Annotated in this window: 52 protein-coding genes, 1 tRNA gene and 1 pseudogene (2 of these 54 cut by a window edge); 22 read left to right on the top strand and 32 right to left on the bottom strand. The window is 71.9% G+C overall.

Translation table 11 applies throughout. The features are described 5' to 3' along the window. From OG490_RS13470 to OG490_RS13460, 3 genes and pseudogenes are all read right to left on the bottom strand, one after another. Positions 1-75 carry the 5' portion of a hypothetical protein gene (locus tag OG490_RS13470; RefSeq protein ID WP_330296527.1) on the bottom strand. The gene continues 1545 nt to the left of window position 1, outside the view, so the window shows 75 of its 1620 coding nt (coding positions 1-75); its start codon is at positions 73-75; the stop codon falls past the left edge of the window. Then, positions 63-1310 (bottom strand): hypothetical protein, encoded by a 1248-nt coding sequence (locus OG490_RS13465; protein ID WP_330296526.1) that lies wholly within the window; start codon positions 1308-1310, stop codon positions 63-65. Before OG490_RS13465 ends, OG490_RS13470 begins: the two co-directional genes overlap by 13 nt. Positions 1311-1479: 169 nt before the next feature. Further along, positions 1480-2112, bottom strand: a pseudogene (locus OG490_RS13460) (phosphatase PAP2 family protein); the annotation flags it as partial. 145 nt (positions 2113-2257) lie between these two features. Between OG490_RS13460 and OG490_RS13455 the strand changes: the two are divergent. After that, positions 2258-2854 (top strand): histidine phosphatase family protein, encoded by a 597-nt coding sequence (locus OG490_RS13455; protein WP_330296525.1) that lies wholly within the window; start codon positions 2258-2260, stop codon positions 2852-2854. A 76-nt stretch (positions 2855-2930) separates the two neighbouring features. Here OG490_RS13455 and OG490_RS13450 read toward each other — a convergent pair whose 3' ends face one another. Further along, positions 2931-4271 carry a tetratricopeptide repeat protein gene (locus OG490_RS13450; RefSeq protein WP_330296524.1) on the bottom strand — a complete coding sequence of 447 codons (1341 nt, stop codon included), beginning with the start codon at positions 4269-4271 and terminating at the stop codon, positions 2931-2933. A gap of 328 nt (positions 4272-4599) precedes the next feature. Here OG490_RS13450 and OG490_RS13445 point away from each other — a divergent pair, with 328 nt between their 5' ends. Continuing rightward, on the top strand, positions 4600-5061 hold the full coding sequence (locus OG490_RS13445; RefSeq protein ID WP_443065806.1) for a hypothetical protein: 462 nt from the start codon (positions 4600-4602) through the stop codon (positions 5059-5061). A 58-nt stretch (positions 5062-5119) separates the two neighbouring features. Continuing rightward, the gene (locus OG490_RS13440) at positions 5120-5992 is read left to right on the top strand and encodes a spermidine synthase (RefSeq protein ID WP_330296523.1); all 873 of its coding nucleotides are present in this window, start codon (positions 5120-5122) and stop codon (positions 5990-5992) included. A gap of 180 nt (positions 5993-6172) precedes the next feature. Here OG490_RS13440 and OG490_RS13435 read toward each other — a convergent pair whose 3' ends face one another. Beyond that, positions 6173-6712: a hypothetical protein gene (locus tag OG490_RS13435; protein ID WP_330296522.1), complete on the bottom strand. Its 540-nt coding sequence runs from the start codon at positions 6710-6712 to the stop codon at positions 6173-6175. A gap of 79 nt (positions 6713-6791) precedes the next feature. Between OG490_RS13435 and OG490_RS13430 the strand changes: the two genes are divergently transcribed. The 6 genes from OG490_RS13430 (at position 6792) to OG490_RS13405 (ending at position 10906) form a co-directional block, all read left to right on the top strand. Beyond that, positions 6792-7481 carry a response regulator transcription factor gene (locus OG490_RS13430; RefSeq protein WP_330296521.1) on the top strand — a complete coding sequence of 230 codons (690 nt, stop codon included), beginning with the start codon at positions 6792-6794 and terminating at the stop codon, positions 7479-7481. Between the two features lie 46 nt (positions 7482-7527). Continuing rightward, entirely contained in the window at positions 7528-8901 is a 1374-nt protein-coding gene (locus OG490_RS13425; RefSeq protein WP_330296520.1) for a sensor histidine kinase, read from the top strand. A 68-nt stretch (positions 8902-8969) separates the two neighbouring features. Next, on the top strand, positions 8970-9134 hold the full coding sequence (locus OG490_RS13420) for a DUF5993 family protein (protein WP_330296519.1): 165 nt from the start codon (positions 8970-8972) through the stop codon (positions 9132-9134). 11 nt (positions 9135-9145) lie between these two features. Continuing rightward, positions 9146-9802: a disulfide bond formation protein B gene (locus tag OG490_RS13415; RefSeq protein WP_330296518.1), complete on the top strand. Its 657-nt coding sequence runs from the start codon at positions 9146-9148 to the stop codon at positions 9800-9802. A 27-nt stretch (positions 9803-9829) separates the two neighbouring features. Continuing rightward, positions 9830-10504, top strand: a complete 675-nt coding sequence (locus OG490_RS13410; protein ID WP_330296517.1) for an NADPH-dependent F420 reductase — start codon at positions 9830-9832, stop codon at positions 10502-10504. Positions 10505-10603: 99 nt separating this feature from the next. Then, positions 10604-10906 (top strand): hypothetical protein, encoded by a 303-nt coding sequence (locus tag OG490_RS13405; protein WP_330296516.1) that lies wholly within the window; start codon positions 10604-10606, stop codon positions 10904-10906. Here OG490_RS13405 and OG490_RS13400 read toward each other — a convergent pair. After that, the gene (locus OG490_RS13400) at positions 10839-12110 is read right to left on the bottom strand and encodes an MFS transporter (protein ID WP_330296515.1); all 1272 of its coding nucleotides are present in this window, start codon (positions 12108-12110) and stop codon (positions 10839-10841) included. The two genes, OG490_RS13405 and OG490_RS13400, sit on opposite strands and share 68 nt — an antisense overlap. Positions 12111-12301: 191 nt before the next feature. Continuing rightward, complete coding sequence (locus OG490_RS13395; protein WP_330296514.1) at positions 12302-12808, bottom strand: MarR family winged helix-turn-helix transcriptional regulator; 507 nt, start codon at positions 12806-12808, stop codon at positions 12302-12304. A 97-nt stretch (positions 12809-12905) separates the two neighbouring features. On the opposite strand from OG490_RS13395, the gene OG490_RS13390 reads away from it, so the two are divergent. Continuing rightward, positions 12906-13745 (top strand): NAD(P)H-binding protein, encoded by an 840-nt coding sequence (locus OG490_RS13390; protein ID WP_330296513.1) that lies wholly within the window; start codon positions 12906-12908, stop codon positions 13743-13745. Between the two features lie 111 nt (positions 13746-13856). On the opposite strand, the gene OG490_RS13385 is transcribed toward OG490_RS13390, so the two are convergent. The 4 genes from OG490_RS13385 to OG490_RS13370 form a co-directional block, all read right to left on the bottom strand. Next, positions 13857-13929 (bottom strand) — tRNA-His (locus OG490_RS13385). 108 nt (positions 13930-14037) lie between these two features. After that, the gene (orn, locus tag OG490_RS13380) at positions 14038-14640 is read right to left on the bottom strand and encodes an oligoribonuclease (protein WP_330296512.1); all 603 of its coding nucleotides are present in this window, start codon (positions 14638-14640) and stop codon (positions 14038-14040) included. A 199-nt stretch (positions 14641-14839) separates the two neighbouring features. Beyond that, a complete protein-coding gene (locus tag OG490_RS13375; RefSeq protein ID WP_330296511.1) occupies positions 14840-16009 on the bottom strand; it encodes a helix-turn-helix domain-containing protein in 1170 nt (389 codons plus the stop codon). 376 nt (positions 16010-16385) lie between these two features. Continuing rightward, complete coding sequence (locus tag OG490_RS13370; protein WP_443065805.1) at positions 16386-16706, bottom strand: hypothetical protein; 321 nt, start codon at positions 16704-16706, stop codon at positions 16386-16388. 476 nt (positions 16707-17182) lie between these two features. On the opposite strand from OG490_RS13370, the gene OG490_RS13365 reads away from it, so the two are divergent. Then, on the top strand, positions 17183-17713 hold the full coding sequence (locus OG490_RS13365; RefSeq protein ID WP_328298807.1) for a universal stress protein: 531 nt from the start codon (positions 17183-17185) through the stop codon (positions 17711-17713). Positions 17714-17812: 99 nt separating this feature from the next. Beyond that, entirely contained in the window at positions 17813-18379 is a 567-nt protein-coding gene (locus tag OG490_RS13360) for a GPR1/FUN34/YaaH family transporter (RefSeq protein ID WP_330296509.1), read from the top strand. A 109-nt stretch (positions 18380-18488) separates the two neighbouring features. Here OG490_RS13360 and glmS read toward each other — a convergent pair whose 3' ends face one another. The 3 genes from glmS to OG490_RS13345 all read right to left on the bottom strand — a co-directional run bounded on the left by glmS (position 18489) and on the right by OG490_RS13345 (position 21592). Further along, entirely contained in the window at positions 18489-20306 is a 1818-nt protein-coding gene (glmS, locus tag OG490_RS13355; protein ID WP_330296508.1) for a glutamine--fructose-6-phosphate transaminase (isomerizing), read from the bottom strand. 69 nt (positions 20307-20375) lie between these two features. After that, positions 20376-20651: a hypothetical protein gene (locus tag OG490_RS13350; protein WP_330296507.1), complete on the bottom strand. Its 276-nt coding sequence runs from the start codon at positions 20649-20651 to the stop codon at positions 20376-20378. A gap of 107 nt (positions 20652-20758) precedes the next feature. Next, positions 20759-21592: a DUF4429 domain-containing protein gene (locus tag OG490_RS13345; RefSeq protein WP_330296506.1), complete on the bottom strand. Its 834-nt coding sequence runs from the start codon at positions 21590-21592 to the stop codon at positions 20759-20761. Between the two features lie 52 nt (positions 21593-21644). On the opposite strand from OG490_RS13345, the gene OG490_RS13340 reads away from it, so the two are divergent. Continuing rightward, a complete protein-coding gene (locus OG490_RS13340) occupies positions 21645-23240 on the top strand; it encodes a beta-N-acetylhexosaminidase (RefSeq protein WP_330296505.1) in 1596 nt (531 codons plus the stop codon). A gap of 66 nt (positions 23241-23306) precedes the next feature. Here OG490_RS13340 and OG490_RS13335 read toward each other — a convergent pair whose 3' ends face one another. The 11 genes from OG490_RS13335 to OG490_RS13285 all read right to left on the bottom strand — a co-directional run bounded on the left by OG490_RS13335 (position 23307) and on the right by OG490_RS13285 (position 37495). Next, the gene (locus OG490_RS13335) at positions 23307-23822 is read right to left on the bottom strand and encodes a hypothetical protein (RefSeq protein ID WP_330296504.1); all 516 of its coding nucleotides are present in this window, start codon (positions 23820-23822) and stop codon (positions 23307-23309) included. Between the two features lie 194 nt (positions 23823-24016). Continuing rightward, the gene (locus tag OG490_RS13330) at positions 24017-25798 is read right to left on the bottom strand and encodes an IucA/IucC family protein (protein WP_330296503.1); all 1782 of its coding nucleotides are present in this window, start codon (positions 25796-25798) and stop codon (positions 24017-24019) included. Further along, positions 25795-26397 (bottom strand): GNAT family N-acetyltransferase, encoded by a 603-nt coding sequence (locus OG490_RS13325; RefSeq protein ID WP_330296502.1) that lies wholly within the window; start codon positions 26395-26397, stop codon positions 25795-25797. The genes OG490_RS13330 and OG490_RS13325 overlap by 4 nt, the downstream gene beginning before the upstream one ends. Then, positions 26394-27695, bottom strand: a complete 1302-nt coding sequence (locus OG490_RS13320) for a lysine N(6)-hydroxylase/L-ornithine N(5)-oxygenase family protein (protein WP_330296501.1) — start codon at positions 27693-27695, stop codon at positions 26394-26396. The genes OG490_RS13325 and OG490_RS13320 overlap by 4 nt, the downstream gene beginning before the upstream one ends. After that, the gene (locus OG490_RS13315; protein WP_330296500.1) at positions 27679-29193 is read right to left on the bottom strand and encodes a pyridoxal phosphate-dependent decarboxylase family protein; all 1515 of its coding nucleotides are present in this window, start codon (positions 29191-29193) and stop codon (positions 27679-27681) included. Before OG490_RS13315 ends, OG490_RS13320 begins: the two co-directional genes overlap by 17 nt. Positions 29194-29363: 170 nt before the next feature. After that, positions 29364-30296 carry a siderophore-interacting protein gene (locus OG490_RS13310; protein WP_330296499.1) on the bottom strand — a complete coding sequence of 311 codons (933 nt, stop codon included), beginning with the start codon at positions 30294-30296 and terminating at the stop codon, positions 29364-29366. Between the two features lie 125 nt (positions 30297-30421). Beyond that, positions 30422-31462 carry an ABC transporter substrate-binding protein gene (locus OG490_RS13305; protein WP_330296498.1) on the bottom strand — a complete coding sequence of 347 codons (1041 nt, stop codon included), beginning with the start codon at positions 31460-31462 and terminating at the stop codon, positions 30422-30424. 130 nt (positions 31463-31592) lie between these two features. Next, positions 31593-32753, bottom strand: a complete 1161-nt coding sequence (locus OG490_RS13300) for an acyl-CoA dehydrogenase family protein (RefSeq protein WP_330296497.1) — start codon at positions 32751-32753, stop codon at positions 31593-31595. Between the two features lie 8 nt (positions 32754-32761). Beyond that, the gene (locus OG490_RS13295) at positions 32762-33697 is read right to left on the bottom strand and encodes a hydroxymethylglutaryl-CoA lyase (RefSeq protein WP_330296496.1); all 936 of its coding nucleotides are present in this window, start codon (positions 33695-33697) and stop codon (positions 32762-32764) included. After that, positions 33694-35862, bottom strand: coding sequence for an acetyl-CoA carboxylase biotin carboxylase subunit (locus OG490_RS13290; RefSeq protein WP_330296495.1), 2169 nt, complete (start codon positions 35860-35862; stop codon positions 33694-33696). Before OG490_RS13290 ends, OG490_RS13295 begins: the two co-directional genes overlap by 4 nt. Positions 35863-35878: 16 nt before the next feature. Then, positions 35879-37495 carry a carboxyl transferase domain-containing protein gene (locus OG490_RS13285; RefSeq protein WP_330296494.1) on the bottom strand — a complete coding sequence of 539 codons (1617 nt, stop codon included), beginning with the start codon at positions 37493-37495 and terminating at the stop codon, positions 35879-35881. A gap of 100 nt (positions 37496-37595) precedes the next feature. Between OG490_RS13285 and OG490_RS13280 the strand changes: the two genes are divergently transcribed. After that, complete coding sequence (locus tag OG490_RS13280; RefSeq protein WP_330296493.1) at positions 37596-38174, top strand: SACE_7040 family transcriptional regulator; 579 nt, start codon at positions 37596-37598, stop codon at positions 38172-38174. A 56-nt stretch (positions 38175-38230) separates the two neighbouring features. Beyond that, a complete protein-coding gene (locus OG490_RS13275; protein ID WP_330296492.1) occupies positions 38231-39037 on the top strand; it encodes a phosphatase in 807 nt (268 codons plus the stop codon). A gap of 27 nt (positions 39038-39064) precedes the next feature. Here the strand turns inward: OG490_RS13275 and OG490_RS13270 are convergent, their stop codons facing one another. After that, positions 39065-39913, bottom strand: a complete 849-nt coding sequence (locus OG490_RS13270; RefSeq protein ID WP_330296491.1) for an SDR family oxidoreductase — start codon at positions 39911-39913, stop codon at positions 39065-39067. Positions 39914-39989: 76 nt separating this feature from the next. Between OG490_RS13270 and OG490_RS13265 the strand changes: the two genes are divergently transcribed. Continuing rightward, positions 39990-40451 carry a MarR family winged helix-turn-helix transcriptional regulator gene (locus OG490_RS13265; RefSeq protein WP_330296490.1) on the top strand — a complete coding sequence of 154 codons (462 nt, stop codon included), beginning with the start codon at positions 39990-39992 and terminating at the stop codon, positions 40449-40451. On the opposite strand, the gene OG490_RS13260 is transcribed toward OG490_RS13265, so the two are convergent. From OG490_RS13260 to OG490_RS13245, 4 genes are all read right to left on the bottom strand, one after another. Then, positions 40429-41406, bottom strand: a complete 978-nt coding sequence (locus OG490_RS13260; protein WP_330296489.1) for a cation diffusion facilitator family transporter — start codon at positions 41404-41406, stop codon at positions 40429-40431. The two genes, OG490_RS13265 and OG490_RS13260, sit on opposite strands and share 23 nt — an antisense overlap. 27 nt (positions 41407-41433) lie before the next feature. After that, positions 41434-42312 (bottom strand): acyl-CoA thioesterase II, encoded by an 879-nt coding sequence (gene tesB, locus OG490_RS13255; RefSeq protein WP_330296488.1) that lies wholly within the window; start codon positions 42310-42312, stop codon positions 41434-41436. Positions 42313-42347: 35 nt separating this feature from the next. Beyond that, positions 42348-43505 (bottom strand): acyl-CoA dehydrogenase family protein, encoded by a 1158-nt coding sequence (locus OG490_RS13250; protein ID WP_330296487.1) that lies wholly within the window; start codon positions 43503-43505, stop codon positions 42348-42350. Positions 43506-43612: 107 nt separating this feature from the next. Beyond that, positions 43613-45145 (bottom strand): PucR family transcriptional regulator, encoded by a 1533-nt coding sequence (locus OG490_RS13245; RefSeq protein WP_330296486.1) that lies wholly within the window; start codon positions 45143-45145, stop codon positions 43613-43615. A gap of 117 nt (positions 45146-45262) precedes the next feature. Between OG490_RS13245 and speB the strand changes: the two genes are divergently transcribed. Together speB and OG490_RS13235 are read left to right on the top strand one after the other, a co-directional pair. Continuing rightward, complete coding sequence (speB, locus tag OG490_RS13240; RefSeq protein ID WP_330296485.1) at positions 45263-46231, top strand: agmatinase; 969 nt, start codon at positions 45263-45265, stop codon at positions 46229-46231. A gap of 66 nt (positions 46232-46297) precedes the next feature. Beyond that, complete coding sequence (locus OG490_RS13235; protein WP_330296484.1) at positions 46298-47965, top strand: thiamine pyrophosphate-binding protein; 1668 nt, start codon at positions 46298-46300, stop codon at positions 47963-47965. Here OG490_RS13235 and OG490_RS13230 read toward each other — a convergent pair. Next, on the bottom strand, positions 47937-48353 hold the full coding sequence (locus tag OG490_RS13230; RefSeq protein WP_330296483.1) for an ATP-binding protein: 417 nt from the start codon (positions 48351-48353) through the stop codon (positions 47937-47939). The two genes, OG490_RS13235 and OG490_RS13230, sit on opposite strands and share 29 nt — an antisense overlap. Positions 48354-48526: 173 nt before the next feature. Between OG490_RS13230 and OG490_RS13225 the strand changes: the two genes are divergently transcribed. Both OG490_RS13225 and OG490_RS13220 read left to right on the top strand, forming a co-directional pair. Then, on the top strand, positions 48527-49288 hold the full coding sequence (locus tag OG490_RS13225; RefSeq protein ID WP_330296482.1) for a GntR family transcriptional regulator: 762 nt from the start codon (positions 48527-48529) through the stop codon (positions 49286-49288). Between the two features lie 227 nt (positions 49289-49515). Beyond that, entirely contained in the window at positions 49516-53385 is a 3870-nt protein-coding gene (locus OG490_RS13220) for an ABC transporter ATP-binding protein (RefSeq protein WP_443065804.1), read from the top strand. Between the two features lie 12 nt (positions 53386-53397). Here OG490_RS13220 and OG490_RS13215 read toward each other — a convergent pair whose 3' ends face one another. Continuing rightward, on the bottom strand, positions 53398-53952 hold the full coding sequence (locus OG490_RS13215; protein ID WP_330296480.1) for an EF-hand domain-containing protein: 555 nt from the start codon (positions 53950-53952) through the stop codon (positions 53398-53400). 99 nt (positions 53953-54051) lie between these two features. Between OG490_RS13215 and OG490_RS13210 the strand changes: the two genes are divergently transcribed. Together OG490_RS13210 and OG490_RS13205 are read left to right on the top strand one after the other, a co-directional pair. Further along, positions 54052-55656 carry an aldehyde dehydrogenase family protein gene (locus OG490_RS13210; RefSeq protein WP_330296479.1) on the top strand — a complete coding sequence of 535 codons (1605 nt, stop codon included), beginning with the start codon at positions 54052-54054 and terminating at the stop codon, positions 55654-55656. A 72-nt stretch (positions 55657-55728) separates the two neighbouring features. Further along, on the top strand, positions 55729-56140 hold the 5' portion of the coding sequence (locus OG490_RS13205) for a hypothetical protein (protein WP_330296478.1). The gene runs 2 nt beyond the window's last position; 412 of the gene's 414 nt are visible here — the first part of the coding sequence; its start codon is at positions 55729-55731; only part of the stop codon is in view: it crosses the right edge, with 1 base visible at position 56140.

Below are 56140 nucleotides of genomic sequence, written 5' to 3'. Positions count from 1 at the left end.
CCGTACGGTCGCCAGGGCCTGGGCCCGGCCCGCCCGGACGGCTTCCAGCCGGGCCAGGGTGTTCAGCAGGGACATGCGGCGGCCTCCGGACGCGTACGGGCGGGGGCGTGCTCCAGCGCTTCGGCGCGCAGCCGGGCGGCGTACCGCAGCGCGGCCGCGGTCGGGTCCCCTTCCAGGTCGGTGCCGGTCCCGGCGTCGCCCCCGGCCGCCGCGAGGGCAGCTTCGACGGTGGTCAGGGAGCCCAGCTCGCCCCGTACGGAACGGCCGAGCGCGCTCACCTCACCGGCTCCGCGCGCCCGGTCCCGGCAGTGGAAGGCCAGCTCGCAGGCGGCCAGGCACTCGGGGGCGTAGGAGGCGGACACGGCCGAGACGGCCTCGGTCAGCTCCTCGGCCGAACGCGCCGGGTCGAAGTCGAGCCCCTCGGGCAGGGCCGCGGCAAGCTCCTCGACCCGGGTGAGGCGCTCCAGCTGGCGCCGGGTCACCGAGAGCTCGCGGCGGACGTCGACGGGGGAGGCGGTGGGCAGGTTGGAGAAGTCCTTGGGGCAGACCAGCAGCACGGTGTGCCCGACCTCGGCGCCGGTCAGCTTCCCGGCGGTCCGCTCCAGTGCCAGCACGTAGACGGCGGCCTGGCGGGCGGCTGCGCCCACCTTCGCGGCGTCGGCGGCCCCGTCGATCATCGGGAACGATTTGATCTCCACGACGGTCCAGCGGCCGTCGGGGTGCACGACGACGGCGTCCGGCTCCAGATAGGCGGGGGAGCCGGCCACCTCCAGGGCGAGCATGGGGTGGTCGAGCAGGGTCCACGCCCCCGCGGCGGTGGCCTCCCGCAGCGCGAGCGCGGTACGGGCGGCGCGGCCCTCGGGCCCGGCGCCGGTGAGATCGGGTACCAGGGCGCCCGCCCCGGGCGGTTCGGACCCGGCGGCCACGTGCGCATGGACCAGCCGCAGCAGCTCGGCGCCGCCGTCGCCCTTGACCTTGGCCTCGAAGGAGATCCCGCGCACGATGGCGAACTGCGACTGCCCGAAGGCGGCCGGCGAGCCGAGCGCCGAGGCCAGGCTCGTCTTGTCCACACCGGCGCCGTCCAGCAGGGCGCGTCTGCCGCAGCCGGGGTTGGCGGCGAGGGCCGCCAGCGCGCGGGCGTCGAGCGGGCGGGGCGGGACCGCGGGGCCGCGCAGGTCAGCGAGTCGCTGCCACAGTGCCGTCGGGCGCTGAGTCGTCGAGGGCTGCGCCGTCGGGGCCTGGGCCCTCGGGAGCCGGGCCGTCTGCTGCGGGGTCTTCGGCGGCTGACCGCTGGGCGGGTAGGAGCTCACCCGCGGAAGTCTCCCATCCGCCACTGACAATCGTGGACTTACGGCGGAAACCGGCTGTTCGGGTGGTGTACGGGCGCCACCCGCCGGCCGCGGCCAGGGAGCGGGCGGCGAGGAATCCGGCGCCCATGACGGCGGCCCCGGCGACCGCGTCGAGGAAGTAGTGGTTGGCCGTGCCCATGACCACGAGGGCGGTGACGGCGGGGTACGCGGCTCCGAGCGCCCGGAGCAGCGGGTGGCGCCCGCAGCGCCACAGCACGATCCCGCACCACAGGGCCCACCCCACGTGCAGGCTGGGCATGGCGGCGAACTGGTTGGTGAAGGCGCCCAGCCCTCGCGGGGCGCTGGCTTCGGTGCCCCACCAGCCGTAGGCGCTGTACCGGGCCATGGTGTCGGTGAACCCGTACGGGGCTTCGAGCAGCCGGGGCGGGCAGGTGGGGACCAGGGCGAAGCCGATGAGCCCGAGGAGGGTGGAGAGCATCAGCCAGGTGCGGGCGAATCGATACTGCACAGGACGGCTGCGGTAGAGCCAGATCAGCACGGCGGGTGTGACGAGGTAGTGCAGGGAGGCGTAGACGAAGTCGGCGGGTATCCCGAGCACGCCGTGGTGGGTGAAGAGCCGGTTGAGGGGCCGTTCGAAGTCGATCCGCAGGAGCTCCTCCAGGCGCAGGATCGCGAGGCCGTGGTCGACGGCGAGGCCGACGTCGCCCCGGGCGAGGAGTCTGCCGCCGGAGTAGGCGCCGTAGACGAGCCCGAGGAGCAGCAGCTCGGCCCACCAGCGCGGGGGTTGCCGCCGATTGGTCATACGGCGTATGACGTGCGTGAGGCGCCCAGGGTTGCGCGCCGTTCATCTGATGGATGATGGTCGGACGACGGAATCCCCGCAAAGCCGTGCGAATGGTTCCGCCCGTTCCGCTACCCCTCCGCCCCCCTCGACCGGGAGAACACACATGGCCCCCCGCATCCTCCTGGCCCGCCACGGCCAGACGGCGTGGTCCCAGCTCGGCAAGCACACCGGACGCACGGACGTGCCCCTGCTGGAGGAGGGCAGGCGGGGCGCGAAGCTCCTCGGCGAGCGTCTCGCCCGCGATCCGTGGGCGAGCCTGCGCGGCCTGGAAGTCCGCACGAGCCCGCTGGTGCGCGCGAGCGAGAGCTGCGACCTGGCCGGCTTCGGCATCCAGGCGGAGCCGTGGGACGCGCTCATGGAGTGGGACTACGGCGACTACGAGGGCATGACCCCGGCCGAGATCCAGGCCGTCCGGCCCGGCTGGCTGATCTGGCGCGACGGGGTTCCGGGCGGCGAGTCCGTCGCGGAGATCTCCGCCCGCGCGGACGAGGTCGTCACCTGGGCCCGTTCGGCCGAGCGCGACGTCCTGGTCTTCGCCCACGGCCACATCCTGCGCACCCTGGCGGCGCGCTGGCTCGGCTTCGACGCCTCCTTCGGCGCCCGCATCCGCCTGGAGCCGACCTCCCTGTCGGTCCTGGGCTGGGCGTACGGGGCTCCGGCGCTGGAGCGCTGGAACGACACGGGCCACCTGGACATGTAGCCACCGCCGGCCGCCTGCCTCCGGCGGCCGACCGCCCGCACCCGTGCCCGGCCACGACCCCGGTCCCGGGCGCGGCTCAGGCCGACGCGTGCCGGGTCAGGAAGGTGCCCACGCGCGGGGAGCGCTGGTGGGGGACCAGGGTCCGGGCCGTCCCCGCCAGCATCGACTGGATGCGCGTCGACTGGACCTCGCTCAGCAGGTCCAGCACCCGGCCGCCCGCCCAGGAGGCCTCGTCGGGGGCGCCCGCGTGGGCCAGGTTGTCGGCGAGCTCCGCCGTGTACAGGGCGACGTTGCGGGCGAAGTGCGGATCCTGGAGGTCCGCCGCCCGGCGGGCGTGCCGGGCCGCGCGCGCGTGCTCGCCGAGCGCCGCCCAGCAGCGCGACTCCAGCGACTCCAGCTCGGCCTCGCCGAAGAAGGACATCCACTCGGGATCGGCCCCCGCCGCGCCGCGCGAGAACTCCGTGTGCGCCCGGGTCAGGGCCTCCTCGCACGCCTTGCGGTCCGCCAGCCCGGCCCAGCCCCCGGCCTCCCGCAGCGCGAGCAGGGACAGGAGCCGTGGGGAACCGAGGGAGCGTGCGGCGCGGCGGCCCGCCTGGGCCGCCCGTACCGATTCGCGCGGCCGCCCGCAGTCCCGTGCGAGGAAGGCCATGTTGCTGAAGGCGTGCGCCTCCAGCCCGGCGTTCCCCGAGACCCGGGCCGTGGCGAGCGCCTCCGCGTAGTGCGAGCGGGCGTCTTCGAAGCGGCCCGAGTCGTGCGCGAGCCAGCCCACCGAGATCGCCAGCTCGCCCGCGCCCGCGTGCAGCCGGTCCTCGGTGGACTGCCGGGTGGCCCCCGCGTCGAGCAACGCGTAGGCGGTGCGCAGCGGTTCCGACGCCCGCCGGTACAGGGCGTCCGCCCCGTGCCGGTCGTCCAGCAGCCGGATCTGGCGCACGGCGTCCTCGACCGCGTCCGCCTCCGCCTCTCCGGCGCGGGAGGGGAGCCGGCGGGTGTCGCCGAGCAGGGTGAGGCCGATGGTCGCGGCCGCCACCGTCGCGGAGCCGCCCGCCATGAACGCGCGACGCAGCACGTCGCTCTCCTTGAAACGCGAAGAGGAAAGGGGGTTGGGGCGTTGGATGAACGGGGAGAAGGGCGAGACCTGCTCGCGCTGGGCCAGCCGGCCGCGCACCGTCTCCCGGGGGGAGAATCCGAGATCGGCCAGGGTCCGGCCGGGGAACATGTGGAGGAAGACCCGCTCGTAGGCGTAGTTGGGGCAGCGGATCTCGCCGGACTCGACCCGGCCGATGTAACGGGCGTCGCAGGAAACCGTTTCGCCGATCTCCTTCGCCGCCCTGCGCACCAGTGCGGCGAACTCGGCCGGGGAGTGCTGACCGCGCAGCCGCCGGAACGTGGAATTGGGTGAGTGGGGGGACGCCGCCATGGACGTGGCCTCTCTGGGGCAAGGGACGCGCTGCCGGTGACTGTGTGACGTCGAGTGCTCGACGTGACGGTGACGGTGGTGCGGGGTGCCCGGCGGGCATGAACGTACCGCCAGCGGCAGCCGGTTGACTCGCTGTTTGGCTACAAAACGGATATCTCACCCGCGATCCGCCATGAACTGCCATCCTTTGCAGCGTCTTGCCGCCGCACCTGTTGACGTCCCCGCGCGTTGAACCCATGCGGAGTGGGAGGAACCTTTCTCGGTTCCCGACCCCCTCCCGCGATGCTCGTACGCGGATCGAGGAGGGGTTCCCTTGGTGGAGGGCGGCATGGAGAGCAGTGGAACGGACACCGCGCCCGAGCCCGGCGCGCCCCTGATGCCCACGGTCCCCCCGGTACCCGGCGAGGCCCTGGTCGCGGGAGCCCCGGATCTGGTCACCGTGCCCACCCGGCAGGGCCTGGAGGCCGTCGACATCATCCGCCGGGCCGCCGGACAGGTGGGCAGGGCCAGCCAGGCCGGCGGCGTCGGCCCGGTCCTGCACGACGGCTCCGGCAGCACCCTCGGCTTCCTCGTCCCGCCCGGCACCGCCGACGCCTGGGACCTCCCGGGCAGCGCCTGTACGCAGACCAACGGGCGCGGCATGCGGTTCGGCGACACCTCGCCCACCGCGGGGGGAACCGGCTGGCTGCTCCCCCCCGAGGCCGTCGGGCCGGTCACCGACCCCGAGGTGCTGCGGGCGGCGCTCGGCGAGGCGGCCCGGCTGATCGAGGCCGCGGACAACTGCCGCTGACCGGTCCGCACCTTCGGTGGGCCGTCCCGCGGCGGGTCTGACCAGCCATAATGGGAACGTGGCAGGCAAGGGCAAGGACAAACGGCGCGGACGCGAATCCTCCGAGGAGATCGCCGGGCAGGTCGACGGCGGCCGGGCGGCGCTGGAGCCCGACCGGGAGCGGTCGCGGGCCTGGACCCTGCTGATCGACGGCGCCCCGCAGTCGCACGTGGACCTGGACGACCCCGGATACCTGGACTTCTCCTACCAGCGCCGGATCGGCCACCTGATCGACCTCTTCGGCCCGGCCCGCCGACCGCTGAACGTGCTCCACCTCGGCGGCGGCGCCTTCACCCTCGCCCGCTACACCGCCGCCACCCGGCCCCGCTCGTCCCAGCAGATCGTGGAGATCGACGCCGGGCTCGTGGCCTTCGTACGGGAACACCTGCCGCTGGACCCGCAGGCGCGGGTCCGGGTCCGCGCGGTCGACGCCCGCGCGGGACTGGCCAAGATCCCGGACGGCTGGGCGGACCTGGTGATCGCGGACGTGTTCAGCGGCGCCCGCACCCCCGCGCACCTGACGAGCGCCGAGTTCCTGGACGACGTACGCCGGGCCCTGGCGCCGGGCGGCTGGTACGTGGCGAACCTCGCGGACGGCCCGCCGCTCTCCCACCTGCGGGGTCAGATCGCTACGGCCGCGACCCGGTTCCCGGAGCTGGCGATGGCGGCGGATCCCGTGGTGTGGCGGGGCAAGCGCTTCGGGAACGCGGTCCTGGTGGCCGCCGACCGGGAGCTGCCCGTGGCGGAGTTCACCCGTCGGGTCGCGAGCGATCCGCACCCGGGCCGGGTCGAGCACGGCCGCGCCCTGGCCGACTTCGCGGGCGGCGCCGCGCCGGTCGCGGACGCCTCGGCCGTGGCCTCGCCGCAGCCGCCGCCCTCGGTCTTCCGCTAGGAGGCCGCCCCCAGGCCGTCTAGTGCGGTGACCGGAAAGGTTCACCGGGTCGCGGCGCCCGGCACGGCACCTCGCCGCGTTGTCGGACCGCGGCGGTACGTCCAGTACGAGCCGCGGTCCTCCGCCTTGCGATGCACCGCACCGGACGCCGCGACCCGGCAAACCTTTCCGGCCACAGCACTAGGGGTCGACGATCTCCACCAGCGGCGGGTGGTCGTGCCAGGTGCAGAACACCGACACCTCGTGCCCGTCGCGGGTGAAGGTGACGCGGATCCAGAACTCCTGCTTCCAGACCTGCATCCGCCAGCCGGCCGCCGGGGTCGCCGAGACCAGCTCGGCCGAGGAGGACCCGAGGCCGAAGACGGCCCGGCCGCCGGAGACGCTGTACGCCTTCACATCCTGGTTCGCGGCCCCCTGCCGGGACGGCTGCGGGGTCGCGGACGGCGCCGAGGGCTTGGCCGGGGAGGGCGCGACGGACCCCGGCTGGGAGGGGGACGGCGTCGCCGAGGGGGATGCGGACGGCGTGGGCTCCACCCCGGACGGGTCCGGCGGCAGTGCGCTGTGCGTCGAGGAGGAGAGCGGCTGCGTGGTCAGCGGCACCGCGAGCGGCGGATCGTAGGCCGTCCCGGACATCACCGTGTGCACGCCCCACCACGACAGCGTCACCGCCGCGCCGGTCGCGAGCGTCCACGCCCCCGCATGTGCAAGTCCTCTTCGCATCGGGGGACATACTGCCCCACCCGTCACAGACCTGGCCCGGCCCCCCTGGGTATCCCCCGAATGGGCTACGGTGCGGGCCATGGCAAGTGTGCTCGTGGTCGAGGACGACCAGTTCGTACGTTCCGCCCTCATCCGGCACCTGACCGAGGCCTCGCACACCGTGCGCAGCGTCGGCACCGCCCTGGAGGCCCTGCGCGAGGTCGCGCACCACCGCTTCGACCTGGTCATCCTCGACCTCGGGCTGCCCGATCTGGACGGGGCCGAGGCCCTGAAGATGCTGCGCGGCATCACCGACGTGCCCGTCATCATCGCCACCGCCCGCGACGACGAGGCGGAGATCGTGCGGCTGCTCAACGACGGGGCCGACGACTACCTGACCAAGCCCTTCTCCGTGGAGCACCTCTCGGCCCGGATGGCCGCCGTCCTGCGCCGGGCCCGCTCCGCCGCCGGGGCCGAGCCGCCCTCCCGGGTCCTGCGCGTGGGCGGCCTCGCCATCGACCCGCTGCGCCGCCAGGCGGAGCTGGACGGGGCGGTACTGGACCTCACGCGGCGGGAGTTCGACCTGCTGACCTTCCTCGCCGGGCGGCCGGGCGTGGTCGTGGCCCGCCGGGAGCTGCTCGCCGAGGTCTGGCAGCAGTCGTACGGAGACGACCAGACCATCGACGTCCACCTGTCGTGGCTGCGCCGCAAGCTCGGCGAGACCGCCGCCAGCCCGCGCTACCTGCACACGCTGCGGGGGGTCGGGGTCAAGCTGGAGCCGCCGCAGTGAGCGGCGGGGCCGCAGGCGGGGCCGGCGGCACGGCCGGGGGCGCGCCGTGAGGTGGGCGCTCGTCAAGGTGTGCCTGGCCGTCACCGCGATGGTGGTCGTGGCCTTCGCCGTACCGCTCGGGCTGGTCGTCCAGGAGATGGCCAGCGACCGGGCGTTCTCCAACGCGGAACGCCAGGCGGCCACCATCGGGCCGACGCTGTCCATCACCACCGATCCGGTGCAGCTGCGCAGGGCCGTGGAGTCCTCGCAGATGGGCGCCGCCGGGCGGATGGCCGTGCACGTCCCGGCCGTGGGCGACAGCCCGCGCGTGGACATCGGCGGCGGCTGGGCCGGTGAGCACGCCGTCCTCGAGACCCGGCGGATCGGCCGGGCGGCCACGGCCCCGGTGGCGGGCGGCGGGTCCGCCCTGCTCCAGCCCATCGCGCTCGGCTCCGGGGACATCGCGGTCGTGGAGATCTATGTACCGGAGAGCGAGGTCAGCAATGGTGTGGCCACCGCCTGGGTGGTCCTCGCCGGCGTCGGCCTCGCCCTGATCGTGGGCTCGGTGGCGGTCGCGGACCGGCTCGGCGCCCGCCTCGTGCGGCCGGCCGAGCGGCTCGCGGACGCCGCGCACCGGCTGGGGGAGGGCCGGCTGGGGGCCCGGGTCCCGGAGGAGGGGCCGAAGGAACTGCGCTCGGCCGCCGTCGCGTTCAACTCGATGGCGGACCAGGTGATGGAACTCCTCGCCAACGAGCGGGAGCTGGCCGCCGACCTCTCGCACCGCCTGCGCACGCCGCTGACGGTGCTGCGGCTCAACGCGGCCTCGCTCGGCGACGGTCCGGCGGCGGAACAGACGCGGGCGGCCGTGGAGCAGCTGGAGCGCGAGGTCGACACGATCATCCGTACGGCGCGCGAGCAGCGCGCGCCCGCCTCCGTCACGGGCGGCGGCGGCGCCGGCTGCGACGCCTCGGAGGTGATCCGCGACCGGATGGCCTTCTGGTCGGCGCTGGCGGAGGACGAGGGCCGCGAGGTGCGGCTCGCGGGGGTGGACCGTACGGTACGGATCCCCGTGGCCCGGCCGGAGCTCGCGGCGGCGCTCGACGCCATGCTGGGCAACGTCTTCAGGCACACCCCGGAGGGCACCCCCTTCGCGGTGGACGTCCACGACGCCGGGGACGCGGTGATCGTGCTCGTCTCGGACGCGGGACCGGGCATCTCCGACCCGGACGCGGCGCTGCGCCGGGGCAACGACGGGGGCCGCGACGGTTCGACGGGCCTCGGCCTGGACATCGTGCGACGGGTCGCCGAGTCCACGGGCGGCGACGTACGGCTGGGGCGTTCGGTGCTCGGCGGGACCGAGGTACGGGTGTGGATCTCGCTCGACGGGCGGACCCGGGGCGAGTCGGCCCGGCGCAGCCGGCGCAAGCGGCGGGGCAACTGATCTAACCCGGGGCCGGTCGGGGGCGCGCCGCGCGACCGGTATGTCCCCATGTCGATACGGTCCGCGCCATGGACACCCTCATCTTCGGCGGCCTCCTCGCCACGCTCATCGCGATGTACCGGGACACGTCGCGGATGGTCGTGCTCGGCGCCTGGTGGCTGATGCTCCTCGCCGTGATCCTGCTGATGGCGCACCACATCACCAGCAGCCTCGCCCTCACCTTGAGCTACTGACGGTGGCCGCGATGTACAGCCTCCTCCCGGAGGCACCGATGGAGGGCGGCCTGCTGGGGCGCGTCCAGTACTGGTTCGCCTGCCTGTTCGTCATCGGCTGGACGGGCGTGGTCTGCGGCGGGCTCTTCTACCAGTTCGGGCTGTGGGAGTACCCGTGCCCGCTCTGCATCGTGCAGCGGATGTTCATGCTGCTGGCGGCGCTCGGAGCGGCGCACATCGTCCGTACGGCGCTGACGCGGGGAGCGGTGACCGGCCGCGACTACATGATGGGCTGGGGCCTGTCCCTCGTCGCCGTCGTCGCCGGCTCGTTCGCCTCGTGGCGCCAGACGATGCTGCACGTCCTGCCGGGCGACAAGGGGTACGGGAGCGAGGTGTTCGGCCTGCACCTGTACGTCTGGGCGTGGATCCTCTTCCAGGCCTCGGTCGTCGCGGTCGGCATCGTCCTCGCCTTCGCCCACTCCACGGCGGACCGCGCCATTCCGGCCGAAGGGCCGGGCGCGTACCGGTCGGTGGGGCTGGCGGCGCTGTGGTTCCTGGGGCTGGTGATCGCCGTGAACGTCGTGGCCGTCTTCCTGGAGGAGGGTTTCCACTGGTTCCTGCCGGACGACCCGTCGCGGTACCAGTTCTTCTACGATGTCGGAATCCTGGACGAGCCGACGGCTCGCTGATCGCCCGTCATTCGATTGGAAGTTGTCATGCGCTACGCAGTCCTCGGCACCGGCATCGTCGGCCGCACGATCGCCACCCGGCTGCTCTCCCTCGGACACGAGGTGGTCATCGGCACCCGGGACCCGGAAGCCACCCTCGCCCGCGGCGACTTCGCCGAGTGGCAGGCCGCCCAGCCGCAGGCGGGCCTCGTAGGGTTCGCGGAGGCGGCCCGGCAGGGCGAGACGCTGATCAACGCCACCGGCGGGCAGGTGAGCATCGCCGCCCTGAACGAGGCCGATGCCGAACACCTCGACGGCAAGATCCTGATCGACATCGCGAACCCGCTCGACTTCTCGCACGGCTTCCCGCCCGTCCTCGACCCGGTGGACAGCGACAGCCTCGGCGAGCTGATCCAGCGGACCTTCCCCGGGCTGCGGGTCGTCAAGACGCTGAACACCATGAACTGCCAGGTCATGGTCGATCCGGCCAGGGTCCCCGGCGACCACACCGTCTTCCTTTCGGGTGAGGACGCCGACGCGAAGAAGGCCGTGCGGGAGCTCCTGGAATCCTTCGGCTGGGGCGAGCGCACCATCATCGACCTGGGCGGCATCGAGACGGCGCGCGGCACGGAGATGCTGCTGCCGATCTGGCTCCGGCTGATGGGGGCCCTGGGGCACGCGGACTTCAACTTCCACATCCAGGGCGCGGCGCCGACGCAGTAGCCGTACGCCGGGACGGGTGAGGGCGTGCCCGGACGGAGGCGGAGATGTTGCCGCCGCCCGGGCCCGCACCGAGGGTGGCCGTGACGAAAGGAGCCGCGCATGAGAGTCATGCTCAGGGCCCATCTCGACACTGCCGCGGCCAATGAGGGCATCAAGAGCGGTGCCCTCGTCCAGGCCGTGAAGAAGCTCATGGAGGCCCTCAAGCCGGAGGCCGCCTACTTCGGCCCGCACGAGGGAGTCCGGTCCATGTGGGTGGTCTTCGACCTCCAGGACAGCTCGCAGCTGCCGGCCCTGACGGAGGACCTGTTCATGCAGTTCAACGCCGAGATCGAGGTCAGTCCCGTGATGAACGGAGAGGATCTGGCGAAGGGAATCGCGGCGATGCAGTCCTCGCCGGGCTGAGCCGCAGCCCCCGTACCCGCCCGGCCGCCGCCGTCGCCACCACCGCGGAGGCGGCCGTCGCGACGCAGGACAGGGCGAAGGCGGCCCGGTGGCCGTGGGCCTCGGCCAGCGGTCCCGCGAGGGCCGCCGCGAGAGCCTCCCCGAGGAGCAGCCCGCTGCCGGTCACGGTCATGGCCTCGGCCATCCGCCGTGCCGGGGCGGCCCGTTCCACGAGCCCGAACAGGGCGATGAGGTGCGGAGCCACGGCCAGCCCGATGCCCGCGACCGCGAAGGCCGCGCCCCACACGCCCGACACCGCGAGCAGGGGCAGCGTCAGCAGGGCCTGGACGGCGATCGTCCGGCGCAGCCGGACCGTCAGATCGGCCCGACCCGGCCGGGCCACCGTCACGAAGCCGGTGACCGAGCTGGTCACGGCCATGGCGGACCAGATGAGCCCGGCGGAGCCCGCTGATCCGGCCGACTCGGCGAGGGCGTTGACCCCGGTGTTGGCCGCACTCCAGGCGGAGCCTTGCAGGACGGCCATGGCGAACAGCAGGGCCAGCCCGGGCGACCACAGTCGTACGTCGCCACGCGCGGCCGTGGTTTGCGGCGTCGGCCCGGGCGCCGTGGGATGCACGGCGAAGAGCGTCCCGAAGACCACGATCAGCACGGCTGCGAGGACCAGCCCCGAGGCGGGGTGCACGGTCACCGCGAGGATCCCGGCCAGCGCGGGCCCCACCATGAAGCCGACCTCGTCGAGGGTGGTGTCGAAGGAGAGCGCGGCCCCGACCAGGGCCCGGTCGTCTCCGGCCAGCCGCGCCCAGCGGGCCCGGGCCAGCGGCCCGATCTGCGGCACGGTCAGACCGGCGGCCACGGCGAGCCCCGTACGCGCGGCCAGCGGCAGCCCGCCGAGGACGGCCGCCACCAGGGCGGCGAGCACGGCGGCGTTCGCGGCGCAGGCGAGGAGCAGGACGGCGCGGTGGCCGCGCCGGTCGGCGAGCCGGCCGATGACCGGGCCGCCGAGGGCCTGGCCGAGCCAGAGGGCCGCGGCGACCGTCCCGGCTTCGCCGATGCCGTCGCGGTCGTTGATGAGCAGGAGCGTCCCGATGGGGCAGAGCGCGGCGGGGAGCCGCGCGAGGAACCCGTAGACAGGGAGTGCGGTACCGCCGAGTGCGAACACCCCGCGGAAGCCGCCGGGGGCGGCGGCGGATGCGGACAGGGACACGGACAACCTCCAGCCGCACGCCGACCCTCCCGTTTCTCCGGCGCGCGCCGTTGCCCGTTGGAGGGGACGGTAGCGGCGGAGCGGCGGCTTGGGTAGGTGTGCGGCTGGCTGGCTGGCTGGCTGGCTGGCTGGCTGGCTGGCTGGCTGGCCGGCTGGCTGGCTGGTCGGCGGTCGGTCGGCGGTTGTCCCCGTCAGTCGGTGTCGCCCGTGCCGGAGGTCAGCCGCTGGGCCTGGGCGCGGCCGACTTCGGCGGCGCGGTGCAGGTAGTCGCCGATGACGGCGAGTTCGGCGTCGGAATAGCTCTCCAGCACGGCGCCGAAGGCCCGGCCGGGGGTGTCCCACGCGGCGCCGATCCGGTCGCGGGCGGCGGGGGCGAGGGCGACGAGCGAGCGCCGGCGGTCGTGGGGATCGGCGTGGCGCTCGACGATGCCGGCCTTGACCATGCGGTCGACCAGGCGGGTGGCGGAGCCGGAGGTGAGGCCGGTGAGCCGGGCGATGTCACCGGTGCTGACGGGGCCGGGCTCCATGTCGAGGAGGGCGACGCACTGCAGGTCGGTGGGGTGCAGGCCGACGTGGTCGGCCATGGCCTGGCTGAAGAGCGAGTAGTCGGCGTAGTGCCGCTGGCTCTCGGTGACGATGCGCGCGAGCAGCTCGGCGCGGCTCCAGGACTCACCCGAACGAGGGTTATTGGTTGACATCGGCTTCTCCGTGCTTCAAATTTAACTGTGTGACGCAGAGAGTGTGCAACGCAGAATCTGCGTCACGTACTCAGTCTACTCAAAAGGAGCGTTCCCCATGTCGGACATCCTCGTCACCGGCGGCCGCGGCGCCATCGCCCGCGGCCTCTCCTCCCTCCTCACCGCCCGCGGACTCCCGCACCGCCTCGCTTCCCGCGAGCCGGACAAACCCGGGACCGTTCACTGCGATCTGAGCGATCCGGCCACCTTCCCCGCCGCCCTCGCCGGAGTCCGCTCCGTCTTCCTCTACGCCGAGTCCTCCGCCATCGACGCCTTCGTCGAAGAGGCCGTGCGGGCCGGCGTCGAGCACGTCGTCCTGCTGTCCTCCTCCTCGGTCCTGGATCCCGACGCCGAGCGGAGCCCGCTCGCCGCGGCCCACCTCGCGGTGGAGCGGGCCCTCCTCGCCTCCCCGCTGCGCACCACCCTGCTGCGCCCCGGCTCCTTCGCGAGCAACGCCCTCGCCTGGGCCTGGTCGCTGAAATCCGGCCGCCCGGTGCACCTGCCCTACCCGGGCTCCTACTGCGACCCCGTCCATGAGGCCGATGTCGCGGAGTCCGCCTTCGCGGTGCTCACCGACCCCTCGCTCGGCGGCCGGGCGTACACACTGACCGGCCCGCAGTCGCTGACCTTCGCCGCCCAGCTGGCCCTACTGGGCGAGGCGGTCGGGAGCCCCATACCCTTCGAGCCCGTCTCCCGCGAGCAGTGGAAGGCCGAGGTCGACGGCTACATACCCGGTCCCTATGCCGAGGCCCTGCTCGACTTCTGGGCCGCCACCGACGGCCTGCCGGTCAGCCTGACCGACGCCGTCGAGCAGCTCACCGGCCACGCGCCCCGGACCTTCGCCACCTGGTCCGCGGACCACGCGGACGCCTTCCGCGGCGAGGCGTCCCGCGCCTAGTGCAGCGAGGCGTCCCGCGCCTGGTGCGGCAGGACGCGGAGCCTCGTGGGAAAGATCCCGGGAAACGCAGAGGGCCCCGCTCCGCTTTCGCGGAACGAGGCCCTCTCGCAGGGTGAGTGACGGGACTTGAACCCGCGGCCACCTGGACCACAACCAGGTGCTCTACCAACTGAGCTACACCCACCATGTCCGGTCGGAAAACCGACCGGCCGAAGAAAAGCGTACAGGGTCCGGGAGGGTGCTCGCGCCCCCCTTTTCCCCCGCCGGCCTCCGGGAGGTGCTGAGGGCGGAGTTACTCGCCTGGGACGACGTGCTTGGCGGCGATGGTCCGCGCCGTGTCCGAGTCCGGTCCGGGCTGCGGAACGAAGACGGCCTCCCGGTAGTAACGCAGCTCGGCGATGGACTCCTTGATGTCCGCGAGCGCCCGGTGGTTGCCGTTCTTCGGCGGGCTGTTGAAGTAGGCGCGCGGGTACCAGCGGCGCGCCAGCTCCTTGATCGAGGACACGTCCACGATCCGGTAGTGCAGGTACCCCTCCAGTGCGGCCATGTCGCGCAGCAGGAAACCGCGGTCGGTACCGACCGTGTTTCCGCAGAGCGGGGCCTTGCGGGGCTCCTTCACGTGTTCCCGTACGTAGGCCAGGACCTGCGCCTCGGCATCCGCGAGGGTGGTCCCGCCGGCCAGCTCGTCGAGCAGGCCGGAGGAGGTGTGCATCTCGCGCACCACGTCGGGCATGGTCTCCAGGGCCGCGTCCGGCGGGCGGATCACGATGTCCACGCCTTCGCCGAGCACGTTGAGCTCCGAGTCGGTGACCAGTGCGGCCACCTCGATAAGTGCGTCGTCCGTCAACGAGAGCCCGGTCATCTCGCAGTCGATCCACACCATGCGGTCGTTCATGCGCCCCACCTTATGCGGAAGGTCCCCCACATCGGTGATTCCGATGCGGGGGACCTTGTCCGAGCAGTGCCCCTACGGGGCTGCGCGCTAGGCGTGCTCGCGCAGGACCCGGCCCGGGCACCTTATGCGGAAGGTCCCCCACATCGGTGATTCCGATGCGGGGGACCTTGTCCGAGCAGTGCCCCTACGGGGCTGCGCGCTAGGCGTGCTCGCGCAGGACCCGGCCCGGGGCGTACAGCTCCGTCACCGTGGGACCCGCCGCGGCCAGAGCCGCCGCGGTGCGCTGCGGCTGCGGAGTGCGCTGGTGCGGAACCGGCGACTCCGACAGCTGGGCCACCTGGGCGGCGTCCGCCTGCGGGCGCCTGGCCCGGTAGGCGGACCGGTAGGCGGCCGGGGAGGACCCCAGCTGGCGGCGGAAGTGCCCGCGCAGGGCGACCGGCGAGCGGAACCCGCAGCGTCCGGCGACCTCGTCGACCGAATAGTCGGAGGTCTCCAGCAGCCGCTGTGCCTGGAGCACCCGCTGGGTGATCAGCCACTGCAGCGGCGCGCTGCCGGTGAGCGAGCGGAACCGCCGGTCGAACGTGCGCCTGCTCATGTAGGCGCGCGCTGCCAGCGTCTCCACGTCGAACTGCTCGTGGAGGTGTTCCAGCGCCCAGGCGACGACCTCGGCCAGCGGATCGGCGCCGATCTCTTCCGGCAGCGACCGGTCGAGGTAGCGCTCCTGGCCGCCCGTGCGACGCGGCGGGACGACGAGCCTGCGGGCCAGGGCCCCGGCCGCCTCGCTGCCGTGGTCCGTGCGCACGATGTGCAGGCACAGATCGATTCCGGCCGCGGTGCCCGCGGACGTCAGCACGTCGCCGTCGTCGACGAACAGCTCGCGCGGATCGACGTGGACGGACGGGTAGCGCTTGGCCAGCGTCGGCGCGTACATCCAGTGCGTCGTCGCGGGCCGGCCGTCGAGCAGACCGGCCGCGGCGAGCACGAAGGCTCCCGTGCACAGCCCGACGATCCGGGCCCCCTCCTCGTGCGCCAGACGCAGTGCGTCGAGCGCCTCCGGCGGTGGCGGTGAAGTGATGGAACGCCACGCGGGCACGACGACCGTGCCTGCCCGGGCGATCGCCTCCAGCCCGTACGGCGCGGTCAGTTCGAGTCCGCCGGTGGTCCGCAGCGGACCGTCCTCACCGGCGCACACGAGCAGTCGATAGCGTGGAACTCCCGCGTCCTGCCGGTCAATGCCGAACACGGAAAGTGGAATGGAGCTCTCGAAGATCGGCCCGCCGCTGAAGAGCAGCACCGCGACGATCTCCCTGCGGCGACGCCCCGCGAGCTTCCTGCCGTCTACGACGACGGCGGTGGAATCCTGGCTCATGGCGCTAAGCCCCCCTTGGGTGTCGCGACTCCTTGGTCTGGTCGCACCTGCACGTTTCCCCTCGGCCTTGCACGTGGATCCCCCGCCGTAAATACATGATCGAATCTACTGCGTCCCGTGGTGTCGGCGTGACAAGTTCAGCACGCAGCGCTATGTCGACTTGGCAACTTGGCGAAAAGCATTCGATCAGGAAGCGTTCCACTCCGCTACCCGGGTGGGAAGCACGCTGTCCGGCCATGGCCAGTACCCATAGGGTCAAAGCCCCCCTCCGGCACCGTCTTCGCTGATGGTGAGGGGGGTGGGGGGACATTCCGGCAAGGGGGGTGACCTGCCGGGAAGTTGGCTGAAAACATGCGGGTGTGGATGTGCGAACCGGTCAGTCGTGAGGGGACATCCCGCCGGAACCATGACAACCGCGGTGCGTTCCGGCCCCGGCGCGCGAGTGCCGGCCGCGCTGGGCGGCCGCCGTGCGGTCCTCCACGAGAACCGCCGCCGCACTCCTTCCGGCCTTCTCCGAGTGGCGCAGCAGCACCCGGCAGGCGGCCGTGACGGCGGCCAGGCCGAGGGTGGCCACCGCCGCCCCGCCGAAGGAGGTCCCGTAGACGACGAGGACGACGGGGACGAGCAGGCAGCTGAAGGCCGCCCAGCGCACCACGTCACCCGCGGGGTCGTCGTGGGGGCGCCTCGCGGATGGCACGGACGGGTGAAGCGGTGGAGGCGGCATGTGGACGGACTGCGTCGGCTGAGCGGGCGACTGAGCGGGCTGGACGGGGTGAACCGGATGACCGGGCACGGCGTGCTCCCTGCGTGCTCTTCCTGGACGGTCGGACTCGTGTCCAACGGCGGGCGGCGCGGCTCGGTCACTGCGCGCACGGGTGGCACGTGCCCGGCGGGGGAGTAGCTCGTCACTGGCTGTAGGGGGCAGCGGCCATTGCCAAGGCAGCGTCGCTGCGGCATGCTCCCTTGGACGCTCTCCAGGGGCGGCAAGCCCTGTGCAGCACAGGAGTGTCGCCGTACCCTGGTGGGTATGGGCTTGGGAAGATGCTTCCCGGACAGAGCTCAGTCACACTGAGTTGCCATTCTCCGAATCTTCACCGCTCGCATCGTCACTTCCGCCCACTGCCGCCCAGCTGCCTTGTCCCTTCGCCCGAGGACCTCTTCGCCGAGACACCCATGGCCGGTCACGAATTCTCCGAACCCGCGGACCGCAAGCGCAAACGCCTCGCCGACCCCGAATCGGCCGACCTGCGCGCGGTGGAACAACCACGTCATCCCTGCGACCCGGCCTTCCGGCACGGGGTCGTCGTGGGATTCGACGGATCCACGTCCAGTGAGCGCGCCCTCGCGTACGCGATCGGCATGGCCCGTCGCTCCGGATCGGGTCTGATCATCGTCCATGTCGCCAACCGGCTCCCCACCACCGTGTGGGCCGGCTGCGAGCCGCCCGTCTTCGTGGACGTGCCGGACCACCGCACCGAGGTGCTGGGTCTGGAGCTGGCCTGCGCGGACTATCTGGCCGAGGTCCCGTGGATCCTCGTCGAGCGGGGCGGGGACATCTGCCACGAGCTGGAGGAGGTCGGCCGGGAGTACTCGGCGGACGCCATCGTGGTCGGTTCCACGCACGGGATCGTCGGCCGGATCTTCGGATCGGTGGCGGGCCGGCTGGCGAAGCGGGCGCAGCGACCGGTTGTTGTCATCCCGTAACCGACTGTATGTCGATTGTGTGGTTGTGAACCCCCTTGTAAGGGGTAGATAAATGCTGCTGGGACGCAGCAAACAACTGCAGATCGAAGGGAGCCCGCCGTGGACAATGGTGTCTCTGCGGGAAGCAAGGCCTCGACTTCGACCCTCGGGCACATCGCCCTGGGGCTCACCCTTCTCGCGTTCGGTATCGGCCAGACCGGAGTCATCAGCGGTGTGACCGTCGCCAACTCCGTGTCGCTCGCGACCTTCCTTGGCGGTCTCGCCCTGTTCGTCCTCGGGATCCTCGAATTCCGCGGCGGCAACGGCTTCAACGGAACGGCGTTCGCGGGCATCGGTGCCTTCTGGTTCACCTGGGCCAACGGCGCTGACGGAAAGGTTTCGGCACACGCGGCCGGAATGTTCCTCGTCCTGTTCGCCATGCTCGCGCTGACCCTCACCGCCGCTGCTTCGGGCGGCCTGTTCGGTCAAGGCGTGTACGGCCTGTTCACCCTCTCGCTGCTGCTCCTGGCGATAGGCACGTTCGCCGACACCGGCGGGCTGGTCAAGGCGGCAGGCTGGGCGGCCGCGCTCTCCGGGCTGCTGGCCTGGTACGGCGCCACCGCGGCGCTGGCGAGCTGGCCGATGGCGCTCGGCAAGGGTTCGAGCGGAGCGGTCGCCGCGAGCTGACGGCCCGAGCGACGGCTCGAGCCTGCGGCGCAGGTACGCGAGAAGGCCCCCGGGGGATCCCCGGGGGCCTTCCTCGTGCGCGGCCGACAGGTGCACGGCCGCTGCGCTGCTACTCGACGGTGACGGACTTCGCCAGGTTGCGCGGCTTGTCGATGTCCCGGCCCAGGGCCAGGGCGGTGTGGTACGCCAGGAGCTGGAGCGGGATGCCCATCAGGATCGGGTCCAGCTCGTCCTCGTTCTTGGGCACGAGGATGGTGTGGTCGGCCTTCTCCTGCTCGCGGTGGGCGACCGCGAGGATCCGGCCGCTGCGGGCCTTGATCTCCTCCAGCGCCGCGCGGTTCTTCTCCAGCAGGTCGTCGTCCGGGACGATCGCGACCGTGGGCATCGCCGGCTCGATGAGCGCCAGCGGGCCGTGCTTGAGCTCGGAGGCCGGGTAGGCCTCGGCGTGGATGTAGGAGATCTCCTTGAGCTTCAGGGAGGCCTCCAGGGCCACCGGGTAGCCGCGCACCCGGCCGATGAACATCATCGACTTGGCCTCGGCGTACTCGGCCGCGAGCTTCTTGATGTCTTCCTCGCCGTCCAGGATCTCCTGGATCTGGGCGGGCAGCTTGCGCAGGCCCTCGATGATCCGCTTGCCGTCGGTGACGGACAGGTCGCGGATGCGGCCGAGGTGCACGGCGAGCAGCGCGAAGGCCACGACCGTGTTGGTGAAGCACTTGGTGGAGACCACGCAGACCTCGGGGCCGGCGTGCACGTAGACGCCGCCGTCGGCCTCGCGGGCGATCGCGGAGCCGACCACGTTGACCACGCCGAGGACGCGGGCGCCCTTGCGCTTGAGCTCCTGCACGGCCGCGAGCACGTCGTACGTCTCACCGGACTGGGAGACCGCGATGTAGAGGGTGTCGGGGTCCACGACCGGGTTGCGGTAGCGGAACTCGGAGGCCGGCTCGGCGTCGGCGGGGATCCGGGCGAGGCCCTCGATGAGGCCCGCGCCGATCAGGCCGGCGTGGTACGAGGTGCCGCAGCCCAGGATCTTGACCCGGCGGATGCCGCGCGCCTCGCGCGGGTCCAGGTTCAGGCCGCCCAGGTGGACGGTGTTGAACCGGTCGTCGATCCGGCCGCGCAGCACGCGGTCGACGGCGTCGACCTGCTCGGTGATCTCCTTGTGCATGTACGTGTCGTGACCGCCCATGTCGTACGAGGCGGCCTCCCACTCCACGGTCTCGGGCGTGGCGGTGGTCGTCGTGCCGGAGGTGGTGTAGGTGCGGAAGTCGTCGGCCTTCAGGGTGGCCATCTCGCCGTCGTCGAGGGTGACGATCTGGCGGGTGTGGGCGACGAGCGCGGCGATGTCCGAGGCGACGAACATCTCCTTCTCGCCGATGCCGAGGACGACCGGGGAGCCGTTGCGGGCGACGACGATGCGGTCGGGGAAGTCGGCGTGCATGACGGCGATGCCGTAGGTGCCCTCGACGACCTTGAGCGCCTCGCGGACCTTCTCCTCCAGGGTCGCGGCCTGGGAGCGGGCGATCAGGTGGACGAGCACCTCGGTGTCGGTCTCCGAGAGGAAGACCACGCCGTCGGCCTCGAGCTTGGCGCGCAGCTCGGAGGCGTTGTCGACGATGCCGTTGTGGACGACCGCGACCTTGTTGTCCGCGTCCAGGTGCGGGTGGGAGTTGGTGTCGCTCGGGGCGCCGTGGGTGGCCCAGCGGGTGTGCGCGATGCCGGTGGTGCCGGCGAAGCGCTTGGGTACCCGGGACTCCAGCTCGCGCACGCGGCCCTTGGCCTTGACGACCTTCAGGGCCGCGGACTTCGGGCTGTTGACGACGATGCCCGCGGAGTCGTATCCGCGGTACTCCAGTCGCTGCAGCCCCTCCAGCAGCAGCGGTGCCACGTCACGCTTGCCGATATAACCCACGATTCCGCACATAAGGTCTTACCCCTCCTGAAGTTCGATTGCTCTTGCCGCTGCCCTGCGCCTGCCCCCACGGGGTGGCGGTCAGCCGTAGACGATGCGCCGCAGTTGCCGGAGCGACAGCTCCGGCGGGGCCACCGCGCGGTGCGGCAGCTCGGCCGCGATCCGCTCGAAGATGTCCGCGTTGACCGCGCCGCCGGACTGGAGCTCACGGTGGCGGCGGCGGACGAACTCCTCCGTCGTCTCGTCGAAGTACGCGAGCACGTCGAGCACCACACGGGCGGCTTCCCCTCGCTGGAGCGAGGTGCTGCGCACCAGGTGGTCGACGAGGTCGTCGTACGACGGGCGGCGGTCGGGCATCCGTCGATATTGACGGTCCGAGCCGCAGAACGCAAAGATCCTGCCCGAAATCGGGCAGGATTGCTCTGGTCTGGACCAGAGGAGGGGTTAATTCCGGTCTAGGACGCTCAGAAACGTCCCAAAATCGCCGCTTTCGCCGTGGTGAACTCCTCGGCCGTCAGGATCCCGGCTCGGTGCAGCTCCCCCAGCTCGCGCAGCCGCCGCAGCAGGACGTCGTGGGTCCCCTCCGAGGGCGCCGCCGCCGGGTGGGGCATGCGGACCGCCACGGCCGCTGCGACCAGCGCCATCAGCGGGTCCTTCTTGAAGCCGGACAGCTCCACCGCGTGCGGGTCGTACTTCGGAGCGGGCGCGGCCGCCGTCGTACCGGCCAGGGTGAAGCGGAGCCACCCGTTCGTCAGCCCCTTCGACGGAGCCCACTCCACCGACCGCACGTCCCGGATCCGGAACTCCCGGGGCCCGCCCGAGCGTTTGGCCTCCTCCGTGGTCCAGTTCCAGTCCAGGGCCACCCGGTCACCGTCGAAGGCCACCGTCCCGTCGCCCGCGCCGACCGTGATCGGCACCGCCGGCCCCGGCAGCAGGTAGGAGTCCGCGGGCCCGGGATCCACCTGGTCCAGCAGCAGCGCATTGCGCACCTCGTCCACGAAGTACTCCGCGACCCCGGCCCGGGCCGACTCCACGGTCAGCCGGTACGGATCGGAGGCCTCCGGTAGCCGCCCGCCCGTCACCTGGAGCAGCGGATCGGCGCCGTCACGCAGGCGCAGCCGCAACCGGCCCGCCTTGCGCCCCGGTTCGTAGGAGACCCCGGCGAGCGCGCACAGCGGGACGACCACCTCGCCCAGCGTCTGGCGCAGCAGTCCCACCGCCTTGTCGCGGCCCGGCACGATGCGCACCGAGTCCCCGTCGAAGGTCCACGTACCGTCCTTCTGGATGATTTCCGCCACCTCGGGATTCTCGCACCGTCCTTGCGGGCCCGTCTGGTCTATACCTGGTGGCATGAGAGTCCCGCACCGCGCGCTCGCCGCCCTGCTCGTCCTCGCCGCCGTCCCCGCCGCCGCGTCCTGCACCGTCGCGCACGGGGCCGACGACGCCCGGCCCGCCGGCGCGGGCTCCGCCGTGCTCGCCCCTTACGCACGGATCCTGCCGGCGCCCGTCTCCGCGCACGCCGCGGGCCCGGGGTACGCCTTCGGTCCGGGCACGGTCGTGCGTACCGGCACCACGGACGACGAGGAGGTCCGCAAGGTCGGGGAACTCCTCGCCGAGCAGCTCCGGGGACCCAGCGGACTGCCGGTGCCCGTGGTCGACGGCGCCGAGGGCGACGGGATCCGGCTGCGGATCGACGAGGGGACGGCAGGGGCGGGCGCCGAGGGGTACCGGCTGGAGTCCGGCCCCGACGGGGTCACCCTCACCGCGCGCACGCCCGCCGGGCTCTTCCACGCCGGCCAGACGCTGCGCCAGCTGCTCCCGGTGTCCGGTCCGGGGACGGTGCCTGGCGGGACGGTCACGGACGCGCCGCGCTTCGCGTACCGCGGGGCGATGGTGGACGTGGCCCGCCACTTCTTCACGGTCGAGCAGGTCAAGCGGTACGTGGACCAGCTCGCGCAGTACAAGGTCAACACCCTGCACCTGCACCTGACCGACGACCAGGGCTGGCGCCTGGCGATCGACTCCTGGCCGAAGCTGGCGCAGTACGGGGGAGGCAGCGAGGTCGGCGGCGGGCCCGGCGGGTACTGGACGAAGGACCAGTACCGGGACCTGGTGGCGTACGCGGGGGAGCGGTACGTGGACGTGGTCCCCGAGATCGACATGCCGGGCCACGTGAACGCGGCGCAGGCCTCGTACGCGGAGCTGAACTGCGACGGAAAGGCGCGCGAGCGCTACACCGGGATCAAGGTCGGCTTCAGCTCCCTGTGCGTGGGCCAGGAGCGGACCTACGAGTTCATCGACCAGGTGCTCGGTGAACTGGCGGAGCTCACGCCCGGCCCCTACCTCCACATCGGCGGCGACGAGGCCCACTCCACACCGGCGGCGGACTACGCGGCGTTCATGGACCGGGCGCAGCAGGTCGTGGCCGAGCACGGCAAGACGGTGATCGCCTGGCACCAGCTCGCGACGGCGCACCCGGCGCCGGGCGCGGTACTCCAGTACTGGGGCCACGACCGCACGGCGGCCCCGGAGAAGGCGGCGGTCGCCGCGGCCGCGAAGGCGGGCCACCCGCTGATCCTGTCCCCGGCGGACCGGCTCTACCTGGACATGAAGTACGACGCGGCGACCAAGCCGGGCCTGGCCTGGGCGGGCTTCGTCCCGGTCCGCCGCGCCTACGACTGGGACCCGGGGACCTACCTGGCCGGAGTCCCGGAGTCCGCGGTCCTCGGGGTGGAGGCCCCGCTGTGGACCGAGACCATCGCCACCCGCCCGGACCTGGAGTACATGGCCTTCCCGAGGGTGCTGGGCCTGGCGGAACTCGGCTGGTCCCCGCCCGCCGCCCACGACTGGACCGCGTACAGCCGCCGCCTGGCGGCCCAGGCCCCCCGCCTGGACTCCCAGGACGTCAACTACCACCGCGCCCCGGACGTGCCGTGGTCGTCGTGACGCGGGCCGGTGTACGGGCGGCGGCCGGATGCGGTCCGCAAGCCGCTCCGCCCGCGCCTCCTCCCATCAGAACTGCTGCTGCTTGGCGTCGGGAGGGAGGAGGCACGGGGTGTCGACGGACAGAGTCCACAGGTCGTCGCCCACATCGCCCGCGGAGACGAACTGCTTGTCCTTCGGACGGCTGGCCTGGAGACCGTACGCACCGCGTTCCTGCCCGGGCCCTTCCTGGTAGCCGACGACCTTGAAGCCCTGCGCCTCGAGTTCGCTCCTCAACGCCTTCAGGGCCTCGGCGTACTGGGCCCGGGGCACCTTGGCGCGTGCATTGAACATCAGGGTGAACCGGCCGTCGTGGGCCGTCTCGCCGTTCTTGCCGGTGCAGTTGTGGAAGTTCGCGCTGAGCGTGTCCGAGATGATCTCGGACTTGGCCGTGCGAGCCATGGAGTCGACCCAGTCCTCCGCCCAGGCCTCCGCATGTGCCCTGCTCATACGGGGAAGCGGATCGTTGGCGCCGTTGTCGGACATGCATCCTCCGAGTACCAGGGTGAGGGCGAGGACAAGGGAGGCCCTGCGCATCGTGGGCATGGGTCGCGGTCTCCTTCCAGCTGATCACGGAGACATCGTCTCCGTGCCCCTCGCTCCACTTTCCCGAGGCGTTCGTGATCGCAGAGATCGTACGCGCATGCGAATGCGGTCGTCGGCCGGGTCGGGCCGCAGGAGTGGGGAAGGGGCGGGTGCGCTGCCGAGGGACCGTAGTCGGCAGCGCACCCGCCCCTTGATCACCGTCGCGCGAACCGCGCGACGGGGTTCTTGAGGGTGCCGATCAGCTGGAGGGCGGCGGAGGGGTCGGCGAGGTCGACCATCTGCTTGTTGTTGCGCAGCTGGAGGCGGTTGAGGCAGGACAGCTGGAACTCGTCCGCGAAGAGGTCGTAGCGGGCGAAGCGGTCCGCCAGGGCCGGGACGGAGTCCTGGTAGTCGTGGGCGCAGTCGGCGACCGCCCGCCAGAAGGCGGACTCCTCGCAGATGCCCTCGGAGACCAGGATCGAGTTCAGGAAGCGGAAGAAGCAGTCGAAGACGTCCGTGAAGATCGACAGGAGCTTCATGTCCTCCGGGATGTCGGCCTTGATGCGCTCCACGGCCGGCGGCAGGACCGCGTCCGGGTCCATGACCACGATCTCCTCGGCGATGTCCTTGAAGATCGCCCGCTTCACCACGCCGTTCTCGATGACGAGGATCGTGTTCTCGCCGTGCGGCATGTACGCCAGGTCGTACTGGTAGAAGCAGTGCAGGAGGGGGACCAGGTAGGCGCGCAGGTACGAGCGCAGCCATTCGGCCGGGGTGAGGCCCGACTCCGCGACGAGGGCGCCGACGAAGGAGTCGCCCGCGGAGTCCACGTGGAGGAGCGAGGCCATGGTGGCCAGCCGCTCGCCCTCCTGGAGCGAGGCCACCGGGGACTCGCGCCACAGGGCCGCCAGCATCTTGCGGTACGGGGAGTAGCGGTCGGTCGCGCGCTCGTACTGGCGGTGGTGGTAGCCGATCGCCGCGCGCTCGCGGATGATCGAGAAGTCGACCGACCGGAGGACCTCGTCCGACTGGATCAGCTGGTGCAGCCAGTCGTTGATCGCCGGGGTGGCCTCCATGTACGTGGCGGAGAGGCCGCGCATGAAGCCCATGTTGAGGACCGAGATCGCCGTTTTGACGTAGTGCTTCTCGGGGGCGCTGGTGTTGAAGAAGGTACGGATCGACTGCTGCGCGAGGTAGGAGTCCTCGCCCTCACCCAACAGGACCAGGCGGCGGTTGGCTATCTCGGCGGCGAAGGTGACCGTGGTCTTGTTCCACCACTGCCAGGGGTGGACCGGGAAGAAGTGGTAGTCCGCCGGGTCCAGGCCCAGGGCCCTCAGTTTCGCCTCGAACCCCTCGACGGCCGCCTCGCCCAGCTCGGCCCGCATGAAGGAGCCGTGGTCCAGGCCGGAGCCCGCCGTGAAGGTGGAGACGTCCTTACGGGCCGCCACCCACACCAGGTGGACCGGGCTCGCGGCCTCCGGGGCGTACGAGAGGTACTCGTGCACGCCGAAGCCGAGGCGGCCGTTGTTGGCGACGAAGCAGGGGTGGCCCTCGGTCATGCCGGTCTCGATGTCCTGGAAGGAGGACTTGGCCAGCACCGACGAGGAGATCTGCGGCTTCGTGTACTTGAAGCCCGATCCGGCCAGGGTGGAGGAGATCTCCTCCAGGTAGACGGGCAGGACCTCGGCGCTCAGTCCCAGGGAGTCCTTGAGCTCGATGTGGAAGTCGATGGCGTCCAGCGGCAGCTGCGCGCCGTCCCGGTGGCGGGTGACGGAGGCCTCGTCCACCGCCCAGTGGTCCAGGGCGTGCAGGGCCGCGGTGAAGCGGTACTCCACGGAGCCGTCGTCGCTCAGGACCGAGTAGCGGGAGTCGCCCAGGGGGGCCGGAGTGAGCAGGCGCTCGTGGGAGAACTCCGCCAGGGCCTTCTTGACCAGGGCCCGGTTGGCGCGGGCCCACAGCTCGGGGGAGAGGTGGGAGACGGCGTCGGCGAGGCTCATATCGACTCTCCCGTGGTGATACCGGTGCTGATACCGGTGGCGGCTTCGAACTGTTCGCGGGTGCAGAAGCTCAGCAGGGCTTCCTTCTCCGGCTTGACGACCGGCCCGTCGGGTACGAAGCCGACGGCCTCGTTCAGTGCGTGGACGGCCGTGTTGCGGACGTCGGGCTCCACCACGACGCGGCGGGTCGCCGGGTCGGCGAAGAGGGAGGCCATGACGGTGGTGATGACCGCGAGGGTGAACCCGTGCACGGGGGTGTCGCTGGGGGCGACGAGGAAGTGCATGCCGACGTCCCCGGGCAGGGCCTCGTAGAGGCCGACCAGTTCCAGCCGACTCGGGTCGTAGTGCTCCATCAGGAAGGCGGGGCGGCCCTCGTGGAGGCCGATGAAGGCCTCGTGGTGCTCGGCGGCGGCGATCTTCATGTACTCGCGCTCCACGTCGGGCAGCGAGGCTTCCTGCATCATCCAGAACGCGGCTTTGGGGTGCGTGACCCAGCCGTGCAGCAGTTCCGCGTCGGCGAAGGGGTCCAGCGGGCGGACCGAGAAGGCGCCGAGGCCCGGGTCGGTGCGGGTGAAGCGGGAATCGGTGGTGGTGCTCATGCGAAGGTGCCTTCCGGGGCGGCGAACTGCTGGAACGCGATGGACTTCTCGACCTTGTAGTACTCGCGGCCGAGCAGCTCGCCGATGATGTACGCGTTGCGGTACGCGGCCATGCCCAGGTCGGGCGAGGTGATCGAGTGGTTGTGGACGGTGCCGTTCTGGAGGAACACGCCGCGGCCGGTGGTGTCGATGCTGTAGTTGCGCGCCGCGTCGGGGCGGCCGTGGCCGTCGAAGTTCAGGCGGCCGCGTACGGGGTTCAGGAACTCGGGGAGTTCGTACCGGTAGCCCGTCGCGAGGACCAGGCCCTGGCTGGAGAGGGAGAAGTCGCGCTCCTGTTCCTCCTGGCGCAGCCCGAGCGTGTACGTGCCCGTGGTGGGGTCGTACGCGGCCGAGTTCAGCGAGGTGTTGGTGAGCAGGGTGGTGGTGACCGGGCCCGGCGAGGTGACCTTCTTCTGGTAGAGCAGGTCGAAGATGGCGTTGATGAGCTCGCCGTCGATGCCCTTGAAGAGGTTCTTCTGCCGGCTCTCCAGGCGGTAGCGGGTGTCCTCGGGGAGCGCGTGGAAGTAGTCCACGTACTCGGGGGAGGTCATCTCCAGCGTCAGCTTGGTGTACTCCAGCGGGAAGAACCGCGGGGAGCGGGTGACCCAGTTGAGCTGGTAGCCGTGCACGTCGATCTCGGCGAGCAGGTCGTAGTAGATCTCGGCCGCGCTCTGGCCGGAGCCGACCAGGGTGATCGACTTCTTCTTCTGCAGCTCGGCCTTGTTCTGCATGTAGGCGGAGTTGTGCGTGAAGTCGCCGCCCACCTGCGCGCACGCCGGCGGTACGAACGGCGGGGTGCCGGTACCCAGGACCAGGCGGCGGGCCAGGTGGGTCTCGCCGCGGTCGGTGTGGACCTCGTAGAGGCCGGCCCGCTCGTCGTAGGTGACCTCGGTGACCGAGGTGGAGTACTGGACGTTGTCGAGCCGGTCGGCGGCCCAGCGGCAGTAGTCGTTGTACTCGGCCCGCAGCGGGTAGAAGCTCTCCCGGATGTAGAAGGAGTACAGCCGGTCCTTGTCCTTCAGGTAGTTCAGGAAGGAGAAGGGCGAGGTCGGGTCGGCGAGGGTCACCAGGTCCGACATGAACGGCGTCTGCAGGTGCGCGCCGTCCAGGAACATCCCGGCGTGCCACTCGAAGTGCGGCTTCGACTCGATGAAGAGGCCGTCGAGTTCGTCGATCGGTGCGGTCAGGCAGGCCAGTCCCAGATTGAAGGGACCGAGACCGATTCCGATGAAGTCACGGGGCTCACGAGTGGACGACAAGGGACTCTCCCAGGAACTGCTCGGCGTGTGCGGCGAGGAGGTCGAGCACGGCCGTGATGTCGGCCGTGGTGGTCTGCGGGTTGAGGAGGGTGAACTTCAGGTACTGCCTGCCGTCCACCTTGGTGCCGGCCACCACGGCCTCTCCCGAGGCGAACAGGGCCTTGCGGGCATGGAGGTTGGCCTCGTCGACCAGATCGGCGCGCACCTCGCCACCGGGCACGTACCGGAAGACCAGGGTGGAGATCTGCGGTTTGACCACGACCTCGAAGCGCGGGTCGGCGTCGATGAGGTCCCAGCCGGCCGCGGCCAGGTCGACGACCTCGTCGAAGAGGGAGCCGATCCCGTCGGCGCCCATCACGCGCAGGGTCATCCAGAGCTTGAGCGCGTCGAATCGGCGCGTGGTCTGGATCGACTTGTCGACCTGATTGGGGATGCTCCCCCGTAGCCCTGCGGGCACGGGAGGTTCCCCCGGCTGCGCCATCTGACGGGGGTTGAGGTAGTCCGCGTGGTACGTGGCGTGCTTCATCGTGTCGCGGTCGCGCACCAGTAGCGCGCTGGAACTGACCGGCTGGAAGAAGGACTTGTGGTAGTCGACCGTCACCGAGTCGGCGAACTCGATGCCGTCGAGCAGGTGCCGACGGGTGGGGGAGACCAGCAGGCCGCAGCCGTACGCGGCGTCCACGTGCATCCAGGCGGAGTGCTCGGCGGCCAGCCGGGCGATCTCGGGGAGCGGGTCGATGGACCCGAAGTCGGTGGTGCCGGCGGTCGCGACGACGGCCATCGGGAAGAGGCCCTCGCGGGCGCAGTTCTCGAGTTCCAGCGCGAGGACGGAGGTGTCCATCCGGCGGCCCCGGTCCACGGGGACGGCGATGACGGCCTCGTAGCCGAGTCCGAGCATGGCGGCCGACTTCTTGACGCTGAAGTGGCTGGCCTCGGAGGTGAAGATCCGCAGTTTGGGGAGGACTTCGGACTTCGGGAGCTCGCCGGCGCTGTCCTTCATCACGATGCGGCAGGCCTCGTCGCGGGCCAGGAGCAGTGCGTGGAAGTTCGACTGGCTGCCGCCGGAGGTGAAGATGCCGTCCGCGCCGGGGCCGAGGCCGATGCGCCCGGCCGTCCAGTCGATGAGGCGGCGCTCGATGAGCGTGCCGCCGATGGACTGGTCCCAGGTGTCCAGCGAGGAGTTGACGGCCGAGAGGACGGCCTCGCCGAGTACGGCCGGGATGACCACCGGGCAGTTGAGGTGCCCGAGGTAGCGCGGGTGGTGGAAGTAGACGGCGTCGCGGAGGTAGACGTCCTCCAGCTCGTCGAGGGCGGCGGCCGCGTCTTCGAGGGGGGCGTCCAGGTCGATGCCGGCGATGACCGGGGCGAGTTCGTCCACGGATATGCCGGTGTGGGGCCGTTCCGTGGTCGCGAGTTTGGCCGCGACGCGCGCGACTCCCTCGGTGACGGAGCGCCGGTAGAGGTCCGCGGTCGTCTCGTTGAGCAGATGCTGACGCATCAACTTTCCTCCGGGCAGGGGGAGAGGGGGGCATGGGGTGCATTAATTAGGTTAGCCTAACCTAACTGTCACTCCAAATGGAGATGGGCCCCGACGGGAAGCCGGGACCCATTTCAAGTGTTCTCGGACGAACGGAAGTTGACTCGACGTCGGCTAGTGCCGTGACCGCACTAGAGGGCCGCGCCCGGGTCCTCGCTGGGCGCCCGGCCCGCGTACGCCTCCGCGAGGAGCTCCTCCTCGCTCGCGCCGAGCCGCCAGTAGCCGGTGAAGCGCACCGCGCGCCGGTCGACGCCGCGCTCCTGCACGAAGTGCCGGCGGACCGCCCGGATCGTCGCGGACTCGCCCGCGATCCAGGCGTACGGGGCTTCGGCGGCCGGTATTCCGGCCGCCCGGACCACCTCCAGCAGGTGGTCGGTGCGCTCGCGGCCCGCGCCGCCCGCGCGGACGACCCAGGTGATGTCGGCGTCGGCGAGCGTCGGCAGGACCAGCCGGTCGTCCTCGTGCGGCACCTCGAACCAGGCCTTGACCCGGGTGCCGTCCGCGAGCCGGTCCAGGATCGCGGCGGCCGCCGGCAGGGCGGTCTCGTCGGCGTACATCAGGATCGCGTCGGTGGCCGCCGGCGGCTGGAAGCGCACGGACTTGTTCTCCGCGACCATCGGTCCGATGGCCATGATCCGGCGGCCGGTGACCGCGCGGCCCGCCCAGTACGAGGCCGCAGAGGTGTCTCCGTGCAGCACGAAGTCGATGTCGACCTCGTCCACGCCCTCGGGAGTCCGCCGCTGCTCGCGGACCGTGTACGAGCGCATCACCGGGCGCTCCTCGTCCGGCATCGCGCGCCACTGCGTGAACCAGGTGTCCTCGGCCGTGGACGGCAGCACGGTGTGCTCCCGGTCGGCGGGCGGCAGGAAGAGGGACAGGCTCTGGTCGTAGCCGCCCGAGCGGAAGCCCGCGAGGGACGCGCCGCCGAAGGTGATCCGCAGGAACGAGTGGCCGAGTCGGCGCGTGCGGAGGACTTCGAGCTCGAAGAAGCCGAAGTCCGGTGTGCCTTCGGCGATTTCGGCGGCCTCGACGGCTGCGGCCGCGGCTGATGCGGTGGCGGTCATGCGGGTCCCCCTGGGAGTCGGGTCGGTGCCGGGTGAGGCGGCGGGGTGGTGCGGCGGGGCAGGCGGCCGGGTGAGGCAAAAGGCCCCGACACCCGCGTGGGGCGCCGGGGCCGGACGGCCTGAGGTCAGCTGACCTTCTTGGCGTTCTGGATGGACTTCGTGAGCTCTTCCAGGATCAGCGCGCACTTCTCGTACGAGTAGATCGGCTCGGTCACGCGGGGGGTGATCTGGCCGGCCTTGACGGCGGGCATCTCGGCCCAGGTCGGCTTGGCCTTCAGCTGCTCGGGCTGGAGGGTGCCGGTGCGGTTGTCGAGGAGGACGACGTCGGCCTTGTACTTGCCGGCGTTCTCCCAGCTGAGGCTCTCGAAGAAGCCGCCCTCCTGCGTCTTCTCCGGGACGACGAACTCGACGCCGAGCGACTGGAAGTACTTCAGGTCGGCGGAGGTGGCCGGGGTGGAGACGTAGAACAGGTCGGCGGAGCCGGAGCCGACGAGGACCTTGATGCCCGGGTTGGCCTTGGTGGCCTCGCGCAGCTTCGCGGAGGCGGCTTCGAAGCGGGCCTTGGCGTCCACGGTCTTCTTGGCGTTCAGGTCTGCGCCCAGGGACCCCGCGAGATCCGCGGTGCGGGCCAGGGCCTTGTCCATGGTGACGTCGCCGCCCACGCCGATCGCGGCGGCCGGGGCCAGCTTCAGGATCTTGTCCTTGGAGGCCTCGGGGACGTACCAGTACGTGCCGTCCCAGGTGTTGGTGACCAGCAGGTCGGGCTGGAGGGCCGCGTACTTCTCGACGTTGAACTCGTCGTAGACGTTGCCGAGGATCTCGACCTTGGAGATGTCCATCGATCCGGCCTGCACATCGGGCTTGCCGTCGGCGGTCTTCGTCGGGCCGAAGACGCCCTTGACGTTGACCCCGTAGTCGTACAGCGCGGCGGCGGTGCCGGTGAACGCGACGACGTTCTTCGGTGTGGACTTGGCGGAGACCTCCTTGCCGAGGTCGTCCTTGAAGCTCCAGGGACCCGAGGCCGCGGAGCCCTTGTCCTTGCTGCCCGACCCGTCCTTCGCGGAGTCGTTGCCGCCGCAGGCGGTGAGCGCGGCGACGAGGCCGAGAGCGCCGCCTGCCGCGATGAGACCGCGGCGGGTGAGGAGGGAGGATCGGGACTTGGGCATGTCGATGTCCGCTTTCATGCGTGCCGGGCGACCGTCGGGCCGTTCGAAAGGAAGGTTAGCCTAACCTTCACTAAAAGCGGTAAGGGGGCCCTAACCAACAGGGCCCCCTCTTCGTGCGGAACGCTCCGGGTCAGCCGGAAAGCCCCAGTTCACGGGCGATCAGCATGCGCTGGACCTCGCTCGTGCCCTCGCCGATCTCGAGGATCTTCGAGTCCCGCCACATCCGGGCCACCGGGTACTCGTTCATGAACCCGTACCCGCCGTGGATCTGCGTGGCATCGCGCGCGTTGTCCACGGCCACCGTCGAGGAGTACAGCTTGGCGATGGCCGCCTCCTTCTTGAACGGCTCCCCGGCCACCAGCCGGGAGGCCGCGTCGCGCCAGCCGATCCGGGCCATGTGGGCGCGCATCTCCATGTCCGCCAGCTTGAACTGGATGGCCTGGTTGTCGCCGATCGCCTTGCCGAAGGCGTGCCGCTCCTTCGCGTACTTCACCGACTCGTCCACGCAGCCCTGCGCGAGCCCGGTGGCCAGCGCCGAGATGGCGATGCGGCCCTCGTCGAGGATGCGCAGGAACTGGGCGTAGCCGCGGCCCTCGTGGCCGACCAGGTTGGCCACGGGGACCCGTACGTCCGCGAAGGACAGCTCACGGGTGTCCGAGGAGTTCCAGCCGACCTTGGAGTACGGGGCGGCCACGGTGAAACCGGGGGTGCCGGACGGGACGATGATCGAGGAGATCTCGGGACGGCCGTCCGCCTTGCGGCCCGTCACCGCGGTGACGGTGACCAGACCGGTGATGTCCGTACCGGAGTTGGTGATGAAGCACTTCGAGCCGTTGATCACCCACTCGTCGCCGTCCCGGACGGCGGTCGTACGGGTGCCGCCCGCGTCGCTGCCCGCGCCGGGCTCGGTCAGGCCGAAGGCGCCGAGGATCTCACCGGAGCACATCCGCGGCAGCCACTCGCGCTTCTGCTCCTCGGTGCCGAAGAGGTAGAGGGGCATGGCGCCCAGCGAGACGCCCGCCTCCAGGGTGATGGCGACCGAGGAGTCGACGCGGGCCAGCTCCTCCAGGGCGATGCCGAGGGCGAGGTAGTCGCCGCCCATACCGCCGTACTCCTCGGAGAAGGGCAGGCCGAAGAGGCCCATGCGGCCCATCTCACGGACGATCTCGTACGGGAACTCGTGCCGCTCGTACAGATCGCCGATCTTCGGCGCCACGACATCGTGGGCGAACGCCTCTACGGTGCGGCGGAGTTCCTCGTGCTCGGGGGTGAGCCGGTGGTCGAGGGCCATGGTCTTCGTTACTCCTTGTGGGAGAGGGCGCGGACGGTACGGGAGGGGCTGGGGCGCCCCAACTGCTCGGCCATCCACACGCTCGTGGCGGTGAGGGCGGCCAGATCGACCCCGGTCTCGATGCCGAGGCCGTCGAGCATCCAGACGAGGTCCTCGGTCGCGAGATTGCCGGTCGCGCTCTTCGCGTACGGGCAGCCGCCGAGGCCGCCGGCGGAAGCGTCGACCGTGGTCACGCCGTGCTGGAGCGCGGCGAGGGTGTTGGACAGGGCCTGGCCGTAGGTGTCGTGGAAGTGCACACCGATCCGGTCGGTCCCGACGCCCTCCTCGTTGAGCTCGCTCAGGAGGGTCTGGACGTGCCCCGGGGTGGCGACGCCGATGGTGTCGCCGAGGCTCAGCTCGTCACAGCCCAGGTCGAGCAGGGCCTTGGCCACGCCCACCACCTGGTGGACCGGGACCGGGCCCTCCCAGGGGTCGCCGAAGCACATGGAGAGGTAGCCGCGCACGTGCGCCCTGCCCTCCTTGGCGCGGGCCACGACGGGCTCGAACATGGCGAGGGACTCGGCGACGGTCCGGTTGAGGTTGCGGGAGGCGAAGGTCTCCGTGGCCGAACCGAACACGGCGATGCGGGTGGCGCCGAGCGCGAGCGCGCGGTCGAGGCCGCGCTCGTTGGGGACGAGGACCGGGAGGTGGACCCCCGGCAGGTCGCCGAGTTCCGGGAACAACTGCTCGGCGTCGGCCAGCTGCGGAACCCACTTGGGGTGCACGAAGCTGGTCGCCTCGATGGTGGTCAGCCCGGCGGCGGCCAGCCGGTGGATGAACTCGGCCTTGACTGCGGTCGGAACCGCCGTCTTCTCGTTCTGCAGCCCGTCACGGGCTCCGACCTCGTGGATCCGGATCCGGGGCGGAAGCCCGGGTGCGGCGACGGCCATGGGCAGCCCGTTCATTCGCCCTCCTCCTCGTCCGGGGTGACGACGGCCAGGATCTGGTCCATGGCGACGGTGGTGCCGGGGGAGACGTCGAGCTCGGTGACGGTCCCGGAGTGCGGGGCGGAGATGACGTGCTCCATCTTCATGGCCTCCACGACGAGCAGGCTCTGCCCGGCCTCCACCCTGTCCCCGACGGCCACCTTCACGACGGTGACGGTGCCGGGCATGGGGGCGGCCAGTGTTCCGGCGCCGGTGTGACCCCGGCCGCCGAGGGCTGCCGCCACGGGGTCGTACGCCTGCACGTGCCAGGAGTCGGCGTCGCGGCCGAGCCAGGTCCCCTCGGGGGAGGGTGCGTAGGCGAAGCGATGCGTGACGCCGTCGAGTTCGACCGTCACGTGGTCGGGGGTGCGTGCGACGATCCGACCCCGGGCCGGTGTGCTGGGGCTCCGCCCCAGACCCCGCGCCTCAAACGCCGGCGGGGCTGGATTTGGGCCGGCGCCGCCGTCAGGTGCGGGCAGTGGGGCCTCGGCCGAGCCGAGCAGGACCTCCGTGGCGACTCCGGCATCGGGCCCGGCGGGCCGGGTGCGGACCTCCACCGGGTCCTGGCCGGGGAGGCGGAAGTGGTGGACCGTCCAGGCGGGGGTCCCGCCCAGGCGCCAGCCGTTGGCGGAATCGAAGGGGTCGACCCATCCTCCCGCCGCCGCGGCACCATCCAGCCCCGCCGGCGTTTGAGGCGCGGGTCCGGGCAGAGCCCGGTTTCGGGAAGGGGCGGGGTGGGGGAAGGCCAGCAGTGCAGCCGCCACGTACACCTCGGCCGGAACCCCCTCCGGCAGGAGCTGGGCCAGGTCCCGCTCGACCAGACCGGTGTCCAGGTCACCCGACACCACGTCAGGGTGCGCCAGCAGCCTCCGCAGGAAACCGGTGTTGGTCTGGACCCCCAGGATCACGGTCTCCGCCAGAGCCCCCCGCAGCAAGCGCAGCGCACTGGCCCGGTCGGGCCCGTACGCGATCACCTTCGACAGCATCGGGTCGTACGTCGACCCGGTGTCCACCCCGGCCACCAGCCCGGAGTCGGTCCGTACCGACCCGCCCGAAGGCTCGGACAGTGCCAGGACCGTGCCCCCGGAGGGCAGGAACCCCCGGGCCGGGTCCTCCGCGCAGACCCGCGCTTCGATCGCGTGCCCGGTCAGGACGACATCCGACTGCGTGAAGCCCAGCTCCGCGCCGGCAGCGACCCGCAGCTGCTGCTCCACCAGGTCGAGGCCCGTGATCAGTTCGGTCACCGGGTGCTCCACCTGGAGCCGGGTGTTCATCTCCATGAAGTAGTACGAGGACGGGTCCCCGCCCGGGACGATGAACTCCACGGTCCCCGCGCCGACGTACCCGCACGAGCGCGCCGCCTCCACGGCCGCCGCGCCCATCGACTCCCGCAGTTCGGGGGTGAGCAGGACCGAGGGGGCCTCTTCGATCACCTTCTGGTGGCGCCGCTGGAGGGAGCATTCGCGCTCGCCCAGGTGCACCACGTTGCCGTGCGCGTCCGCCAGTACCTGGATCTCGATGTGCCGGGGCCGGTCCACCCACCGCTCCACGAGCAGCGTGTCGTCACCGAAGGAGGACCGCGCCTCGCGCCGGGCGGAGGCGATCTCCTCGCCCAGCGCTGCCGCGTCGCGGACGAGCCGCATGCCCTTGCCGCCGCCGCCCGCCGAGGGCTTGAGCAGTACCGGCATGCCGATCTTCTCGGCGGCGGAGACCAGTTCGGCGTCCGAGAGCCCGCTTCCGGAGGATCCCGGGACCACCGGGACGCCCGCGGCCTTCACGGTCTCCTTCGCCCGGATCTTGTCCCCCATCAGGGAGATCGCCGAGGCCGGCGGCCCGATGAAGGCGAGGCCCGCCTCGGCGCAGGCGGCCGCGAAGGCGGCGTTCTCCGCGAGGAAGCCGTAGCCGGGGTGGACGGCCTCGGCCCCCGTCCGGCGCGCGGCGTCGAGCAGCCGTTCCACGGACAGGTAGCTCTCGGCGGCGGCCGCCGGGCCGATCCGGACGGCCGTGTCGGCCTCCCGTACGTGCCGGGCGTCGGCGTCCGCGTCGCTGAAGACGGCGACGGAGCGGATGCCGAGCTCCCGCAGCGTCCGGATGACCCGGACCGCGATCTCGCCCCGGTTGGCGACCAGAACAGTGCTGAACATCGAAGAGGTCCTCACGTCACATACGGAAGATGCCGAAGCCCGAGTCGCTCAGGGGAGCGTTCGCGCAAGCCGTCAGGGCCAGTCCCAGCACCTGCCGGGTCTCCATCGGGTCGATGACCCCGTCGTCCCACAGCCGCGCGGTGGCGTAGTAGGCGTTGCCCTGGGCCTCGTACTGGGCCCGGACCGGGGCCTTGAAGGCCTCCTCGTCCTCCGCCGACCACTCCTGGCCCGCGCCCTCGATCTGGTCCCGCTTGACCGTGGCGAGCACGGAAGCGGCCTGCTCGCCGCCCATCACCGAGATCTTGGCGTTGGGCCACATCCACAGGAACCGCGGCGAGTACGCCCGGCCGCACATCGAGTAGTTGCCCGCGCCGTAGCTGCCGCCGACCACCACCGTCAGCTTCGGGACCCGGGTGCAGGCCACTGCTGTGACCATCTTGGCGCCGTGCTTGGCGATGCCGCCCGCTTCGTAGTCGCGGCCGACCATGAAGCCCGAGATGTTCTGCAGGAAGAGCAGCGGGATGCCGCGCTGGTCGCACAGCTCGATGAAGTGCGCGCCCTTCTGGGCGGATTCGGAGAAGAGGATGCCGTTGTTGGCGACGATCCCGACCGGGTGGCCGTGGATCCGGGCGAAGCCGGTGACCAGGGTCTGCCCGAACTCGGCCTTGAACTCCTGGAACCGCGACCCGTCCACCAGCCGGGCGATGATCTCGCGGGCGTCGTAGGGGGTGCGGGAGTCGACGGGGACCGCGCCGTACAGCCCGTACGGGTCCACCTTGGGCTCTTCGGGGGCCTCCACCGACCAGGGCAGGGCCCCGCGGTCGGGCAGGGTCGCCACGATGTTCCGTACGATCCGCAGCGCGTGCGCGTCGTCCTCCGCGAGGTGGTCGGTCACGCCGGAGGTCCGGGAGTGGACCTCGCCGCCGCCCAGCTCCTCGGCCGTGACCACCTCACCGGTGGCGGCCTTCACCAGCGGCGGGCCGCCGAGGAAGATCGTGCCCTGGCCGCGCACGATGACGGCCTCGTCGCTCATGGCCGGTACGTACGCCCCGCCGGCCGTGCAGGAGCCGAGGACGGCGGCGATCTGCGGGATGCCCGCGCCGGACATGCGGGCCTGGTTGTAGAAGATGCGGCCGAAGTGGTCCCGGTCGGGGAAGACCTCGTCCTGCATGGGCAGGAAGGCGCCGCCGGAGTCGACGAGGTAGAGGCAGGGGAGACGGTTCTCCAGGGCCACTTCCTGGGCGCGCAGGTGCTTCTTGACGGTCATCGGGTAGTACGTGCCGCCCTTGACCGTGGCGTCGTTGGCGACGATCACGCATTCGCGGCCGCTGACCCGCCCGATGCCGGCGATGACCCCCGCGGCCGGGGCCGCGCCCCCGTACATGCCCTCGGCGGCCAGCGGGGCCAGCTCCAGGAAGGGGGATCCGGGGTCGAGGAGGGCGTCCACGCGGTCGCGCGGCAGCAGCTTTCCGCGGGCCGTGTGGCGGGCGCGGGCCTTCGCTCCACCGCCGAGCCGGGCCGCCTCCAGCCGGGCGCGCAGGCCCTCGGTGAGCTCGCGGTGGGCGGCCTCGTTGGCCCGCCAGGCATCGGACGCCGGGTCGGCGGCGCTCGTCAGCACTGGTGCCTGCTGCATCGGTCGAGCTCCCTTGCTCGGTGCGCTCTTGTTAATGAGCGTTAACGCATGTGGGACTTAGGTTAACGACCGCTAACGGCCCTGTCTAGAATGGATTCCCATGAGCACCAGAGCGGCCGCCCCGACCCGGCGTGAGCAGATCCTCGGCGAGGCTGCCCGCCTCTTCGCCGAGCGTGGATTCCACGGCGTCGGCGTGGACGAAATAGGGGCCGCGGTGGGCATCAGCGGCCCCGGCCTGTACCGGCATTTCGCGGGCAAGGACGCCATGCTCGCCGAGCTGCTCGTCGGCATCAGCGAGCGGCTGCTGACCGGCGGCCGCCGACGGGTGGAGGAGGCCGCGGGGGACCCGTCCGGCGTACTGGCCTCCCTCATCGACGGCCACATCGACTTCGCGCTCGACGACCGGGCGCTGATCACCCTCCACGACCGGGAGCTCGACCGGCTCCGCGAGGCCGACCGCAAGCTCGTACGGCAGCTCCAGCGCCAGTACGTCGAGCTGTGGGTCGACGTCGTGCGGGAGCTGCACCCCGAGGTGGGCGAGACGGAGGTGCGGGTCTGCGTGCACGCGGTCTTCGGCCTGCTGAACTCCACCCCGCACCTGGCCGTGCTCGGCCGGGAGGCGACCGAATCGCTGCTGAGGAGGCTCGCGAACGGGGCCTTCGGGGCGCTGTCGGGATGACGGGACGCGTCCGCTGGCCGGGGCGGAAGGGACGGCTCCGGGCAGGCGGCGGCAGAATGGGCCGCATGCCGAAGCCGATAGAGACGCCAGTGCCCAGCCGAGCCGAACTCATCGACCACCTGGTCCGGACGCGGATCGCGGGTGACGTGGCCACCCCGCGCGAGAACTGCCTCTCCCACTACCGCAAGCTCGCCAACGGAGACCGGCACTACTGGCTGGGCCTGGAGCTGGGCGACCGCTGGACGGACGAGCAGGACGTGCTCGCGGTGATGGCGGAGCGCTGCGGGGTCGTGGACGACGCCGCGTACCGCTTCGGCCAGGAAACCATCGACCCGGAACTGACCGTGGCGGGCCTGGACCGGCTCGCGGCACGGCTGCGCAAGGCCGCCCTGGACCGGCAGAGCGTGCTGCTGGCCACCGGGCACCCCGGGGGCCTGCTGGACGTTCACCGGGCGACGGCCGATGCCCTGCGCGCGGCGGGCTGCGAGATCGTGGTGATCCCGCAGGGCCTGACGGCCGACGAGGGCTCGGTGTGGCAGTTCGCGGACGTCGCGGTCCTGGAGCGGGGCGCGACCCTGTGGCACACCCACTCCCCGGAGCCGATGGCGGCGATCCTCGACGGCCTGGCCGCGATGAACCGCCCGCAGCCGGACCTGGTCGTCGCCGACCACGGCTGGGCGGGCTGCGCCGCGCAGCGGGGCCTGGACGCGGTGGGCTATGCGGACTGCAACGACCCGGCGCTCTTCCTGGGCGAGGCCGAAGGCACCCTCCAGGTGGCGATCCCGCTGGACGACCACGTCCGCGACCCGCGCTTCTACGACCCGATGGTGTCCTACCTCCTGGACGCGGCGGGGCTGCTGTAGCCCCGCCGGGCGCCGGACCGGGCCGGCTCAGCGCACCCAGCTGCCCGTAAGGTCCTGCACCGCCGAGCCGTCGAGGTCGGCGAGCTTGGTGGCGACGAACTCGCGGGCCCAGTCCGAGGTCTGGACGCGGAACGCGGGCCGCTCGGCGGTCAGCACCTCGACGATCGGGGCAGCGGCCTCCTCGGAGGTCTGGGCGCCGGCGCTGCCGTAGGACTTCGTGGTGCGCTCGACGTACGCCTGCAGCGCCGGGGCGTAGGGGCCGGCCTCGGCGAGCATGGCCGGGATGTCGAGCTTCAGGCTCGCCACGAACTCGCTGGTCACGGCGCCCGGTTCGACGACGGTGACGTGGACACCGACGCTCGCGGCCACCGGAGCGAGCGACTCCATGAACCCCTCGACGGCGAACTTGGCCGCGCAGTAGGACTCGTTGAAGGGCTGGCCGACCACGCCGCCGACGCTCGTGACGGTGATGACCCGGCCGCCGGAGGCGCGCAGGTGGGGGAGGGCGGCGCGGGTGAGCTCGACGACCCCGAAGTAGTTGACCTCCATGGCGGAGCGGACCGCGTCCATGCCGTGCTGCTCGATGGTGCCGACGGAGCCCGCGCCCGCGTTGTTCACGACGGCGTCGAGCCGCCCGTGCTCGGCGACGACCTCGGCCACGCAGGTGGCGACCGAGGCCGCGTCCGTCACGTCGAGCCGCTTGACCTGCACCAGGTCGCTCACCCCGGCCTCGTCCGCGGCCTTGAGCAGGGCGTCGGCGCGGCTGGTGTCGCGCATGGTGGCGACGGTGTGCCAGCCGGCCCGCGCGGTGGCCACGGCGGCCGCCAGGCCGATGCCGGAGGAGGTGCCGGTGATGAGAACGGTCTTGGTGTCCACGAGGTCTCCCTAAGTTTGTGCGTGCACACACACATTATCTTTGTGTGCGTGTGCACGCAACCCGTATCCTGTCCGCATGGCGCACAACGAGCTCACCATGGGCGGTCTCACCCCCCGCGACCACGCCTTCTACGGACTGGTCTGGGCCGGAACCACCCTCACCGCACGGGTGGACCAGGCCCTCACGCGCCGCCACGACCTGCCACTGTCCTGGTTCGAGGTCATGCTGTGGCTGAACGGCCAGACGGAGCCGGTCGCACCCTCCGAACTGGGGGCCAGGACCCTGCTCAGCCGCAGTCAGGTCTCCCGCGTCACCGACGCGCTCCAGGCCCGCGGGCTGGTCGAGCGGATACCGTCGCCGACCGACGCCCGCTCGACCGGGATCGCCCTCACGCAGGCGGGCCGCCGGGCCTTCGCCGAGGCCGACGCCACCCGCCGCGAGGCGCTGGCCGAGGTGTTCGACGACCGGCTCGACGACACCGACATCGCCGCGCTGGAAGGGATCTGGGCCAAGCTCAAGGCCCGTCCGTCGAAGTAGGCGAAGGCGCAGGCGTCGGCGTGGGCGTGGGCGTGGGCGTCGGGTCCAGGTACACCCGGCGGACCGCCGGGAACCGCTCCCGCAGCTGCGCCTCCGCCACCTCGCACGACTGCTCCACCTGCCGCGCCGAGGCCAGGTCGTGGAAGTCGATCTTCGCCGCGATCAGCACCTCCGCCGGCCCCTGCACCAGCGTGGTCAGCTCCAGCACCGCCTCGATGTGCGGCACCGACAGCAGCTCCTCGCGTACGTCCGCGCGCATCGCGGCGGGCAGCGGCCGCCCGATCAGGTACTGCGCGTTCGAGCGGCCCAGCTCCCACGCCACCCACACCAGCAGCAGCCCGATCAGCAGCGAGGCCACCCCGTCGTACGCGCCCGATCCGGTGAGCTGCGCGCCCAGCAGCCCGCCCGCCGCCAGCGCCAGGCCGATCAGCGCGGCCACGTTCTCCAGCAGGACGGCCTTCACCGCCGTGTCCGGGGTGTGCTTCACGTACAGCCCCAACGGTGCCTGCATCCGGGCCGCCTCGCGCCGTACCTGCCGCCAGGCCACGAGCAGCGAGTAGCCCTCCAGCAGGAAGGCGATGGCGAGGATGACGTACGACAGCGTCGGATTCCCCGGGTCCTCCCCGTGGATCAGCGTGTGGATGCCGTCGTAGATCGCGAACACGGCGCCGCCGACGAACGTGGCGATCGATGCGAGCAGGGCCCAGATGTACCGCTCCGGCCCGTACCCCAGCGGGTGCGCCTCGTCGGCCGGCCTCGCGCTGCGCTTCAGTGAGGCCAGCAGCATCACCTCGGTCACCGTGTCGGCGACCGAGTGCGCGGCCTCGGACAGCATGGCGCTCGACCCGCTGACGACCCCGCCGACCGCTTTGGCGGCCGCGATGCCGAGGTTGGTGACCACGGCCACGACGACCGTGCCGACGCTTTCCTCTTCACTTCCGCTGCTGCTCGACATGGAGTGACGGTACGTCGGACGGCCGTACTACGCGCGCGGGACGCGCACCACGCCCTCCTGGATGACGGTGACGGCCAGCCGGCCGTCCTGCGTCCAGATCCGGGCCTGGCCGAGGCCCCGACCGGCGGCGGCCGAGGGCGACTCCTGGTCGTACAGCAGCCACTCGTCCGCACGGAACGGCCGGTGGAACCACATCGCGTGGTCCAGCGAGGCGCCGACGACATCGCCGACCGCCCACCCGCCCCGCCCGTGCGCGAGCAGTACGGAGTCGAGCAGGGTCATGTCGGAGACGTACGTGGCCAGGCAGGTGTGCAGCAGCGGATCGGCGCTGTCCAGCTTCCCGGCGGTACGGAACCACACCTGCGAGCGGGGCTCGATCGGCTCTCCGACGCTGCCCCAGGGCGGGGTGGTCGCGTACCGCAGGTCGACCGCTCCGCGCGCGTCGATCAGCCGCTCCACCGTGCCCGGGTCGCGGAAGATCTCGCGGTAGAGCGGGAGCGATTCCTCGGCCGTCGGCAGGGATTCCGGGTCGGGCGCGTCGGGCATCGCGGCCTGGTGGTCGAGGCCCTCCTCGTGCGTCTGGAACGACGCGGAGAGGTGGAAGATCGGCTGCCCGTGCTGGACGGCGACGACCCGGCGCGTGGTGAAGGAGCGCCCGTCGCGGATCCGGTCGACCGAATACACGATGGGCGCGCCGGGGTCCCCGGCGCGCAGGAAGTACGAGTGCAGCGAGTGCGCCGTGCGGTCCTCGGGCACGGTGCGCCCGGCCGCGACCAGGGCCTGGGCGGCGACCTGGCCGCCGAAGACCCGCGGTACCAGCGCCGAACGGCTGGTACCGCGGAAGATGTTCTCCTCGATCTGCTCGAGGTCGAGCAGATCGAGGAGCGTCGTCAGTGCCTCGTTCATGAGGGGAAGGGTAAGTCCCTTGTCCCGACGGACCCTTACAGGCCCATCGACTTGGCGATGATCGACTTCATGACCTCGCTGGTGCCGCCGTAGATGCGGTTCACGCGGTTGTCGGCGTACAGGCGGGCGATCGGGTACTCGTTCATGTAGCCGTACCCGCCGTGCAGCTGGAGGCACTTGTCGATCACGCGGTGCGCGACCTCGGTGTTGAACAGCTTCGCGGACGCGGCCTCGGCGGCGGTCAGCTCACCGGCGTCCAGGGCCTCGAGCGCGCGGTCGGCGACGGCCTCGGCGGCGTCCACCTCGGCCTGGCAGGCGGCCAGTTCGAACTTGGTGTTCTGGAAGTGCGCGACCGGCTTGCCGAAGACCGTGCGGTCCGTGACGTACTGCTGGGCGAACCGGACGGCGGCCTTGGCCTGCGCGTACGCGCCGAAGGCGATGCCCCAGCGCTCGGAGGGCAGGTTCGCGCCGAGGTAGTAGAAGCCCTTGTTCTCCTCGCCGAGCAGGTCCTCGACCGGGACCTTGACGTCGACGAACGCCAGCTCGGCGGTGTCGGACGTGCGCAGGCCGAGCTTGTCGAGCTTGCGGCCGATCGAGTAGCCCTCGGACTTGGTGTCCACGGCGAAGAGGGAGATGCCGAAGCGGCGGTCGTCCTCGCGCGGGGAGGAGGTGCGGGCGCAGACGATCACGCGGTCGGCGTGCACGCCACCGGTGATGAAGGTCTTGGAGCCGTTGAGGACGTAGTGCGTGCCGTCCTCGGAGAGCTTGGCGGTGGTCTTCATGCCCGCGACGTCGGAGCCGGTGCCCGGCTCGGTCATCGCGAGGGCCCACATCTCCTCGCCGGTGACGAACTTCGGCAGGAAGCGCTTCTTCTGCTCGTCGCCCGCCAGCATCTTGATGTAGGGGAGGGCGAGCAGCACGTGGACGCCCGAGCCGCCGAACTGGACGCCGGCGCGCGAGGTCTCTTCGTAGAGGACGGCCTCGAACTTGTGGGTGTCCAGGCCCGCGCCGCCGAACTCCTCGGGCACGTTGATGCCGAAGATGCCCAGCTCGCCGAGCTTGTAGTAGAACTCGCGGGGCGCCTGACCGGCCGTGAACCACTCGTCGTAGACGGGGACGACCTCGGCCTCGATGAAGGCGCGGATGGTCTCGCGGAACGCCTCGTGGTCCTCGTTGAAAACGGTACGGCGCACGGGCCGACTCCCCTCTTTTGCGGCTAAACCGCCGCCGCTCTCGCGGAGGTGGTTGCGCGCCGTCGTGGTTCCTCAATTGATGGCTGAGGTCTAAGCGCTTGCTCAGATTAAGTTACCGGCGAGTTGTGCTGCGTGTCCAGGGTACGTAGCGCAAACCACAGCTCCATGCGCGTGTCCGGGTCGTCCAGGTCGCGGGCCAGGAGCGCCGCGCAGCGGGCCACGCGCTGGCGGACGGTGTTGCGGTGCACGCCGAGGGCGATGGCCGTACGGTCCCAGCTGCCGTGGTGGGCCAGCCAGGCGCGCAGGGTTTCCGACTGGACGGGGGTCAGCGGCGCCAGCAGCGCACGGGCATGGGCCTCGGCCGCGCCCGGCGGGACCAGGGCCGCGAGGCCGCCCTCGCGGTGCCGCAGCAGCGCGGCGCGGGCCGCTTCGGCCCGGCGCAGCGCCCCGGCGGCCTGCGCGTCGGCCGCGGCGAGCTCCCCGGCGGCGGCCGGGGCGCTGATGCCGAGCCGCCACCCGGGCCGCGGAGCGGGGTCCCGGTCCAGGAGCAGGCGTACGGTCCCGCCCGCGCCGGCGGGGGCGGCGAGGGTCGCGCCGAGACCCTCGGCCAGGGCCGCCACGGCCTCCGGGTCGGCCACCGCGGCGGCCCCGGCCCCCGGCAGGGGCCGGGCGTGGGCCACGGTCCACGGGCCGGGGCCCAGCAGCGCGGCTGCCTCGGCGGCCGGTCCGCCCAGCAGGAGCGACAGCAGGGCCGCCGACCGGGCACCGGCCGCGGCGGCCTGCCGGGGCGCGGTCAGCAGGGTGAGGAGGACGGCGGCGGCGCCCGCGATGGTGTGGTCGCCGGGGGTGCGCTCCGGGGCGGCGAGGAGGAGCACCGGGCCGGGCGCGCCGCCACCCGCGCCGCTGCCGGCCCGGCGCCCCAGGGCGTAGGCGGTCAGGTGCCAGCCCGCCGCGGTGTCCGTCGCGGTCACGGGCCCGCTGCCGCCGACCCGGGCCGCGAGTGCGTCCAGGGCCTCGCGCACCTGCGGCGGGACCGCCCGTTCGGAGGTCTGCGCGTGACCCGCCGGACCGGCCGGACCGGCCGGACCCGCTGGACCCGCCGGACCCGCCGGGTCGATCAGCTCCGCGTGCCCGCCCAGCGCGGCCGCCAGTCGGCCCAGGACGGCCGGGACCGGGTCCGGGCGGGAAGCCGCGGCGGCCAGCGACCGCTGGGCCTCGGCGACCCGGCGCAGCTCCCGGGTCCGGGCCTCCGCCATCAGCCGCCACACGGTGCGCGCGACCGCCGCGAAGGGGGTTCCCGGCTCCACCTCCACGAGCGGCAGTCCCGCCGCGGCGCAGGCCGCCACCAGTTCCTCCGGGACCCGCTCGTGCACCGGGGTCACGCCGAAGCCGAGGGCCGCCACCCCCGCCCGCACCAGCCGGCCGACGTACTCCCGCGGGTCGTCGGACCAGGCCCCCGCCGTGAGCAGCAGTTCGCCGCCCAGCAGGTAGGGGGAGGGGTCGGCCATCTCGGAGGCGTGCACCCCGTGCACCTCGGCCGCTCCGGCCCCTTCGGGTGCGGCGAGCAGTCGCAGGCCCAGGGCCGCCAGCGGCACCGGTGTGGTGGGAGGGGCTCCGGCCCCTTCCGGAAGCTCTGACATGGATGCTCCGTACACTCCGAGGGCGATTCGTGGATGAAACCTACACTTCGGGCGCGCCGGGAGGCGCCGTACGCTCGAAGGACCGCACCGTTCAGTCATCCAGAAGGGCACCCCCTCATGAGCACGCAGCCGCGCGGCCCCGTCGACTCCTCCCGCATCCCGCGCTACGCGGGCCCCGCGACCTTCGCCCGGCTGCCCCGCCTCGACGAGGTCGGCGGCAAGACGGACGTGGCCGTCGTCGGCGTGCCCTTCGACTCCGGGGTCTCCTACCGCCCCGGCGCCCGCTTCGGCGGCAACGCCATCCGCGAGGCCTCGCGCCTGCTGCGCCCGTACAACCCGGCGCAGGACGCCTCCCCGTTCGCGCTCGCGCAGGTCGCTGACGCAGGCGACATCGCCGTGAACCCCTTCAACATCAACGAGGCCGTCGACCAGGTCGAGGCCGCGGCCGACGAGCTCCTCGGCGCGGGCTCCCGCCTGATGACCCTCGGCGGCGACCACACCATCGCCCTCCCGCTGCTGCGCTCGGTGGCCAAGAAGCACGGCCCGGTCGCGCTGCTGCACTTCGACGCGCACCTGGACACCTGGGACACGTACTTCGGCGCCGAGTACACGCACGGCACCCCGTTCCGGCGCGCCGTGGAGGAGGGCATCCTCGACACCGAGGCGCTGTCCCACGTCGGCACCCGCGGCCCGCTGTACGGCAAGCAGGACCTGGACGACGACGCCAAGATGGGCTTCGGCATCGTCACCTCCGCGGACGTCTACCGTCGCGGCGCCGACGAGGTAGCCGACCAGCTGCGCCAGCGCATCGGCGACCGCCCGCTCTACATCTCGATCGACATCGACGTCCTGGACCCGGCGCACGCGCCCGGTACCGGCACCCCCGAGGCCGGCGGCATGACCTCGCGCGAGCTGCTCGAGATCATTCGGGGCCTGTCCTCCTGCAACCTGGTCTCGGCGGACGTCGTCGAGGTCGCCCCGGCGTACGATCACGCGGAGATCACCTCCGTCGCGGCCTCGCACACCGCGTACGAGCTGACCACGATCATGAGCCGTCAGATCTCTGCCGCCAGGCAGAGTCGGTAAGCACAGCGCGGCCGCGAAGGCCGCCGGCTGACGGTGCCGGCGAACCCGAAGGGCGAGTAAGCGCACGTGACGCACGACCACGACCTGGTACTCCGTCCCACCGAAGCCCAGAAGGCGGCGGCGCTCTCGCCGCCGCCGGGGCGCACGGGCGGGGACCTGGTCGTGGAGACGCTGCGCTCGCTCGGCGCCACCACCGTCTTCGGACTGCCGGGCCAGCACGCCTTGGCCCTCTTCGACGCCGTCGGCCGCTCCGACCTCCACCTCGTCGGACTCCGTACGGAGAACAACGCGGCCTTCGCGGCCGACGCGTACGGCCGCATGACGGGCGAGGCGGTCCCCCTCCTCCTCTCCACGGGTCCGGGCGCGCTGATGGCGCTCCCGGCGCTGGCGGAAGCCGCAGCTGCCTCCGCCCCCGTCCTGGCGATCTCCTCCCAGGTCCCGACCGCGGGCCTGGGCGGCGGCCGGCGCGGTCACCTGCACGAGCTGCGGGACCAGGCGGCCTCCTTCCGCGACGTGGTGAAGTCCGTCCACATCGCCCGTACCCCCTCCCAGATCCCCTCGGTCGTCGCCGAGGCCTGGGAGTCGGCCCTGACGGCCCCGCACGGCCCGGTATGGGTCGAGATCCCGGAAGACGTCCTGCGCGCGGAAACCGTCATCCCGCAGGTCACCGGCATGGATGCGACCCCGCACGAGCTGGCCCCCCGCCCCGAGCTCACCGCCCTGGCGGCCCACTGGCTGGAGACTGCCGCCCGCCCGGTGATCATCGCGGGCGGCGGAGTCATCCGTTCGGACGCGGCGGGCAAGCTCAAGCAGCTGGCGGAACGCCTCAACGCGCCGGTCGTCACCACCTTCGGCGGCAAGGGCGCCTTCCCCTGGACCCACCCGCTCTCCCTCCAGTCCTGGATGGAGGACCGCCACACCACGGACTTCCTGGAAGACGCGGACGTCCTGCTCGTGGTCGGCTCGGGCCTGGGCGAACTCAGCTCGAACTACCACACGTTCTTCCCGGAGGGCAGGGTCGTCCAGATCGAGGCGGACCTGGGCAAGCTGGAGTCGAACCACGCGGCCCTGGGCATTCACGCGGACGCCCGCCTCGCCCTCCAGGCCCTCCTGGAAACGGTCGCCGAGCGCGAGGACCCGACCGCCCCCGAGCGCGTCGCCCTGCTCCTGTCCTCCATCGCCGGCCGCCTGGCCTCCCAGGACGTAACCCTGGAGCAACAGCTCCTGACCTCGATCCGCCGAGCCCTCCCGCCCCGCTCCCCGTCCTTCTGGGACATGACGATCCTGTCCTACTGGGCCTGGTCGGCCTTCGACCCGAAGCACCCCAACACCATGCACTCGGCCCAGGGTGCGGGCGGCCTCGGCTACGCCTTCCCGGCAGCCCTCGGCGCCTGCCTCGCGGACCCGGGCACCCCGGTCCTGGCCGTCTCGGGCGACGGCGGCGCGATGTACTCGATCGCCGACCTGGCCACCGCCCGCCAGCACGACCTGGACGTCACCTGGCTGATCGTGGACGACGGCGGCTACGGAATCCTGCGCGAGTACGGCTGCGATACGGGCACGACCCTGACCCGCCCCGACTTCGTAGCCCTGGCCGCCGCCTTCGACATCCCGGCGACCACGACCACCCCGCACTCCCTCCACGAGGACCTCGCCAAGTCTCTCGCCACCCCGGGCCCCTCGGTCCTGGTCCTCCCGGCCACCCTCAAGATGTTCGCCCCGACGCACCTCTGACCTCGGCCCACACCGCCTTGCCGATCCCGTGCCGCCGGGGGCACTGCCCCCACCGCACGGCGAGCGCGGCGACGATGGCGAGCCCGCGGCCCGACTCGTCCCACGCGGTGGCGGCCTGCGGGGTCAGCTCGACGAGGTCTCCCGCATCGGCGACCTCCACACGCAGCACCCCGTCGTACCGGGCCAGCCGGACCCCGATGTCTCGCCCCTGCGGCGCGCGGCTGTGCCGTACGGCGTTGGTGACCAGCTCGGAGAGCAGCAGCTCCGCCGTTTCGGCGGGGTCCTGGTCGACGCCCCACTCGGTGAGTTGCTTGCGCAGTCGTGCGCGTGCCCTTCGCGGAGCGTGATCGCTGCGGGGCAGCAGCCAGAAGATCTCATCGGCGTGCACCAGCGTCTTGGAGTCACCTCTCTAGAGATAGTCCATCCAGTGAAGCGGCCCGGCGACTGGACGGTCAAGCGATTCTCTAGAGATGTCGGCGGATGTCATGCGGTGGCGTGCGCGCCGCCACTTTGGCGCGATGCGGTGCCTAGGATGACTAGAGATGATCAGGGAGGACCCGCATGCCGAGTGATGGAGCCGTACGGCAGCCCAAGTACCAGCGCATCGCTGCCGCACTGAAGGACGCCATCGAGTCCGGCGAGTACGGCCCTGGGGATCGACTGCCTGGTGAGAACGACCTGATGAGCACGTACGGGGTCGCCCGGATGACCGCACGGCAGGCGCTCGGGGTGCTCCAGGCCGAGGGGCTGACCGAGGCCCGCAAGGGGGCCGGGGTCTTCGTCCGCGAGTTCCGGCGGATCCGGCGGCGGGGGATTCAGCGGCTGGCCGAAGGGGTCTGGGGTGAGGGGCGGTCCATTTGGGCCGCCGACACAGAGGACCGGGAACCCGTCGTCGAGCTGCTCTCCGTCACGGAGGAGCCCGCCCCCGACGCCGTCTCCGCCTTGCTCGGGCTCACCGACCACGCACCCGCGTGCGTCCGCCGCCGCAGGTTCCTGCTCGACGGCAAGCCCGTCATGCACGCGACCTCGTACCTCGACGCCGCCCTCGTGGCGGGCACGCCGATCACTGAGCCGGACACCGGCCCCGGCGGGATCTACGCCCGCCTCGCCGAGCTCGGCTACAAGCCCGCCCGCTTCCGCGAGGAGATCCGCTCGCGGATGCCGAACGCGGACGAGGCCGCGAGCCTTGGGCTGGCCGCCGGGACCCCCGTCGTCCTGGTCGTCCGCACCGCCTTCGCCGCCGACGGGCGGGTCGTGGAGGTCAACGAGATGGTCCTCGATGCCTCCGCGTACGTCCTGGAGTACGAGTTCGACGCCCCGTAGGAGGAGCGTGTGGAGGACGACGACGAATCTTCGGCCGAGGCCGAGCGCCGCTGCCAGAGGCTGTGGGCGCTGGAGCAGCTCGTCGCCATGGGTGACCGGGGCGACTTCGACGTTCTCCTGGACGGGGCCGAATATCGCCCCGCGGGTTCACGCCCCCCGTCGCCCGCCCGGCGCCCTCCGCGTGCGCCGGAGACGCCCGGAGTGCACGTTCGAATTGTTGCGGCGGGATGAAATCCGCCGGTCGGAGCGTTGGCGCTTCCGGCAGGACAGGACGAACGGGGAGGCAGTACGTGGCTACGGCGGCGGCGGGAACGGCGGCTGGGGACAAACAGGGGTGGGGGAGGCGGCTCGCCGCCTACACCTGGCGCTACAAGGTCAATGTGCTGCTCGCGCTCGGGTCCTCGCTGGGCGGGATGGCCGTCATGGCGCTCGTGCCGCTGGTCACCAAGGTGATCCTCGACGACGTCATCGGGGACAAGAGCAAGCCGATGGGCCCCTGGGCCGGGATGCTCATAGGCGCGGCGGTTCTCGTTTACGTGCTCACCTACATACGTAGGTACTACGGCGGGCGCCTCGCCCTCGACGTGCAGCACGACCTGCGCACCGACATGTACGACTCCATAGCCCGCCTCGACGGGCGCAGGCAGGACGAGCTGTCCACCGGGCAGGTCATCGGGCGGGCGACCAGCGACCTCCAGCTGATCCAGGGGCTGCTCTTCATGCTGCCCATGACCATCGGCAACTTCCTCCTCTTCGGGATATCCCTCGGGATCATGCTGTGGCTCTCGCCGCTGCTGACCCTCGTCGCGCTGTTGATGGCCCCCGCGCTCTGGTTCATCGCCAAGCGCAGCCGCAAGAAGCTCTTCCCCGCCACCTGGTACGCCCAGAGCCAGGCCGCCGCCGTCGCCACCGTGGTCGACGGGGCCGTCACCGGCGTCCGCGTCGTCAAGGGATTCGGCCAGGAGGAGCAGGAGACCGGCAAGCTCCGCGACGCCGGGCGCGGGCTGTTCGCCGGTCGGATGCGGTCCATCCGGCTGAACTCCCGCTACACCCCCGCGCTCCAGGCCGTACCCGCCCTCGGGCAGGTCGCGATGCTGGCCCTCGGCGGCTGGATGGCCACCCAGGGGCAGGTGACGCTGGGTACCTTCGTGGCCTTCTCCACCTACCTCGCCCAGCTCGTCGGGCCCGTCCGCATGCTCGCCATGATCCTCACCGTCGGCCAGCAGGCCCGCGCAGGCGCCGAGCGCGTCTTCGAGCTCATCGACACCGAGCCCCTCATCGAGGAGGGGACCCACCCGCTTCCCGGCGACGCGCCCGCCACCGTCTCCTTCGAGGACGTGCGGTTCGGGTACGACCCCGAGCGGCCGGTCCTGGACGGGTTCTCGCTCGCCCTCGCCGAGGGCGAGACCGTCGCCCTCGTCGGCGCCTCCGGCAGCGGGAAGTCCACGGTCTCGCTGCTCCTGCCCCGCTTCTACGACGCCGACCACGGCACCGTCCGCATCGGCGGGCACGACGTGCGCGAGCTGACCTACGACTCGCTGCGCTCCGCGATCGGCCTGGTGCCCGAGGACTCGTTCCTCTTCTCCGACACCATCCGCGCCAACATCGCCTACGGGCACCCCGGCGCGACCGATGCGCAGATCGAGGCGGCCGCCCGCGCCGCCCAGGCCGAAGGGTTCATCCAGGCCCTCCCGGCCGGGTTCGACACCAAGGTCGGCGAGCAGGGCCTGACCCTCTCCGGCGGCCAGCGCCAGCGCCTCGCGCTGGCCCGCGCCATCCTCACCGACCCCCGGCTGCTGCTCCTCGACGACGCCACCTCCGCCGTCGACGCCCGCGTCGAGCACGAGATCCACGAGGCCCTGCGGGCCGTCATGGCCGGCCGCACCACCCTCCTCATCGCCCACCGACGCTCCACGCTCGCGCTCGCCGACCGGATCGCCGTACTGGACCAGGGACGGCTCTGCGACATCGGTACGCACGAGGAGCTGGAGCGCCGCTCCGCCCTGTACCGGCGCCTGCTGACCGACCCGGACGCGCTGGGAGCCGGTTCGCCGCGCACGCCCGAGGCCCCGGCCATGGGCGAATTCGAGCGCGAGCTCGACCGAAACATCGAGCGGGACATCGAGCTCGAAGCCGAGATCGACTCCGAGCCCGTCAACGCCAAGCGCCGGGTGTCCGGAGGGATCACCCCCGAGCTCTGGCAGCGCCAGGAGGAGGCGGACGAGAAGACCACCGCCCCGGCCGGCATGCCCGCCACCCCCGAGCTCCTCGCGCAGGTGGCCGCGCTGCCGCCCGCCGAGGACACCCCGGACGTGGACGAGACCCGCGCCGCGTCCGCCGAGGACAGCTACAACCTGCGCCGCCTGTTGCGCGGGTTCTGGGCCCCGCTCGCCATCTCCCTGCTCCTCGTCGCCATCGACGCGGGCTCCGGACTGCTCCTGCCGATCCTGATCCGGCACGGCATCGACAAGGGCGTCGAGCAGGCCGCCCTCGCCGCCGTCTGGGTGGCCGCCGGACTCGCCCTCGCGGTCGTCGTCGCTCAGTGGACCGCGCAGTTCGCCGAGACCCGGATGACGGGCCGCACCGGCGAGCGCGTGCTGTACGCCCTGCGCGTCAAGATCTTCGCCCAGCTCCAGCGACTCGGCCTCGACTACTACGAGCGCGAGCTGACCGGCAAGATCATGACCCGGATGACCACCGACGTCGACGCCCTGTCCAGCTTCCTGCAGACCGGGCTCGTCACCGCCGTCGTCTCCGTCTTCACCTTCTTCGGCATCCTGATCGCCCTGCTCGTCCTCGACGTCGAGCTGGCCCTGATCGTCTTCGCCACCCTCCCCGTGCTGATCCTGGGCACGGTCGTCTTCCGCCGGAAGTCCGTGGCCGCGTACGAGCTCGCCCGCGACCGGGTCGGCCTGGTCAACGCCGACCTCCAGGAGTCCGTGGCCGGGCTGCGCATCGTCCAGGCCTTCCGCCGCCAGCGCGCCGGAGCCGCCCGGTTCAAGGAGCGCAGCGACTCGTACCGCGAGGCCCGGGTCCGCGGTCAGTGGCTGATATCGGTCTACTTCCCCTTCGTCCAGCTGCTGTCCTCCGGGGCCGCGGCCGCCGTGCTGATCGTCGGCGCGGGCCGGGTGGAGGCCGGCACGCTCACCACGGGCGCGCTGGTCGCGTACCTCCTCTACATCGACCTGTTCTTCGCCCCCGTCCAGCAGCTCTCCCAGGTCTTCGACGGGTACCAGCAGGCCACCGTCTCCCTCGGCCGGATCCAGGACCTGCTGCGCGAGCCCACCAGCACCCCCCGCGCGGCCGACCCCCGGCCCGTCCCGGAGCTGCGCGGCGAGATCGCCTTCGAGCAGGTCCACTTCGGGTACGGCACCGCCGAGGAGCGCGGAGAGAAGGAGCCGGCACTGGCCGGAATCAGCCTGCGCATACCGGCCGGCCAGACCGTCGCCTTCGTCGGCGAGACCGGGGCCGGCAAGTCCACGCTGGTCAAGATGGTGGCCCGGTTCTACGATCCGACGTCCGGCCGGGTCACCGCCGACGGCACGGACCTGCGCGAGCTGGACCTGACCGGGTACCGCCACCGGCTCGGCGTCGTCCCCCAGGAGCCGTACCTCTTCCCGGGGACCGTGCGCGACGCCATCGCCTACGGGCGGCCCGACGCGAGCGACGCCGAGGTGGAGGCCGCCGCGCGCGCGGTCGGCGCCCACCAGATGATCGCCACCCTCGACGGCGGCTACCTGCACACCGTCTCCGAACGCGGCCGCAACCTCTCCGCCGGACAGCGCCAGCTGATCGCGCTGGCCCGCGCCGAGCTGGTCGACCCGGACGTGCTGCTGCTCGACGAGGCCACCGCCGCCCTCGACCTGGCGACCGAGGCCCTGGTCAACCAGGCCACCGACCGGCTCGCGGGCAAGCGCACCACCCTCGTGGTGGCGCACCGGCTGACCACCGCCGCGCGCGCCGACCGGGTCGTGGTGATGGACCGCGGCCGGGTGGCGGAGGACGGCACCCACACCGAACTGCTGGCCCGCGGCGGCCGGTACGCGGAGCTGTGGCGGACCTTCGTCGGGGAGGACGAGCCGGCCGCCGCGGCCTAGGAACGCAAGGGATCAGAGCTCGCCGAAGAGCAGGTTCCCCGGGGCGTCCTCGTCGTCACCGGTGTAGTACTCGCGTACGGCACCGAGGAGTTCGTCCACCGACAGGAACCCGTCGTGGTCCTTGTCGATCCGGGTGAAGAGCGCGTCGGCGTCCTCGCGGCCCAGCTTCGTGTCGAAGGCGAGCTGGGCCTTGTGGAACTCCTCGGGGCTGATGCGCCCGTCGCCGTCGGTGTCGACGACCAGGAGCATCGCCTGGACCATGGGCCGGAACGACTTGTCGTACGCCGCGCCGCCGTCGGCGTAGAGCCGGGTCATGCCCTGCTTGTACTCCTCGGGCGTGAGCTTGCCGTCCCGGTCCAGGTCCAGCTCGGTGAACAGCTCCTGCCAGAAGTCGACGAGCCCGCCCATCACCTGGGTCGCCTTGGGGGAGGTGGCCGGCTCACCGAGGGCCGACAGCAGGCGGGAACCGAGCCCGATGATGTCGTGCTCGTCGATCACCTGGTCCTTGTTGACGTCCAGGTGCGTGAAGGCGCGGTGCAGCTTGCGGTCGAGCAGGTCGTTCGTCATTTCAGTTGCCTTTCACGGCTACGGTGCGCGGTCTTGTGCTCACCTACCGTAATCTCCTTCTTGATCGTGAACTCCCGTTCTCCGGCTAGGAAGTTGTGGATGCACTCTTACGAGGTATGGGTCAACGGCGCCGCCGAGCCCGGCACCCGTTGGGTCTACTGGCCCCGGGTGGGTCAACTCCTGCGCGAGCCGTTCGAGGTGCTCGGACTCAAGGCCCGGCTGGAACGCGGCGAGGACCTGCCCTACGACGACCGCCTGCTGGCCGGACGCGTCGCCATGTCCACCCCGGAGCAGGGCCTGCGCGCCCTGGCCGCCGCCCGCGCCGCCCAGCCGGCCTGGGCGGGGGTCCCGCTCGGCGACCGGCTGGAGCTGCTGCACGGGGTCCACCGGGCCGTCGTCGAGCGGCGCGAGGAACTGACCGCGCTGCTGGTCGCCGAAGGCCACCCCGTACGGCTGGCGGCCTGGGAGCTGGCCTCCGTGGCGGCCTCCTTCCATCCGGACTCCGTCGCCGATTTCGCCGAACGGCTGAGGGAGCCCGAGCGGACCGCGGCGGGCCGGCGGATCCGCATGGTGCGCAAGCCGGACGGGGTGGTGTGCCTGAGCCCGCCGCGCAACGCCCCGACCTCGAACTCCTTCTACGGGGCGATGGTGCTCGCCGCGGGCAACGGCCTGGTCGTCAACGCGCCGCCGACCGCCCCGCTGGGCGTCAGCTTCGTCTACCGGGAGATCGTGGCCCCGCTCCTGGAGCGGCACGGCGCCCCTGCCGGCATCCTGAACGTGGTCTCCACGCACGCGCGCGCCGTACTGCGCCAGTGGCTGGACAGCCCCGACTGTGACGACCTGGTCTTCTTCGGCGGCTCCGAGCAGGGCCTCAAGCTGGAGCGGGAGTGCGTGGCCGCGGGGAAGAAGCCCGTACTCGAACTGTCGGGCAACGACGGGGTGCTGGTCTGGCGCGATGCGGAGGCCGATCTGGCCGCGCGGGCCCTGTGCGAGCGGTACTACGGCTCCGGACAGATCTGCATGACTCCGAAGTTCGCCATCGTCCACCCCGAGGTGGCCGACCGGCTGCTGAAGGAGCTGGTGGAGCGGGTGCGGGACATCCGGCCGGGGCCGCCGGAGGATCCGGGCACGGTGCTGAGCCCGGTGGTCAAGCGGGCGGAGTTCACCGAGTTCCTCGACGAGGTGCTGGCGGCCGGCGGAGAACTGCTCTGCGGCGGGGAGTTCGTGGACGTGGACGACGTGCCCGCCGCGGCGGGACCGTTCATCCGTCCGGCGATCGTGCGGGTGGACGGGCTGGCCGCCGCGGGACGGTTGCGGGCCTTCCGCGAGGAGACCTTCTTCCCGCTGCTGTGCGTGGTCGTGCCCGAGGCGCCGGCCGGTCTCGGCGAGGCCATCGGCTTCCTCAACGCCAACCGCTACGGCCTGCGCAATTCCCTGTGGACGCAGGACGAACGGGTCGTCGAGCGGTTCTGCGAGGAGGTGGTCACCGGCGGCATGCTGAAGGTCAACGATTCGCACATCGGCTGCCTGCCGGTGCTCCCGTACAACGGCGGCACGGGCGCCACGGGCGGGATCTTCGGCGAGGCCAATCAGCCCGCCGTGCGCACCACCCACCTCCAGTCGATCGCCGTCGCCACCCTGGTCCGGCCCCGGGAGGCGGTCTTCGACCACGAGCTGGGGTGCGTGGCGGTCCCGGCGGGCTGAGTTTCTTGTCCACGGCAACCTTTCGGGGGCATCGGGCGTCGTACGTGCGTACGCACGTTGTACGTACGACCGATGGGGGACAGGGTGTTGAAGGCGCGGAACCGGCGCGGCCGGTGGGCCACCTGCCTGGGGGTGTTCGCGGCGGCGCTGTGGCTCGGCGCGGGCGGGCTGCTGGCGGCGCAGCCGGCCCAGGCGGCGACCGGCGGGTGCGCGGGGGACCTGGTGCGGACGCTGCCGTTCTCGACCGGCGAGGTCCGCGTGTACAAGACCCGCGACCGCGCCTGCGCCGTGGCGGTCGCCCGCGAGCCCGGAGCGCGCCGTCCGATGTCGGTGAGCATCCAGCCGCGCGGGGGATCCCCGGTCCGCGACGCGGGGCAATTCGCCCGGTATGCCGGACCTGTCACCGCCCACGCGATCGCGCGCTGCGTGTATGTAAAGGGGAGCGTGGGGGCCGGATCTGTCGATTCCGGCTGGATTCTGTGCT

The sequence above is a fragment of the Streptomyces sp. NBC_00503 genome (genome assembly GCF_036346895.1).
GTDB lineage: Bacteria > Actinomycetota > Actinomycetes > Streptomycetales > Streptomycetaceae > Streptomyces.
Note: the sequence above shows the minus strand (reverse complement) of the source record. Positions and strands in the feature narration are given on the sequence as shown.

Bases quoted from the DNA above. Each gene is read 5' to 3' on its own strand.
- OG490_RS13455 (WP_330296525.1), top strand. From the start codon at position 2,258: ATGGCCCCCCGCATCCTCCTGGCCCGCCACGGCCAGACGGCGTGGTCC.
- OG490_RS13450 (WP_330296524.1), bottom strand. From the start codon at position 4,271: ATGGCGGCGTCCCCCCACTCACCCAATTCCACGTTCCGGCGGCTGCGC.
- OG490_RS13445 (WP_443065806.1), top strand. From the start codon at position 4,600: ATGGAGAGCAGTGGAACGGACACCGCGCCCGAGCCCGGCGCGCCCCTG.
- OG490_RS13435 (WP_330296522.1), bottom strand. From the start codon at position 6,712: ATGCGAAGAGGACTTGCACATGCGGGGGCGTGGACGCTCGCGACCGGC.
- OG490_RS13430 (WP_330296521.1), top strand. From the start codon at position 6,792: ATGGCAAGTGTGCTCGTGGTCGAGGACGACCAGTTCGTACGTTCCGCC.
- OG490_RS13420 (WP_330296519.1), top strand. From the start codon at position 8,970: ATGGACACCCTCATCTTCGGCGGCCTCCTCGCCACGCTCATCGCGATG.
- OG490_RS13415 (WP_330296518.1), top strand. From the start codon at position 9,146: ATGTACAGCCTCCTCCCGGAGGCACCGATGGAGGGCGGCCTGCTGGGG.
- OG490_RS13410 (WP_330296517.1), top strand. From the start codon at position 9,830: ATGCGCTACGCAGTCCTCGGCACCGGCATCGTCGGCCGCACGATCGCC.
- OG490_RS13405 (WP_330296516.1), top strand. From the start codon at position 10,604: ATGAGAGTCATGCTCAGGGCCCATCTCGACACTGCCGCGGCCAATGAG.
- OG490_RS13395 (WP_330296514.1), bottom strand. From the start codon at position 12,808: ATGTCAACCAATAACCCTCGTTCGGGTGAGTCCTGGAGCCGCGCCGAG.
- OG490_RS13390 (WP_330296513.1), top strand. From the start codon at position 12,906: ATGTCGGACATCCTCGTCACCGGCGGCCGCGGCGCCATCGCCCGCGGC.
- orn (WP_330296512.1), bottom strand. From the start codon at position 14,640: ATGAACGACCGCATGGTGTGGATCGACTGCGAGATGACCGGGCTCTCG.
- OG490_RS13375 (WP_330296511.1), bottom strand. From the start codon at position 16,009: ATGAGCCAGGATTCCACCGCCGTCGTCGTAGACGGCAGGAAGCTCGCG.
- OG490_RS13365 (WP_328298807.1), top strand. From the start codon at position 17,183: ATGGCCGGTCACGAATTCTCCGAACCCGCGGACCGCAAGCGCAAACGC.
- glmS (WP_330296508.1), bottom strand. From the start codon at position 20,306: ATGTGCGGAATCGTGGGTTATATCGGCAAGCGTGACGTGGCACCGCTG.
- OG490_RS13350 (WP_330296507.1), bottom strand. From the start codon at position 20,651: ATGCCCGACCGCCGCCCGTCGTACGACGACCTCGTCGACCACCTGGTG.
- OG490_RS13340 (WP_330296505.1), top strand. From the start codon at position 21,645: ATGAGAGTCCCGCACCGCGCGCTCGCCGCCCTGCTCGTCCTCGCCGCC.
- OG490_RS13335 (WP_330296504.1), bottom strand. From the start codon at position 23,822: ATGCCCACGATGCGCAGGGCCTCCCTTGTCCTCGCCCTCACCCTGGTA.
- OG490_RS13330 (WP_330296503.1), bottom strand. From the start codon at position 25,798: ATGAGCCTCGCCGACGCCGTCTCCCACCTCTCCCCCGAGCTGTGGGCC.
- OG490_RS13325 (WP_330296502.1), bottom strand. From the start codon at position 26,397: ATGAGCACCACCACCGATTCCCGCTTCACCCGCACCGACCCGGGCCTC.
- OG490_RS13315 (WP_330296500.1), bottom strand. From the start codon at position 29,193: ATGCGTCAGCATCTGCTCAACGAGACGACCGCGGACCTCTACCGGCGC.
- OG490_RS13310 (WP_330296499.1), bottom strand. From the start codon at position 30,296: ATGACCGCCACCGCATCAGCCGCGGCCGCAGCCGTCGAGGCCGCCGAA.
- OG490_RS13305 (WP_330296498.1), bottom strand. From the start codon at position 31,462: ATGCCCAAGTCCCGATCCTCCCTCCTCACCCGCCGCGGTCTCATCGCG.
- OG490_RS13300 (WP_330296497.1), bottom strand. From the start codon at position 32,753: ATGGCCCTCGACCACCGGCTCACCCCCGAGCACGAGGAACTCCGCCGC.
- OG490_RS13295 (WP_330296496.1), bottom strand. From the start codon at position 33,697: ATGAACGGGCTGCCCATGGCCGTCGCCGCACCCGGGCTTCCGCCCCGG.
- OG490_RS13290 (WP_330296495.1), bottom strand. From the start codon at position 35,862: ATGTTCAGCACTGTTCTGGTCGCCAACCGGGGCGAGATCGCGGTCCGG.
- OG490_RS13285 (WP_330296494.1), bottom strand. From the start codon at position 37,495: ATGCAGCAGGCACCAGTGCTGACGAGCGCCGCCGACCCGGCGTCCGAT.
- OG490_RS13280 (WP_330296493.1), top strand. From the start codon at position 37,596: ATGAGCACCAGAGCGGCCGCCCCGACCCGGCGTGAGCAGATCCTCGGC.
- OG490_RS13275 (WP_330296492.1), top strand. From the start codon at position 38,231: ATGGGCCGCATGCCGAAGCCGATAGAGACGCCAGTGCCCAGCCGAGCC.
- OG490_RS13265 (WP_330296490.1), top strand. From the start codon at position 39,990: ATGGCGCACAACGAGCTCACCATGGGCGGTCTCACCCCCCGCGACCAC.
- OG490_RS13260 (WP_330296489.1), bottom strand. From the start codon at position 41,406: ATGTCGAGCAGCAGCGGAAGTGAAGAGGAAAGCGTCGGCACGGTCGTC.
- tesB (WP_330296488.1), bottom strand. From the start codon at position 42,312: ATGAACGAGGCACTGACGACGCTCCTCGATCTGCTCGACCTCGAGCAG.
- OG490_RS13245 (WP_330296486.1), bottom strand. From the start codon at position 45,145: ATGTCAGAGCTTCCGGAAGGGGCCGGAGCCCCTCCCACCACACCGGTG.
- speB (WP_330296485.1), top strand. From the start codon at position 45,263: ATGAGCACGCAGCCGCGCGGCCCCGTCGACTCCTCCCGCATCCCGCGC.
- OG490_RS13225 (WP_330296482.1), top strand. From the start codon at position 48,527: ATGCCGAGTGATGGAGCCGTACGGCAGCCCAAGTACCAGCGCATCGCT.
- OG490_RS13220 (WP_443065804.1), top strand. From the start codon at position 49,516: ATGAAATCCGCCGGTCGGAGCGTTGGCGCTTCCGGCAGGACAGGACGA.
- OG490_RS13215 (WP_330296480.1), bottom strand. From the start codon at position 53,952: ATGACGAACGACCTGCTCGACCGCAAGCTGCACCGCGCCTTCACGCAC.
- OG490_RS13210 (WP_330296479.1), top strand. From the start codon at position 54,052: ATGCACTCTTACGAGGTATGGGTCAACGGCGCCGCCGAGCCCGGCACC.